Below are 57,671 nucleotides of genomic sequence, written 5' to 3'. Positions count from 1 at the left end.
ATGGATGGCCCAGCAATGGCAACAGGCCTATCCGGGGCAGGGCCAGCGGCAGGCGGCCTTGATGCGTCACCTGACCTACGCGCTCACCTATGCCGATGTCGAACTGCCCGAACACCGCGCACTGATCGCACAAACCCAACAGCAATTACGCAAGTTGCCCATGGCGCAGCGGGTGTACATGACCTTGCGGCAACAGGCGAAGGATCGCCTGCATGGTGAACTGGATCTGCGAAACGAGATCGGCCCGGCTTTTGACGTGGTCTATCGCCCCCTGAGTGAACGTGACAGTGGCGCGTCACTGGACGAGAACCTGACGCTGCCACCCTTGCTGACCGCGCGGGGCTTTCGGGATTACTTCGAGCCCAACAGCCAAAACGTCACTGAGCTGGCGTTGATTGATCAATGGGTGCTGGGCGAGCGCCGCAGCCTGGATTATTCCGAGACTGACCGCCGGGTGCTGACTGAGCGACTGCGGGCCTTGTATAGCGCTGACTATGTCGACAGCTGGCGCCGCGCACTGAACCAGTTCGCCGTGACCGACTTCACCGATCTGGCCCAAACCCTCGAAGTGCTGGGGCAGGTCACCGGTCCGGCCGCGCCGCTGCGTCGTCTGTTGGAAACCGTGCGTGACAACACGCTGATCTACCCACCAGTCACCAGCGAGGAAGACCTGCCCGTTGGCGATGAAGCTGGGCGCAACCAGGCGTTGGGCATTCACCGGGCGTTTGCGGGGTTGTCCGGGCTGCTCAATTCTCAGCAGGACAAGCCGTCCTACTATGAAGAAACCTTGGGCGCGATCAATGCCGTCTACGACTATGTCAAAGGTGTGCAGGATCAGCCGAGCCCAGGCAAGGCCGCACTGGGCGTGGTGCTTGCCCGGTTTTCCCAGACTAATCCCGACCCTGTCCGCAACCTGCAACGCATTGCTTCGGGTCTGCCCGAGCCATTGAACCGGCACGTCAACCAATTGGCCACGCAGAGTGCCCAGGTGCTGGTCATCACCGCGTTGCGCGAGCTGGAAAAACGCTGGGACAGCGAGGTTTACAGCTTTTACCGTGACCGCCTGGCTGGACGCTATCCGTTCAAGGCAAGTGGCGAGGATGCCTCGCTGGAGGACTTTGTCGCCTTCTTCGGACCGAAAGGGCGCCTGCAACAGTTCCAGGACCAGTACCTGAATGTGTTCCTCAAGGATAATCTGGACAGCCTGTCCACTGAGGATCAGGGCGGCTACTGGGTGCGTCAGGACGTGCTTGAGCAACTTGAAAAGGCTGAGCGTATACGCGAAACCTTCTTCAGCTCAGACGGCCACCTGGCCGTGCAACTGACCATCGAACCCCTCGCCCTGAGCGCCACCCGCCTGAGCAGCATGCTCAGCGTCGACGGCCAACTGATCCCCTACCAACACGGCGCACCACAACGCACCGGGCTGGTGTGGCCCAACAGCCTGGGCAACACCAACGGTAGCCAACTGACCTTGGTGCACAGCACCGGCAACACCGCCAGCCTCAGCTATCGCGGGCCGTGGTCGTTGTTTCGGTTGCTTAGCCGTGGACATCTGAACGGCCGTACCGACACCAGCGTGGACCTGACCTTCTCCGTCGCCGAGGGACTGATGCGTTATCGCATTGGCGCAGAGAAGGCCAACAACCCCATTACCCAGCGCAGTTTTGAAGGGTTTGTGTTGCCGAGGACGTTGCTGGAGGAGCGTCCCCGGCATCGAACCACCGACAGTGTTGCGCAGCGCTGAGGCGCCCAGGCGAGCAAGAAAATCGGCGAGTGCCGAGATCAATTCACAACGAAGACAACAGGACCGTTGGCATGGCAATCAGGCTAGAACTACTGACCGAAGACCCTAAGGAAATCGAGTTGATTCAGCGTTACTGGGCGATAAATGAATCAGGACAGTTTCTTGAAAAGGTAAATGCCTTGAGTGAGGTTCTGCAACTGCCTCAGGGCGTCACATTGGCGGCCTTCATACGCCAGCGGTGCAGAGCGTTTGATGAAAACCAGATGTGCCCCGAATGTGATGAATGGGTCGAAATTCGCAACCGCTCCCAAGCCTGGAAAAGTCCATTGCGCTCGACCACGCTCTGCACTCGGTGCCAGGAGGAAAGGGATGCGTTAGCGCGGGAGGCCGAGAAAACGAAAGCGGCGAGGCTTGAGGTGTTTCTTGCAGAGCACCATCGCAAACAAGCCAGCCGGGTGGTGGATTACGCTGCGGTGGCGGACGCGCAAGTGCTCTTGCTGTTGGCCCTGGACAGGGCGGTCACGCCCAGGCTGACCGAGGCTGGGTTTACGCTCGCTGATTGTCGAGGGTTGGCACCTCGGTATCGCGACGACTTTCTCAAAACCTTGAAGGACGCGGGCCTTCTGCTTGAGGATCCCTCAAAAGCAAAGCCTGGAACGTATTACTGGGAAGGGGATGAGGTCTGGCAGGTCAGCGCTCAGGTGGCCTACCTGTTGATGCCTGGCACTACTGCTGCGGACGGCGACGAGGTTATCCGCGCTCTGTCGGAGCGTAGCTATACGGATGCAGATGGCATTTTCAGCCTGTGGCTTGATTACGCCATTGCCGATGTCATGTGTTACTTGGGCGACTACTGCAAGTGGTACGGTCATGAACTCGCCGAGCAGGAGTGGGATGAAGTAAAAAGTACCCTGCGCGCAGCCCTGCAAACCTACAGTATTTCTCAGCTCTGGTTTGTCGCCTGGAAGGTCGTCAAAGACGCTGCCAGTCTGGCCAGCCACCCTTACTACAATCGCGTGAAAGCCGCCGCGACGATTCCTGGCAAAATCAGGAGGTACCTGGAGAAGGTAAAGCGAGAGTCACTCGAACTCAGATCCTGGAGCCGACCGGAGCTGCAACCGGCGGGTACATTGGGCATGTTGTTTGGCGAGCTATTCGGCATTGACGAGCACACCAGCGGCGTCTCGGCGGCCGCCCGCATTGCCCATGTCACCGGGCGGGCGTGTGCATCTGGCGTCGACGCTGAACTGTGCGCGCCGATACGTGAGTTGATGGTCAATGCGTTGGCGCTGGATGCTGAGGCCTCAGTGATGCTTCGGTTCGCGGAGTTGATCCGCGCCGGTTATGACGTTGGTTTTGCGGTAGAGGAAATCGGCGTTTTCCTGCAGCGAGAGCGTTCGGGCGACCCTTGTCCGCCAACATCCGAACGCTAGGTCGCCGTCGCAGTTCTCGCCCGCCATATCCGGCGCGATGAGCCCTCAACCACAGGCGCGATTGACTCCGGCGCAGATCCGGCCAACTATCGACGGATAACAACACCATCGATGGACCCGACCTTGATCGAACGACGTCAATTCAGCGGAGGCATGAAGGGCAAAAACCTCCGCTATCTGAATGAGCAGGACACCGCCAGCAGCGGTGTGACCCGCACCGGTTTTTTGCTCCTCGAACATTTTTCGCTACCGGCCTTCACCCAGGCACTGGACACGGTGGTCACCACCAACCTGTTGCGTCCGGGGCTTTTCTCGTCGCGCACTTTCGGGTTGGGCGATGGCGAGGTGATCAGTGACCTGGGTCTGGTCATTCGCCCTGATGCACGGCTGAATCCAGCGGCGCTGCAAGCGCTGGACCTTTTAGTTGTGTGTGGAGGTTATCGCACCGAACTGCGCGCCAGTGACGAGTTCATCGGGCTGCTCAAAGCGGCGGCAGAGCGGGGCGTCAGTCTCGCCGGTTTGTGGAACGGTTCGTGGTTTCTCGGCCGCGCCGGTCTGCTCGACGGCTATCGCTGCGCAATCCACCCGGAACATCGCCCGGCGCTGACCGAAATCGCCAAGAGCACCCATGTCAGCAGCGAACCCTACGTCATTGATCGCGACCGCCTCACCGCCTCCAGCCCGTCCGGGGCGTTCCACATGGCGCTCGACTGGATCAAGGGCTTGCATGGCAAAGCGTTGGTCGAGGGCATTGAAGACATTCTGGCCTTCGAGGAGTCGCGCTACCGGCGGATCAAACCGGACGAAAACATCTGCGTCAGCGCGCCGTTGCGTGAAGTGATCAAGCTGATGGATGCCAACCTCGAAGAGCCGCTGGAACTGGAACAACTGGCGGTCTACGCGGGGCGCTCGCGGCGTCAGTTGGAGCGCCTGTTCAAGGAACAGCTGGGCACCACGCCGCAGCGCTATTACCTGGAGCTGCGTATCACCGAAGCGCGGCGCCTGCTGCAACACACTGAACTGTCACAGGTGGAAGTGCTGGTGGCCTGCGGATTCGTCTCGCCGAGCCATTTCAGCAAATGCTACAGCTCATACTTCGGTTATCGCCCATCGAAAGAAAAACGGCTGGTCAAATAGACCCCGCCGTTTTTGCCCTCGAGGGGTTTTTCTTCAGAGGTGATCGGCATCCACCACAGCCCGGGCGAACGCTTTCGGAGCCTCTTGAGGCAAATTATGCCCAACCCCACCCTCGATCAACCGGAACTGATATTTGCCGGTAAAACGCTTGGCATAGTCCTCGGGCCTGGGGTGCGGCGCACCGTTGGCGTCGCCTTCAAGGGTGATGGTCGGCACGCTGATTGACGGCGCGGTGGCGAGTTTCTGTTCCAGCGCTGCGTATTTCGCCTCGCCCTGAACCAGGCCCAGCCGCCAGCGATAGTTGAACACGGTGATGTCGACGTGATCGGGGTTCTGCAAGGCCTTGGCGCTGCGGTCGAAGGTCGCGTCATCGAACTTCCACTGTGGCGAAGCGAGTTGCCAGATCAATTTGGCGAAGTCATGGGTGTTTTTCTCGTAGCCGGCGCGGCCCCGGTCGGTGGCGAAGTAGAACTGATACCACCATTGCAATTCCGCTGCGGGCGGCAACGGGTTCTGCCCGGCAGCCTGATTGCCGATCAGATAACCGCTGACGGCCACCAGCGCCTTCACCCGTTCCGGCCAGAGCGCCGCGACGATGTCTGCCGAACGGGCGCCCCAGTCATAACCGCCGAGCACCGCTTGCTTGATCTTCAGCGCATCCATGAAGTCGATGACGTCGCTGGCCAGCGCGGCCGGTTGACCGTTGCGCAGGGTTCCTTTGGAGAGAAAGTGCGTATCGCCATAACCGCGCGCATACGGCATCAACACCCGATAACCCTTGGCTGCGAGTAACGGCGCGACGTCGTCGTAGCTGTGAATATCGTACGGCCATCCGTGCAGCAGGATGACCACCGGGCCATCGGCGGGGCCGGTTTCGGCGTAAGCCACGTCAAGCACGCCGGCCTTGACGTGTTTCAGCGGGCCGAACGGCGAGGGCGTGGTATAGCTGACGGCCGCCGGTTCAACGGTTTGCGCCTGGACGGCGCTGATTGAACCGAACAGCGACAAGGCCAGCATCGATAAACCGACGGCAGTTTTACGCAAGGGTTGAGCTTTTTTCATCGTGACGTCTCCTGCAATTACTGGGTCAGGGGCTGGACGAGCCCCTTGAAACCTTGGCTGCATTGGAGCGCGCAGACGTATCTGCCATGTGTCGAGGGACGGCTATTTTGCAAGGCGTTGTACGGTAGAGGGGCGCGTACACAGTGTGATACACGAGGCGAAGAGGGCATGGCCGCTGCACGATTTTCGGCAAAAATAATAAGTCGCTGTTTTAAAACAAAAAATATTTCATTTCGGGCTTCCCAAACGAAATGAATGTTGATAAATTGCGCCCCGTTCTCACAGCGATCTTCTAGGAGTCGCTGGACAGAGCTACAGGGGCGTCGCCAAGCGGTAAGGCAGCAGGTTTTGATCCTGCCATGCGTTGGTTCGAATCCAGCCGCCCCTGCCATCTATTAAAAAACGCCAACTTCGCAAGAAGTTGGCGTTTTTTTATGCCTGCGATTCGCTCAGGCAGAGCGGGGCAGGCGTGCGCGGCACCGAAGCACCGCGCACGCCCGTCACTCAGTGCGGTGCGCGCGGGATGGTTTTCATCAGGTCTTCGGGGCTGATGTGGCCGACCACGCTGCCCGGTTGCGGCAGATTGAGAATATGGCCTTTCATCTTGCCGATGATGTGCATCTCGCACGGCTTGCAGTCGAATTTCAACGTCAGCACTTCGTCGCCGTGGATCAACTGCATCGGGGCAACCTTGGTACGCACGCCGGTCACGCCTTTGGCCTGTTTCGGGCACAGGTTGAAGGAGAAACGCAGGCAGTGCTTGGTGATCATCACCGGCACTTCGCCCGGTTCTTCGTGCGCTTCATAGGCCGCGTCGATCAGCTTGACGCCGTGGCGGTGATAGAAGTCGCGCGCCTTCTGGTTGTAGACGTTGGCGAGGAAGGTCAGGTGCGAATCCGGGTACACCGGCGGCGGGCTGGTTTCGGCTTTGCGGCTGCCTCGCGGGTGGGCGGCAACACGCGCGGCCGTCAGCGCTTCGATCACTTCGCGGCGCAGGGCCTTGAGCTGCGAGTTGGGGATGAAGAACGCTTGTGGCGCATCGAGTTTGACGTCGGTGGCGTGGTACTGGGTGGTGCCGAGCTGGCCGAGCAGGTCGCGCAGTTGCTCCAGCGCCTGTTCCGGTTTGTTGGCGACGCCAAACGGTCCGTTGAGGCTGACGCTGGCGCTGATGCCTTCCTCGCTGGTTGCGGTCACTTCCAGCTTATCTTCACGCAGACGGGCAACCCAGCTCAGGGCCACGCGACGTTCCGACGAGGTCTTTTGCAGCGCCTGTTGCCAGTTGTGATCGAGGTTGCGATTCAACGGGTGGTTCGGCCGTAGCTTGAACAGGCCTTCGGGCATTTCGTTCGGCTCGACGCGATAGCGGTAGCGCTTCTCGCCGTCTTCTTCGAACTCGCCTTTGGCCTCAGCAATGTTGGCGCGAAAACCGACCACTTCGCGTTTGACCAGCACGTTCAGGCCGTCACCGTTGGACAGTGGTTCTTGGGTCACGACCTGCATGTCACGCTTGCCGACTTTTTCCACCGTACCGACCGGCAGGCCGGTAAAGGTTGGCGAGTCGAAAGCGCCGATGTCGATCTTGCGATCAGTGACGAAGTAATCGGTGCTGCCGCGGTGGAAGGTTTTTTCCGGGTCGGGCATGAAGAAATGCACGGTGCGGCCGCTGGAGGCGCGGGCCAGATCCGGGCGATCTTCGAGCACATCGTCGAGGCGCTGGCGGTAATAGGCCGTGATGTTCTTCACATAGCCCATGTCCTTGTAGCGACCCTCAATTTTGAACGAACGCACACCGGCTTCAACCAGCGCACGAATGTTCGCGCTCTGGTTGTTGTCCTTCATCGACAGCAGGTGCTTTTCGTAGGCGATCACGCCACCTTTTTCGTCTTTGAGGGTGTACGGCAAGCGGCACGCCTGGGAGCAGTCGCCACGGTTGGCACTGCGCCCGGTCTGCGCGTGGGAAATGTTGCACTGGCCGGAGAAGGCCACACACAACGCGCCATGAATGAAGAATTCGATGGCCGCGTCGGTTTCATCGGCGATGGCGCGGATTTCCTGCAGGTTCAGCTCGCGGGCCAGTACCAGTTGCGAAAAGCCGGCCTGATCAAGGAACTTCGCTCGCTCGAGCGTGCGGATGTCGGTCTGGGTCGAGGCGTGCAGTTCGATGGGCGGAATGTCCAGCTCCATCACGCCCAGGTCCTGGACGATCAGCGCATCGACGCCGGCGTCGTACAACTGATGGATCAGCTTGCGCGCCGGCTCCAGTTCGTTGTCGTGCAGGATGGTGTTGATGGTGGTGAAAATCCGCGCATGGTAGCGGCGGGCGAACTCCACCAGATCGGCGATTTCACCGACTTCGTTGCAGGCGTTGTGGCGCGCGCCGAAGCTCGGGCCGCCGATGTACACGGCGTCGGCGCCATGCAGGATCGCCTCACGAGCGATGGCGACATCGCGGGCAGGGCTGAGCAATTCCAGATGATGCTTGGGCAAGGACATAGTTTTTTTAGTCAGGCAGTCACGGTCAGGCGCGCATTCTACTCGCGAAATGCACGGCGGGCACGCATGCACTGCCCGATGGCGAAAGCCATGCTCAGTTGGCATCGGTCGGCATGGGCCAGTGACCCGTGTCGCTCGGACGAACGCCATCTGTCAGCGGCAGATGTGCTGCCTGACCCGGCGCTTTCGCGAGCAAGCTCGCTCCCACAGTTTTTTCGGGGTGTCAGCCAGTTTTATGGATGGCGACAGTCCCTGTGGGAGCGAGCTTGCTCGCGAAGGGGCCATGTCAGGCGGCGCATCGGTTGACTGACCCGGCGCATTCGCGAGCAGGCTCGCTCCCACAGTTTTTTCAGGGTGTCAGGCAGTTTCGTGGATGGCCCCGGTCCCTGTGGGAGCGAGCTTGCTCGCGAAGGGGTCATATCAGGCGGCGCATCGGTTGACTGACCCGGCGCTTTCGCGGGCAAGCTCGCTCCCACAGTTTTTTCGGGGTGTCAGGCAGTTTCGTGGATGGCGACAGTCCTTGTGGGAGCGAGCCTGCTCGCGAAGGGGCCATGTCAGGCGATAAATCTGCTCACAGGCTGAACAATCAGGCCTTGGCCGCCATCGCCGTTACTTCCACACGCATCCCCTCAACAGCCAGCGACGCCACGCCCACCGCCGCACGCACCGGCCATGGTTTGGCGAAGAAACGCTTGTAAACCTCATTGAACGCGGCGCGATCGGCCATGTCGGTGAGGTAGATGGTCAGGTGCATGACCCGGTCCATCGAACTGCCGGCGCGCTCCAGAGCGGCTTTCAATGCTTGCAGTGTGCATTCGCTTTGCGCGGTGATATCGCCCAGTTCCAGACTGCCGTCAGCGCGGGTCGGGATCTGCGTAGAGACCATGATCCCGCCGAAGGTGGCAACGTCGGAAGAAATCGAGTCAGCGTCCGGATCGGGCGTGAACGTGATGTCTGGAGTGGTCATGGTGGTCCCTTTGAACAAGTTGAGAGCGCGCCAGTTTACAGATTCCATGATGACATGGCCTGCCTGGCAGCGCTTGAGTAAAACCGCGAAGCATTTGTATGAGCGTGTATCAATCCCGCCCGGGTATACACCGCAATAATCAACGCGGTATTCCGGACACATCCTGCGTACATGCCGTGCTCAAAGTAGGGCCACAACCACTACGTTTGAGAGGGCACTACCATGAATCGTCCACTGTTTCTTGCTACCGCCGCTGTCTTCGCTTGTCTGATCGGCACGGCACAGGCCGCTGACAGCGGGGCCATGAGCTGGCAGAAGGGGCTGAGCCGCACGGACCTGGTGCGCCAGGACGTGGGCGCGGTCGACAGCGAAGTGATCCAGGCGCGGATCGATTTCGAACCGGGCGTAACTTCGCCGAGACACGCGCACCCTGGCGTGGAAATCGCTCACGTGCTCAGCGGCACGTTCGAATACCAACTGGAAGGCCGCGCACCGGTGATCCTCAAGGCCGGGGAGTCGTTGTTGATTCCACAAGGTGTGGCGCACGTCGCGAAAAATGTTGGCAGCGACAAGGCCTCGGAACTGGCCACCTACGTCGTCAAAAAGGGCGAACCGGTGCTGATTCTCAAGCCCTGAATCAGATGGCCGCATGATCGGATTGTGAATGGCTGCTCGGGCATCGCCTGGGCAGCCTCCATCCGTCGCCTCGCTTGAACTGTATCGGCGTTGTCGCGTCTTAATTTCGCGATATCAACCTTTATGGAAGCAATCATGCTTTTAAAGAACAAGAGTCTCGTTGCTGTAATGTCCTGCGCCCTGATGCTTGCAGCCGCGCCTCTTCTGCCTGCCGACCTGTCCGTGATGGGTTCGGCATACGCCAAAGACGGTGGCGGCGGCGGCGGCGGTAACGGTGGCGGCGGTGGTGGTAATGGTGGTGGCAACGGTGGCGGTAACGGCGGCGGCAACGCTGGCGGTCGCGGCGGCTCAAGCCACTCCGGCGATGCCGGCAGCAATCGTGGCGGAATGAGCAGCGACCCCGCCGGGAAAGCCGTTCGCGATCACGGCCTGAGCGGCAATCACTACGGCGGTGACAAGAATGCGGACAGCAATGGCCACGGTTCGACCACCTCTGCAGTCGCCAACTCCCGAGACACTCGCGGCATCAGCAAGGCCCGGGCCATCTCGACGACCACGCCGGGCGATCACAACGCCAAAGGCTTGAGCAATGCGGGCTCCTCGGTGTCGAAGAAGTCCCACTGAGTTCCAGCATGAAACAACAAAGCCCTGACTTGTCAGGGCTTTGTTGTATGGGCGAACCGCAAAGGCCGTTACGGTCCGTCGGCGATCAGGCCTGTTCCAGCGTCTCGGTCAGCCCCTGATCCTCGCCCAGAAAGCCGCCACTCTGGTGCTGCCAGAGCCGCGCATAGGTACCGTTCTTTTCCAGCAACTGGGCGTGGGTGCCTTGCTCGATGATGCGACCTTCATCCATGACAATCAGGCGATCCATGGCCGCAATCGTCGACAATCGATGGGCGATGGCGATGACCGTCTTGCCCTTCATCATCTCATCGAGACTTTCCTGAATCGCGACTTCGACTTCGGAGTCCAGCGCGCTGGTGGCCTCGTCGAGTAACAGAATCGGCGCGTTCTTGAGCATCACCCGGGCGATGGCGATACGTTGGCGCTGGCCTCCCGACAGCTTGATGCCGCGCTCACCCACCAAGGTGTCGTAACCGCTGTGGCCTTGTTTGTCGCTCAGCTGGCTGATGAAGCCGTCGGCCTGGGCATTCGCGGCGGCGCGGCGGATTTGTTCGTCGGTTGCATCCGGGCGGCCATAGGCGATGTTGTCGCGAATCGAACGGTGCAGCAGGGACGTGTCTTGCGTGACCATGCCGATCGCACTGCGCAGGCTGTCCTGCGTGACGTGCGCGATATTTTGCCCATCGATGCGGATCTCGCCGCTGTTCACGTCATAGAAACGCAGCAACAGATTGATCAGCGTCGATTTGCCCGCACCGGAACGGCCGACCAGGCCGATTTTTTCCCCGGCACGAATGTTCAGGCTCAAACCATCGAGCACCTGGCGTTCACCGCTGTAGTTGAAACTCACGTTATCGAACGTCACTGCGCCGCCCGTCGGCACCAATACCTTGGCGTCCGGCGCATCCTGGACTTTCGGGCCGCGGGTCAAGGTGTCCATGCCGTCCTGCACGGTGCCGATGTTCTCGAACAGTGAAGTCATCTGCCACATGATCCAGTGCGACATGCCGTTGATGCGCAACGCCATCGCCGTGATTGCGGCCACGGCACCCGTGCCGACCTGGCCCTGGTGCCACAGCCACAGGGCGTAGCCGCCAGCGCCAAGAATCAGCCCGACCACCAGGGCCTGATTGACGATCTCGAACTGGCTGACCAGACGCATCTGGCGAAAACCGGTGAGCTTGAAATCTTCCATGGCCGCGCGCGCGAAGTGCGCTTCACGTTTGGAGTGGGAGAACAGTTTCACCGTGGTGATGTTGGTGTAGGCGTCGGCAATGCGCCCGGTCATCGACGAGCGCGCATCGGCCTGTTCCTGGCCGACCTGGCCCAGGCGCGGTACGAAATACAGCATCGCCAGGCCGAACAGCACGATCCAGGCAAGGAACGGCAGCATGAGCTTGAGGGCGAAGCCGCCAGCCAGCGCGATGATCGCAATGAAATAAACGCCAATGCCGGGCAGGATCTCGATCAGCGTGAACAGCACTTCGCGCACGGCCAGCGCTGTCTGCATCACCTTGGTCGTGACCCGGCCGGAAAACTCATCGGAGAAGAACGACAGGCTTTGTCGCAGCATCAGTCGATGGAAATCCCAACGCAGGCGCAGCGGCAGATTGATCGCCAGGATCTGGTGCTGCACCATCGTGCGCAGCGCCACCAGCCCGATGCTGACAACCAGCACAATGCCGATGCCCCACAGCACACGGCTTTCCTCATCGCTCGCCGCGCCCCCGGTCTGCCAGGTCGACAGCAGATCGACCACTTGCCCGAGAAAGGAAAACAGCCAGGCCTCGTAAATGGACACGCTGGCGCTGAGCAGGGCGAAGACAAGAATGTAGCGGCGCGCACCGCGCGTGCAGGCCCACAGAAACTGGAACAGACCGACTGGCGGTGGTGGGGCCTCGTCGGGAGGAAAGGGGTCAAGCCTTTGTTCAAACAGGCGAAGCATCGTGGTCTCCGAAATGATCAGGGCAGGAAAATGCTGCCATTTAACGGTTGCCTTGAGGGGTTGCAGGTTGGCCGAACAGTACCGGCCAGGTTGTGCTGCGTGTCCGAAACTCAGTAGCCAAACAGTCTATACCCTACGCCGTACGATCACCCGCCCGAAGCGTTGGTTCAGTCGCAGGTCGGTAGGCGGGGATTGGCCTTCACCACGCAGGCAAAAAATCGAACTGTCGGCGTTGACCTGTCGTCCATTTTGTTAGGAACAACCAGACAAAAGGCGGGCAGAACAATGGATCAGCAGAACAACGATCTGGTGGTAATTTGCGGCGCGAGCGCAGGCGTAGGGCGTGCCACGGCACAGCGCTTCGCCGCCGGCGGTTACCGCATAGGCCTGCTGGCACGCGATGAAGCCGCGCTCACGGAAACATGTGCAGAATTGGCGCAGTACGGCGTCGCGGTGAAGGCCATCAGTGTCGATGTGGCCGATGCGCAAGCCGTGCAAGCGGCGGCGGATGAGCTGGAAACGCAATTGGGGCCGCTGCGGATCTGGATCAATTGCGCCATGACCACGGTGTTTTCACCCGTGGCGACACTCACCGCAGAGGAGATTCGCCGAGTCACCGAAGTGACTTATCTGGGCGCTGTTCACGGCACCCTGGCCGCCTTGCGCTTGATGCGCCCGCGTAATCAGGGGCTGATCATTCAGGTCGGCTCGGCGCTGGCCTATCGGGCGATCCCGTTGCAGGCAGCCTATTGCGCCGCGAAGTTTGCCGTACGCGGTTTTACCGACGCGTTGCGCTGTGAACTGTTGCATGACCACAGCAGGATTCGCCTGTGCATGGTGCAACTGCCAGCGGTCAACACGCCGCAGTTCGACTGGGCGCGCAACAAGCTGGAAAAGCGTCCGCAACCGGTGCCGCCCATCCACGATCCCGACGTTGCCGCCCGTGCGATCTTTAGCGTTGTGCGGCGTCCGCCCCGAGAGTTGTGGCTGGGCATGGCAACGATCAAAGCAATCGTCGGAACCTGCCTGATGCCGGGCCTGCTCGACCGCATGCTGGCGCGCCAGGCCTGGTCTGGGCAGATGTGCAACGAAAGTGACGACGCCGACCGTGGCGATAATCTATACGAGGCGCAGAGCACTGACCTGCACCGCACACGCGGAAGGTTTGTCGGCCGCTCGAAGGACTCGGCGCTGGCGCTGACATCGACGCAGGTCACGGCATTGTCTGCGTTATTGGCGCTGGTGTGCGCGGCGGTGCTGTTGCTGTTTTGAACCGCCGCGGCGAAACCAGCGGTAGCCAAATCCGTTCAGTGTCAGCGCCGTGTTGGCGCTGGCCGGCGGAGGGTAAGTGCCGTCTGCGAGAATCTCTTCGAACCCCTGTAGCGCCTGAATCATTGTCTGTTCAAGCGCGGCTGGATGGTGCCCGAGATTGGCCAGCATGATCGTCGTCGCCTCGCCCTCGTGGCGAATGGCAAAAACCGCCGGGTGCTCGCAGGGTAGCGGGTGCGCCGTGCCGCTGCCGACTTCCGTGAGCACGGCACGCATCTGGAAAATCGCCTGACAACGGCTGAGCAGAGATTCGGGCTTTTCTTGCTGCATCGCGACATTCAGCATCGGGTAACCGAATGGTCCCTGGTCGATCAGCGGCGCGGGAAAATTTTTCGGTGTCGCCCGGGAAAAACCGCCGTTGCGTTCAGCGCTCCACTGCATCGGCGTGCGCACCGCGAGGCGCTCGGGCCGCAGCAAATCATCGCCCATGCCGATCTCCTCGCCGTAGCGGATGATCGGCGTACCCGGCAACGACGCCAGCAGCGCGTGCGCCAGCGCCTGGTGCCGGACATCCCCGTTGAGCATGGGCGCCAGGCGCCGACGAATGCCGCGACCGTAAGCGCGCATGTGCGGTTGTGGGGCAAACACTTGCATGACTTCCTCGCGCTCCTGTTCCGTCAGGCGCTCCAGATCCAGCTCGTCATGATTGCGCAGCCACAGCGCATAACCGGTACCGTCCGGTGCTGCCGGGCGATGTTGCAAGGCACGCCACAGCGGCTCGGCGCGCGCTCGGGCGAGTGCCAGAAATACGTGATTGTTGAGCCAGAAATCCAGCGCCAGTTGCAAGCGATTGCCCGTGCCGAAGTAGTGGCGGAAGCGCGCCGGTTCGACATCCACTTCGCCCATCAGCAGGCAGTCGGGATTGATCGAGCGGGCGTGCGCCGCCAGCCGCTCCAGCAGCCACACGCCGTGCTCCTCATTGCCGCCGCCGGCCTGTTCGACCGCATGGGACGCCGCATCGAGCCGAAACCCGGCAACGCCCAGGTGCAGCCAGTGGGCGATGATCTGCTCGATCTCCTTAACCACCGCAGGATTCGCCAGGTTCAGGTCCGGCTCATGTCGGTAAAACAGATGCCGATAAAACTGCCCGGCCTGCTCATCCCACTGCCAGATGCTGTCCTCGACGCCGGGAAAGATAGGCTGGTTGCCGTCGTCGATCGGTTCGTCCGCCCAGATGAAGTAATCGCGATAGCGACTGGTGCGGTCCTGACGTGCCTGTTCGAACCAGGGATGTTGCTCACTGGTGTGTTGCAACACCAGTTCGAGGATGACGCGCATGCCGCGTTTGTTCGCCTCGTCAATCAATAGACGAAAATCGTCTTCGCGGCCAAAACGCGGTGCGATGATCCGGTGATCGTCCACGTCATAGCCGCCGTCGCGAAACGGCGAACCAAAGATTGGCAGCAGCCAGAGCGCGCCGACACCCAGCGAGCGCAAGTAATCAAGGCGCTCGACGATGCCGGCGAGGTCGCCGCAGCCATCGTCGTTGCGGTCGAAAAACAGTGAAGGATCGATCTGGTAGATCACCGTGGTGTGCGGCCATTCAGCGCTCATGGGCGACTCCTGTGGGACGCAATATGACGGCTTGCAGCGGACCGACAATCCCGGCAAACGGCCGGTTCTCACCGTGACGATCACTGGCGACTTCGATCAGCCAGTCACCGGTCAGGGCAAAGGTGTGCTCGGCCTCGTCGAAGTTGATGCAGACAATGCGCTCGTCGTCCTCGCAGTGTCGGCGGTACGCCAGCAATTGCGGGTGCGAGGGCAGCTCCGTCCAGTCGCCGACCCGCAAGGCCGGGCTGTCCTGGCGGCAGCGCAGCAGGCGCCGGTACAGGTTGAGCGTCGAGTCGTTGGGGTTTTCCTGCGCCTGCACGGCCAGCGCGGCGGCATCTGGCGGGAAGGGCAGCCACGGCGTTTTGCCGGTCCAGCCGTGAGGCGGTTGCGCTGTCCACGGCAGCGGCGCGCGGCTGCCATCGCGTCCGCCGGGGTCGACGCGGGTTTGCGCGGTCACTTGGGTGTCTTCCAGCGCGAGCTCGTCGCCCTGAAAAATAAACGGCGTACCGCGCAGGCTCAGCAGCATGACCGCCGCGGCGTGCGCCTTGGCCCGCGAACCGCCGTAGCGGCTGCGAATCCGGCTGTTGTCGTGGTTGGACAATGCCCAGGTCGGCCACGCTTGCTGCTCGCCCAGGCAACGCTCGACCTCACGGATACACAGGCGGAACACCACCGGATCCCAAGGCGCATCGAGCGGCGGAAAATTGAATGACATGTGTAACTCATCGCTGGCGCCGTAATACGCCGCAACCCGCGCGGTCGAGCGAATATTCACTTCGCCGATCAACACACGGTCGCCGGGATAACGGTCGACCAGGCGCCGTAGCCCGCGCAGCACTTCATGGCTGTAGGGCTGATCATTGATCTGCACCATGGTTTCGCCGGCCAGACAGCGTGGGTCATCGGCGAAACTCGGGTCCTTGCCGACGCAATGCACGACATCGATCCGAAAGCCGTCGACGCCGCGATCCAGCCAGAACCTCAGCACGTTGTGCATGGCTTCGACGACCTGTGGGTTATGCCAGTTGAGGTCAGGCTGCTGCGGCAAAAAGAAGTGCAGGTAATACTGCTGACTGCCTTCATCCCAGGTCCAGGCGCTGCCGCCGTCGATCGAGGCGCGCCAGTTGTTCGGCTGGTCGCGCCAGATGTACCAGTCGCGCTTGGGATTGTCGCGACTGGCGCGCGATTCGACAAACCAGGGGTGCTGATCCGAGGTGTGATTGGGCACGAAATCCATCAGCACCCTGAGGCCGCGATTGTGTGCCTGCGAAACCAGTTGATCGAGGTCGGCGAGGCTGCCGAACAGCGGATCGATGCCGGTGTAATCGCAAATGTCATACCCGGCGTCACACATGGGCGACGGGTAAACCGGTGACAACCACAAGGCGCTGACGCCCAAGGCCTTGAGGTAATCGAGCCGGTCGATCAACCCGGGCAGATCGCCAACACCGTCGCCGTTGCCGTCGGCGAATGACCGTGGATACACCTGATAAATCACGACGTTTTTCCACCACGTCAAATGCGGTTCGACAGACATGGTCTTCTCCTTGCATTGACTCCCGCTGATGCCAGGCGGCACTTGGGTGCGCAGGTTCAGGGCTGCTGGTAGTGCCCGGGGATGTTGTCGTCTTCATCGGGTTTGGTGCGTTTTTGCACTTGAACGTCACTCAGGCGCGCGTCCTTGAGTTCAGGAAAAGTGGTTTTGAGCAGCGCTTCGGCCTGTTGGGGATCGAGGGTGTCGCCGTCGTGTTCCAGCGTTCTGTTATCCGGCTGGTTGTCGATGATGAAACTGACGATGTAGCGGTGCTTTTTATCAAACATGAGTGCCGTCCTTTTTCTGATACATCAAAGGTCAAAGCTCAGCGCTTGGCTTGCCTGTCCTGATCGGCCGGACCCGGCTTGACGCGGGCCCCGTCCTGGCGATCGGACTGTTCGCGACTCGCCCGCTGATCATCTGTCAGGCCGTCGCCTTGGTCTTCAATGTGCAGTTGTCGTTCAGGTTGATCGGTGACGTGTTCAGTCGATGTTTCGCGGTTACTGGCGGACATGGGCGCACCTTGAGTTGGTGGGTTTGTGCACGCGCGAGGCAGACAAATTTCCTCGCGCTTTTAGTGATGACGCTGCAAGCGGCAGGTTGTTCCCCTGGATTGACTGAGGCGATGGGCTGCAACGTCGATGACTGAACCGCACGCACGATGAACGGCGTTTGTGGCCGGGCGGTAGCGGTTAGCGGTGCCACACGTCGATTGGTTCGAGCAGTGTCCGTGCGAGCCGGGTCAACCTCAGACGAAGGTCGACAGCGCATCCGGCGCGAGGAAGGTTTGACATGCGTGTGCATCATTTGAATTGCGGCTGTATGTGCCCACTGGGTGGCGCTTTGTTCGATGGCTACAGTCGCGGCCTGACCGCGTCGGTGGTGTGTCACTGCCTGCTGATCGAAACCGCCAGCAACGGCTTGATTCTGGTGGACACCGGTTTCGGCCAGCAGGACGTGCAGCATCCGCAGCGCCTGAGCGGTTTTTTCAGAACGCTTAATAACATTCGCCTGGAGCACCGCTTTACCGCGCTGGAGCAGATCCGCCGGCTGGGCTTCGACGCCAACGATGTGCACCATATCTTGCTCACCCACCTGGATTTTGATCACGCCGGCGCCCTGCAGGATTTTCCTCGTGCGCGCGTGCATGTCATGCAGCAGGAACTTCAGCATGCCACGCGGGCGGGCGGCTGGATCGCGCGGCGGCGCTTTGTGACCGCGCAATGGCGCGATGTCGTGGATTGGGAGCTGTATGCCCCACAGGGCGATACCTGGTTTGGCTTTGATTCGGTGCGCGCAGTGTTCGGCGCCGAAGAAGAGGACATTTTGCTGGTACCGCTAAGCGGGCACACCGCCGGACACGCCGGCATCGCCTTGCGCACTGCCGAAGGCTGGCAACTGCACGCCGGCGATGCCTATTTTCATCATGACGAAGTGCACCTGCCCACACGCCGCTGCCCACCCGGCATGCGGCTCTACCAATACATGATGGACACCGACCGCCACGCACGCTTGCACAACCAGCAGCGCCTGCGCCAATTGGCGGCGGATCAGCGTGCGGCGGTGAAGATCTATTGCAGCCATGATGCGCGGGAACTGCAGCATGCGACCCATCCTGGCAGTGACGCAGCGGCGCGGGCGGGTGGGCAGGTGGATCGGCTTCGGCATTGGTGAAGGTGCACGGTGGTGCCGCGCCAGACGCGCCGATCAGCCCTTGTCTTGTTCTGCGCCAGCGGCCTGGACGGCGGCTCTTTCGCGGCGCCGACGAAGCCAGCTGAACAAGGCATGGACGGGATGTAAAACGGCCGCCAGCACGCCCAGCAGCATGATGATGAAAATGACAATGAGGGGAAGGCTTTCGTGCGAGAACATGGTGGGGTTACTCCTGTAGTCACTATGTCGGAACCCGCAGGGTAGACGCGTCGAAGGCTCATTTCGATGAACGTATGTTCATCCTTGCGCGGCACAATTGTGCTACGGCAGGGCTTGCTGGATATTCGATCGGTTGCGCGACATGGCCTTGTCCGGAGCTGGCGTGGTGAAGCTTGCCGATTTTCACATCGGGGCGCGGTGCTGGTGACGGCGGGTTCGCTACTGTGCGCGCAAGCGACTCGGCAACGAAAGCCGCCTCCACCATCCGTTGAGATGCTGGAGGCGGAGGGTGAACGTCCCGGGATTCAATAGAACAGGCGCTTTACGGCAGCCCTCTACAACTTGAGGCGCGTCGGTCAGCCAACAGATTTCAACGCAATCGGCCCTTTGAGCCGGTCCAGCATCGTCGCGCAATACCAGTCATCGAACTGACACACGCCGGTCTCGGCCGTTTCCGAATACGGGCCGGGCTCGTACGAGGGCGAGGTCACGCCGCGCTGGGTGCCCTCGACCAGCGTGCGGTCCTGATCATTGGTGGCAATCCATACTTTGGTCAGACGTTCGATGTCGTAGTCAATACCTTCCACGGCGGTGTTGGGCACCAGCCATTTGGTGGTGACCAACGTCTGCGTGGCGCTGATTGGCAGAACGCGGAAACTCAGCGCGTGGTCGCCGAGGAAGTGATTCCAGGTGGAGGGGTAGTGGAAATACAGCAGCGCGCCAATGTCCGCTTCGGTGGTCTTGTCCAGGCGACCGGCCACGGCAGGTTTTCCGTCCATGGTGTAGCTGACGGCACCGGATGACAGGGGAATGCGTGTCATGCGGAACTGGCCGTTGATATCCATGACCAGCCGGCTTGGCAACCCGGCCTTCTCGCACTTGGCCCAATAGGCCGACAGCTCGGGGTCATCTTCGCCACTGATGCCACCCACCGAAAGATTGTCGACGAACGAATGCAGGAGTTCGGGGTGGGAACCGTCGCAGTGATAGCACTCGCGGTTGTTTTCGAAGACCAGTTTCCAGTTGCCTTTCTCGATGATGTTCGACTCGAACGCGACTTTGCAGTTTTCAAGATAATGCGGCGCGATGAAAGGGCTGACGGCTTTGCGGAAACCGTCGAACTCAGGGGCTTTGGCGGCGACGCAGACGTAAATGTAGGTATCGACGATCTCGCAGTGAACGCTTTTCAGGTTGTATTGCGACTTGTCGAAATCCTGGCCCATGTTGCCGGCAAACAACAAGTTGCCATCCAGCTCATAAGTCCACTTGTGGTACGGGCAAACCATTTTCGCGACTTTGCCGTGGTCGGCTTCGCAGATTTTTGCGCCTCGGTGACGGCACGCGTTATGGAACGCGCGAACCTCTCCATCCTTGCCTCGGACGACGGCGACGGGATAGTCACCGATCTGCAGAGTGAAATACTGCCCCGGCTTGGTGATTTCGAACGTGTGGCCGGCAAAGATCCACTCCTTGTGCCAGATTTGCTCAAGGTCCTGACGGTAAACGCTCTCACTGCTGTAAAGCGCGCCCGGCAGTGAGTGCCACGGTTTGCGCTGTGCGATCAGGTCAAATACGGATTCGTTGTTGTTCATTGTTATCCTCCCGGGACATCAATCTTGTGCGGTCACCTTTAACCGTGACTTTTAAAAATCAGCCATCGATAGAACTCAGCCTATCGGGCGCGGGCTGATCATCACAAACGACATTTGCTAGGGGTTATCGATGATGTGTAGTTATGAGTGATTGGCTAGCGGCAAGGCCTGAACCGCTTGGAAAACTGCATCGAGGGCGCTAACAGCGCAGTTCGCTTGAGCGATGTGCCTGATCGTGGTTTTCAACGCATCACTGCGTTGATGGCCGAGGCCACGGGCGAACAGATCAAACTTTTCGTTCAGCTCTTCAGCGCTCAAAGGCGATTCGGGATCACCACGTGCGGCGGTAAGCGGACTCACCAGCACTGTGCCGTTCTTCAGCGTGACGCTCACTCGGGAGAGGATTTCGTCAGGGAATCGGGCCGAGATATCAGCGGCTTCAACAATTTCGATGCGGCGGCTCAACGCCAGAATATCCGCCGCGAAAATGGCTTCACCGGTGACTTCTTCCGGCCCCACTTTACCCCTGACAAGCAGCGCAGCGAGTGGAAAGGCAAGGGCGTATTGCGCCTGATCGGCATTGCGCGGTGTATGGCCCTGTAAACACATCGACTCGTAGAATGTTTCCACACGAAGGGTTTCAATCGAATCGGCATCGAGCAGTGGATTTTCACGCCGCAGCTCAAGCATCGCAGTCAGCGCCGGTTGTGCCCAGCGGCAGACCGGCCAGGGCTTGAAGTACTGACTGTCGATCTCCCAGCGGCCACCGACATCGACCCAATGTTCGGCGACCGTGACGTCTTCCACCGTTTCTGCCGGCGCACCGGTGATGCCTGCCATTGCCATGAACAGCGCGTTCAAACCGGTAAAGGCCCCAGCGCCATGGGCGTCGCGCAGCATCGTCGGCGCTTGCACCACGCGCATCATCGGACAACGCGCGCTGAAGTACTCGGCGATGCCCAGGGCGTGGCGAAACGTCGATTCATCCAGACCCAGCAACCGTGCTCCGGCGCAGACAACTCCGACCGCCGAGAACCCCCCGGATGCGTGATACGTCGGCGAGGTCGCCATCAATGCAGACCCGGCCCGCAACGCGGTTTCGTAACCGATGCACAAGGCAGTCAGTAACTCACGGCCGGTGATTGACTGGCCTTGATGATGCAGCGCATCGGCAAGCGCCAGCACGGCAGGCACCACGGTGGCGCCGGCGTGGCCCTTGGATTTGAAATGGCCTTCATGGGCGTCGAGGCTGTCGGCACTGAACCCGCCGGCCCAGGCTGCGCCGAGCACGTTGACACGCCGCCCGCCGAAGATCAGACGGCTGTTATAAACGCCTGTCGGGTAATGTTGCTGGGCAAAGCGCCGCATCGCGACAGTGGTGTCATTGCTGGCCGCGCCGGCCATGACCCCAACGATATCCAGCAGACTGTCTTGCACGATTGCTTGGGTGTTGCGCGGAGCATCCAGAAAATCAAAGTGGCGACAGAATTCGAAGAGTGACATTCAGCAAGCCCTTCCAGTGAGTTGAGCCGGGCCGGTCTGAACCGGCGGCGCTCAACAATGAGTCAGGGCAGGGCGCCGCTCCAGCGACATTTTCGTCGGGCAATTGATAACCAAAACGCCCGAACGAGTGGCGGGTTGAGTCAACGGCGGGGAAACTTCGTCAGGATCCATTCACGAAAGCGTCGCAATTCATCTTCATTGTCCGAGTTTTCTCGACAGCTGAGGTAATGCCAGCTGTTGCGCAACTGCACCTGTTGCTCGATCGGTCGCACCAGCAGGCCTTGCTGCACCAGCGAGGTGACGAGGTGATTCCAGCCCAGGGCGATGCCCTGATGGGTGAGCACCATGCTGATCAGCAGGTTGTAATCGTTGGCATTGAAAATCTGTGGGCTGTTCGTCGGCCGGTCGTCGATATCGATGGCCTGAAACGCCAGCCACACCCCCCAGTCGACGTGTTCGGCGACTTGCGAGCGGCCGTACGGGCTGAGGTTGAGCAGCGCCGAATCGCGTACACCTTCAATGGTCGAAATTTCCGGGTGCTTCTCCAGGTACTGCGGCGTGCACACTGGATAAATCACATCGTGGCACAGCGGATAGCTTCTATAACCTTCGCGGATGCGTGAAATCTTGGTGATGAAAATGTCCGGCTGCACGCCCGGTTCCATGGTCAGAAAATTCTGCGTGGTGATCAGGTTCAGTTCGATGTCCGGGCACTGGGCGAAGAATTCCTGCAGGTGGTTCGACAGCCACAGTGCGGAAAAGGCCGGTGAGCAGCAGACGGTCAGCACTTTTTTGCTCGATTGGCTGCTGCGGATGCGTTCGGCGGCCTGGGCAATGTTAACAAACGAGAGCTGCGCGGCATCAAAGAACACCGCGCCGGCGGCGGTCAATTCAACTGCACGGCCCACGCGGGTAAACAGTTGCGCGCCCAAATAGCTTTCCAGCTCGCGAATCTGTCGGCTGATCGCAGCTTGAGAAACGCATAAAGCCTCGGCGGCACGGGTGAAGCTTTCGTATTTGGCAGCGGCGACAAATGCCTTTACAGCCCTCAAGGAAGGCATTTTCAGCAAGATAGTGTCAGGGTCGACATGCTTGGTCATTCGTACACTCTCCTAACGATACAGCTCCCCAACGAAGCGCGAGGAGGGTAACGGAACCGACCGCGGACGGCCACGCCAGCGTCGTTTTGGGAATAGACCCGGTCGCTGAGGATGCGAGGCAGCCGATCCTTCATGGCCGCTTCGCAAACCGATAACCCGACGTTATCAAATTGTCCCTGTAAATGTAGTTGGATTAAGCGGGGCGATGCTAATAGATTTGCAACATCCCTTTTTCCTGGGTCCCCAAAAATAATAAAAGGAAGCCCGTCGTGAAAACATTTATTCATTACCGCTGCCGTTCAAAAACAGTTTCGCTGATTTGCTTGTCGTGCAAAGCAAAAGAGGCGCGACGCGAAGGAGGCAAGGTATGACAAGTTCCGACGAGATCATCTGCGTAAAGAATGTTTTCAAAGTCTTTGGTACGCAGCCGGCCATGGCGATGAAAATGATAGAAGAGGGCGCCTCGAAAGCCGAAGTATTCAAAAAGACCGGTCAGGCAATTGGTGTTTTCGATGCCAACTTCTCCGTTCGCCGAGGTGAAATCTTTGTGATCATGGGATTGTCCGGCTCCGGCAAATCGACCATGGTCCGATTGTTCAACCGGCTGATCGAACCGACCTGCGGCCACATCTTCCTCAACGGCAAGGAGATCACCGGTCTAGCCGACAAGGACTTGCTGCAGGTCCGGCGCAAGGACATGGGCATGGTCTTCCAGTCGTTCGCGCTGATGCCGCACATGAGCGTCATCGATAATGTCAGTTTCGGCCTGGAAATCAGCGGCGTCAGCGAGAAAGAGCGCTACTGCCGCGCGATGGGCGCGCTCGAGCAGGTCGGGCTGTCAGGCCAGGAGTTCAGCTTCCCGCATCAACTCTCCGGCGGTATGCAGCAACGCGTCGGTCTGGCCCGCGCCCTGGCCAACGACCCTGCCATTCTGCTGATGGATGAAGCGTTCTCGGCACTCGATCCGATGATTCGCAGCGAGATGCAGGGCGAGCTGATCAAGCTTCAGGCCGAGCAGGATCGCACCATCATTTTCATCTCCCACGACATTGAAGAGGCGGTTCGCATCGGTCATCGCATCGCGATCATGGAAGGCGGACGCGTGGTGCAGATCGGCACGCCGCGTGAATTGCTGTGCAGTCCGGCGAATAAATATGTGCGCGACTTCTTTAATGGCTTCGACACCAGTCGAATATTGAAAGCCGGCGATATAGCACAGCAGGACTCCAATGTTGTTTATCTGCCAGGCAATCAAGTAACTATCAGGGCCGAAGCTTCATTGCGCGACATCTTTCATATTGTCGCTGCCTCGGCAACACCGATGCCGGTGGTCGACGAAGTTGGCCTTTATAAAGGTTCGATTTCGCAGGGCCATTTGCTGAGTTGCCTAAGTAACAGCTGAACGCCGAAGAGTCAGGATTGATAAAAGCAGTTTTTGCGGGCGAGGTAGCACCATGTCAGATTTCAATATTCTGGATCCATTCCAGAGCATCAATATTCCCTTGGGCTCGTGGGTCGAAACCGCACTCAAATATCTGGTCAGTCACTTTCGCGAAGTCTTCCGCTCGATTCGCTGGCCGGTCGACCAGGTTCTGGATGGCGTGCAGTGGGGACTGCTTTCGGTGCCTCCCACGGTCTTTATCATCATTGCCGGACTGATCAGTTGGCAGATCGGCGGCAAGCGTATCGCCATCTTCAGCATCGCGACGCTCACCGGCCTTGGCCTGATCGGGGTATGGAACGATGCCATGGTCACGCTGGCCCTGGTGCTGACATCGCTATTGTTTTGCGCAGTCATCGGCATCCCGCTGGGCATCCTCTGTGCCCGCAGTGATCGCACCGAAATGATCATCCGTCCGGTGCTCGACGCCATGCAGACGCTGCCGGCGTTCGTTTATCTGGTGCCGGTGGTCATGCTCTTTGGCATCGGTAACGTGCCCGGAGTGATCGTCACCATCATCTTCTCTGTTGCGCCGTTGGTGCGGCTGACCAACCTCGGCATCCGCCAAGTGCCTGCCGACAAGGTCGAGGCTGCACGAGCGTTCGGCTGCACGGCCACGCAAATGTTGCTGAAAGTGCAGTTGCCGCTGGCGGCGCCGACGATGATGGCCGGACTCAACCAGACGTTGATGTTGTCGCTGTCGATGGTGGTGGTCGCCTCGATGATCTCGGTCGGTGGTTTGGGCCTGATGGTGTTGAGCGGCATCGGTCGTCTCGACATGGGCCTGGCCAGTGTTGGCGGCGCCGGGCTGGTGCTGCTGGCGGTATTCCTCGACCGGCTGACCCAGGCCATGGGCGAACGCAGCAGCGATCTGACCACCGGTCAGCGCTGGTATGAAACCGGCCCGCTGGGGCTGGTGATGAAACTCAGGAAAAAGAAAACCGTTGCACGTCCGGTGACGAATTAAGTTGGCCTGCTCACCCCTCAAACATTCCAAGCGTGGTGAAAAATGAAACTGACAAATCTGAAGAAAAGCCTGATTGCGAGCCTGGTGGCTACGGTGTTCGGCACGGTGTTGGGCTCGGCGGTTTACGCAGCAGACGCCAACAAACCGGGTGCCGGTGTGTCGATTACGCCGATCTTCCCGAGCATCGCCGAAGAGCGCTTCCGGGGTGAGGTCGTGCTCGCCGGTCTCAAGGAACTGGGCTATGACGTCAAGCCGCCGAAAGAGGTCGACTATCCGGCGATGTTCCTCGCGCTCTCTTACGGCGATGCGGATTTCACCGTGCATGAATGGGAGCACCTGCACCAGGCGTTTTACGAGAAGGCCGGCGGCGATGACGTAATGGTCAAGGTCGGGCAGATCATGAAAGGCGTGCTGCAGGGCTACATGATCGACAAAAAAACCGCCGAGGCCTACCAGATCAAGGATCTGTCTGACCTGAAGAAACCTGAAATCGCCAAATTGTTCGACAGCAACGGCGATGGCAAAGCCGACCTGACCGGCTGCAACCCGGGCTGGGGCTGCGAGATCATGATCGAGCACCACATGAAAGCCTACGGCCTGGGGCCGACCGTGGTCGATAACCGCGGCTCCTACTTCGCGCTGATGGCCGACACCATTGCGCGTTATCAGCAGGGCAAGCCGGTGCTGTTTTTCACTTGGGTGCCGCAGTGGATTGCCGGCGTGCTGGTGGAAGGGCGGGACGTGGTGTGGCTGCCGGTACCGTTCACTGCGCTGCCCGATGGCAAGGACAGCAAAGAGACTTTCCATGACGGTAAAAATCTCGGATTCCCGGTGGACACCATCAATGCCGTGATGAACAAGGAGTTCGCCGAGAAGAATCCGGTAGCACGTAAGTTTCTCTCCGAAGTCAGCATTCCCACCAGCGCTGAGAGTGCGCAAAACCTGCGCATGCAAAACGGTGAAAAATCGCTCGCCGACATCAAGCGTCACGCGGCCGAATGGATCAAGGCCAACCAGCAGGCCTACGACGGCTGGTTGAGCGATGCACGTGCGGCGGCAAAGTAATCGGTTCGACTGCACGTGGCGGCGGGTCAGCCGGTCGCCACTGTTCGCGCCGCGGGTAAGCGTTCAGGCGAGTGAGTAACGAAAGATGGAAACCTTTCAGAGTCCGTTGAAGCAACAGAACATCCGGTTTCGACAATCCACGTCGGTCCCGGGACGTGAACGCGTCGTTCGGGTGGCCTTTGTTCTGCTCGACCATTTTTCGTTGACAACCCTTTCCACGGCGATGGATGCGCTGGTCACGGGTAACCTGATCAATGGCGAGACGCTTTACCAAGTGGCGACCTGTTCGCTCAAGGGTGGGCTGGTCGAAAGCGATATCGGCGTGCCGGTGTCTTCGCAGAGACTGGTCGCGGAAGGCTTCACTCATGATGCGGTGATAGTGGTCGGCGGTCAGCGTGTCAGGCTTGCGTCTCAACCGCTGCTGCGCCGAGTGCTGAAAAAAGCTGCCAGCAAAGGCATCGTCGCCGGATGCTGGAACGCCGCGTTCTATCTGGCCGATGCCGGCTTGCTGGACACTCATGAGTTTGCCTGTCACAGCGACAGTCGCGCTTTGATCAGCGAATATTTCCCGCAGTTGAAGGCGTCCGGTCTCGACTTCATCTGCGCTCAGCGCCGAGCCACTTGTGCCAGTGCTCATGCAGCGCTGGGTATGACCCTGGCGATCATGCAGGAACTGGGCTCGCGGAGCGATGCTGCCCTGGTCGATGAAATCAAACGGCTTCACCAGCCTGGACAGGGCGAGCCTGCGATAACTGCCGAGAGTGTTCGTCCGGCAGCGATTCCAAAGCCGCTGAACATCGCCCTCGACCTGATGGAAAACAACATTGAGGAGCCGATGGAAATCGATGAAATCGCCAGTCAGACCGGCGTGTCCCGCCGGCAGCTGGAAAGACGGTTTTCCCGCTACCTCAACGCAGCACCGAATCGGTACTACCTGGAGCTGCGGCTGACTCGGGCTCGACAACTTATTGTGCAAAGTGACCGGTCGCTAACAGATGTAGCGCTGGCCACCGGATTCATCAGTTATCCGCACTTCTATAAGCGTTTCAAGGATCTGTTCGGTTTATCGCCCATGACCTTCAGGGATTATTACTACGCCAGCGACTGTGCCAGCCGCGGACACGCCCTGGCTGCCAGTTCCTGAGTCGAACGGTTAACCCTGACGATAGGGAAAAAGCCGGTTTTGCAAGTTTTCCAAACAACGCCACTGCGTGCGTTTGCTGTGTGCCGCGTGCGTTTTGCAACTTCAACGAATAACGGTTGAACATTATGAAAGTCAGTTCATTGCCTGCCGATGATGATAGTTGTGGCTGGTTTCATCTGAGCAAGCCGCGCAGTCCCCAGCCCGCGCACCGCGGCCACCGTTCGGCGCGCTGGGTGATTATCGGTGCCGGTTTCACCGGACTGGCCTGCGCGCGGCAACTGGCGTTGAATTTCCCCGGCGACGAAGTGGTACTTGTAGAAGCTCAGGAAGTAGGGCTGGGGCCTTCAGGTCGCAACGCCGGTTTTGCGATTGATCTTCCCCATGATATTGGTGCGGATGATTACATCGGCGACATCGCACTTGCCAGGACCAGTCTGAAACTCAATCTGGCCGGACAATCGATACTTCGCGGGCTGGTCGATCAATTCAATATCGACTGTCAGATGAAAGCGTGCGGTAAGTATCAGGCGGCGGTGGAAGATCGCGGTGTTGCGGTACTTGATGCCTATCGACGCGGCCTGGAAAAACTCGATCAGCCATTTCAAATGATCGATGCCGAGGAATTGCCCGAACATCTGGGCACGCGGTTTTACCGCCAGGCATTGTTCACTCCGGGTGCCGTATTGCTGCAGCCGTCCGGCCTGGTGAAAGGTTTGGCCGATCATTTACCGTCGAACGTCACGCTGTATGAACGTACGCCGATTCTCGAAGTGGAATATGGCGCCAAGACCCTTCTTAAACACGCCCACGGCAGCATCACCACCGACAAACTGATTCTGGCGAATAACTCGTTCGGCATGCGCTTCGGTTTTCTGCAGGGGCGCATGTTGCCGATCTACACCTACGCGAGCATCACTCGACCGCTGGCGGATGAAGAACAGGCGCGCCTGGGCGGCAAACCTTTCTGGGGCGCGATCCCGGCAGATCCGTTCGGCACTACCGTGCGCCGCACGCCGGATAACCGCTTGCTCATTCGCAACAGTTTCACCTTCAACCCCGATGGCCGTAGCAACCGCAAATACAACGAGCGTTTCGTTCGTCGGCACAAGGCCTCTTTTGATCAGCGCTTTCCGATGTTGCCGAACGTGACCTTCGACTACACCTGGGGTGGCGCGCTGGCCATGTCGCGCAATCACAACGGTTTCTTCGGTGAACTGGCGCCGAATGTCTATGGCGCGCTGGGCTGCAACGGGCTCGGGGTGACGCGCGGAACTGTCACCGGCAAGTTGCTGGCCGACTGGCTGGGAGGGCAGCGTGACGAACTGATCAATTTTCTGCTGCAAACCCCGGGGCCCAACAGCAACCCGCCAGAACCGTTCCTTTCGCTTGGGGTGAACATGAACCTCAAGTGGGGGCAGTACCGCGCCGGGAGAGAGAGCTGAACCTCCTGTTGCCCGAGTATTTTTTACATTGAACCCCTGGAGAAAACGCGATGAACTTTGATGGAATTTTTACCCCGGCCATTACCCCGTTATCCGCCGATGGCCAGCTCGACTATTCGGCCTTCTCCGACGTGATCGAGTACCTGATCGAGTCCAGGGTTCACGGCATCGTGATTGGCGGTTCGACCGGCGAGTACTATGCGCATACCGCTGAGGAGCGCGTGGCAGTGGCCAAGCGGGCAAAAGAGGTGATTGGCGGGCGCTTGCCACTGGTGGTCGGCACTGGCGGCATCCGCACTGAAGACTCGGTGTACTTCGCCGAGAAGGCAAAGACACTGAAAGCGGACGCGATTCTGGTCGGCTCGCCGCCCTATGCCTTGCCAACTCAGAAGGAGATCGCCGCCCACGTGCTCGCTGTCGACAAGGCCGCCGGGCTGCCGATCATGCTGTACAACTATCCGTCGCGCATGGGCGTTGCGATGGGCGATGAGTTTTTCCAGGCCATTGCCGGTTGCAAGAACATCGCTGCCATCAAGGAAAGCTCCGGCGAAATGAGCCGTCTGCATCGACTGGCTCACGCACATCCGCAGATCCAGATCTCCTGCGGCTGGGATGATCAGGCGCTGGAGTTTTTTGCCTGGGGAGCGCGCAGTTGGGTGTGCGCCGGTTCGAACTTCATCCCCCGTGAGCACATTGCGCTTTACGAAGCCTGCGTGATCGAGAAGAACTTCGATAAGGGCCGTCGGATCATGTCGGCGATGTTGCCGCTGATGGATGTCCTTGAAAGTGGCAAGTTTGTCCAATCGATCAAACATGGCAGCGAACTCAGCGGTCTGCGTGCCGGTGGCGTTCGTGCGCCCCTGCAGCCGCTGGAACCTTGCGAAAAGGACGAACTGCAGAGCGTGATCAAAACCCTGCAGTCGAACGTCGCGCGCATCATCGAGGAAGCTTGAAATGGCAGACTTGCTGAGTAAAGAGCAATACCGTGAGCTGGCGGCGACGCTTGAGTTTCGCCATCAAGCGTTTATCAATGGCAGGTTTAGCGCCGCAAAGTCGGGCCAGACCTTTACCACAACCAACCCCGCCACTGGACAGGTCCTGACCGAGATTGCCGCGTGCAATGCCGATGATGTCGATGAGGCCGTCGCGGCGGCTAAAGAGTCGTTCGAAGACGGCCGCTGGCACTCATTGGCGCCGTCAGCCCGTAAATCGGTACTGCTGCGTTTTGCCCGGTTGCTGGAGGACAACGCCCATGAACTGGCGGTGCTCGAAAGCCTGGACAGCGGCAAACCCATTCGCGAATGCCAGAACATCGACGTGCCGGAGACCATCCACACATTGCGGTGGCACGCCGAGCTGATCGACAAGATTTACGACGCGACGGCGCCCGTCGGATCCGGGGCCGTCACCATGGTTGTGCGCGAGCCGATTGGCGTCGTCGGGCTGGTGTTGCCATGGAACTTCCCGCTGCTGATGCTCGCCTGGAAAATCGGCCCTTCGCTGGCCGCAGGCTGTTCGATTGTGGTCAAACCGGCCAAGGAAACCACGCTGAGCACCTTGCGCGTGGCCGAACTGGCGCATCAGGCAGGTATTCCCGCCGGTGTCTTCAACGTCGTGCCTGGCGGCGGCAAAGAGGCGGGCGAACCGCTGGGGCGCCACCCCGACGTGGCGATGGTCAGCTTCACCGGTTCGACCGACACCGGGCGGCTGTTCCTCAAATATTCCAGCGAATCCAACCTCAAGCGCATCGTGCTCGAATGTGGCGGCAAGAACCCCGCCGTCGTGATGAATGATGTCGAAGATATCGACCTGGTCGCCCAGCACGTGGTCAACGGTGCGTTCTGGAATATGGGCGAAAACTGCTCGGCCTCGTCCCGCTTGCTCGTTCATACCGACATCAAGGACGAGCTGTTACAGCGTGTGCAGGTGCATCTTGGCGACTGGAAAATGGGCGACCCACTGGACCCTGAAAACCGCTTGGGTTCGATGATCAGCAAAGCGCACTTCGACAAGGTACGGTCTTATCTTGACGTGGCCAGGGACGAAAACCTCAGCGTACTGGCGGGCGGCAATACGACTAACGATATTTTCGTCGAGCCCACCATCATCGATGGCGTGAGCCGCGACAGTCGCCTGTTCCAGGAAGAAATCTTCGGCCCGGTCTTGAGCGTCACCACTTTCCGGACGGTAGACGAAGCCATCGCTCTGGCCAATGACACTGCCTATGGTCTGGCGGCCTCTGCGTACACCGGCAACCTGCGCCATGCACTGAAACTCTCGCGTGGCATCCGCGCCGGGATTGTCACGGTTAATTGCTTCGGCGAGGGTGACGCTTCGACGCCGTTCGGCGGCTATAAAGAATCGGGATTTGGCGGCCGCGACAAATCGATCTGGGCGCACGACCAGTACACTGAAATAAAGACGATATGGATTGATGCATCCTGAGGCCAGAGCGTCGGGGAAGCTAAACCGCAACAAACGACAAAGCCCTGATAATCAGGGCTTTGTCGTACATAAGACGCTCAAATCTTCCAAGCGCAGGATTACATTCTTTCGCTCGCAGCCTCTGCTGAACGATAGCGTTCGGCCAAAAGCGGACACTGAGCGCCGCGTATTTACCTGAGACCCGTCGCGCGAGTAGAATGCGAGTAATTATCAGTTATGTACTTTCCGAGATTCCGATGCGCAGCGATGAAACACTAGGTACTGCAGATCTAGGGCTGCTCTATCGCACCCATCACTCGTGGTTACACGGCTGGCTAGTCCGACGCATCGGCTGTCGCGATAACGCAGCTGATTTGGCGCAGGACACCTTCGTGCGTCTGCTCAAATCCCGCCAGTCCAGCCCCTTGCGCGAACCACGCGCCTATTTGAGCAGTATCGCCCGCGGACTGATGATCGATCAGTATCGTCGTCGCGAACTCGAACGTGCCTACCTGGAAAGCATCACGTTGCTGCCTCAACACGAGGTTCCCTCGGAAGAGAGCCGGCTGATGATTCTTGATGCGCTCGAGCGCATAGACCGCATGCTCGGTTCGCTTAAACCGAGAGTTCGCCAGGCGTTTTTATTGGCCCGACTCGACGGCCTGACGTGCGCGCAAATAGCCGAAAAGCTGGGTGTTTCCCGCGCGACGGTGGAGCGCGACCTGGCGACGGCTCTGCAACACTGCTATCGCGTGCGTTATGTCGAGTCGTGAGCCGCAGGCGCCGGATCCGGCGATTGTCGAGCAGGCGATCCAATGGCTGGTGCGCCTTCGCTTCAATCAAGCCGATGAACAGACACAGCGCACTTTTGAGCACTGGCTCCAGCAGCACCCGGAGCATGGGTTGGCGTGGCAGCGTGTGGAAACGCTTGGCGATGAACTCGCAGGCGTGCCAGCTCAACTGGCCCGACAAACCCTTAACGGCACCCGGCAAGGAATGCGTCGGCGAGAAAGCCTGAAGCTACTGGGCCTATTGGCGACTGTTGGTACGGCAGCCTGGCTCGGCCGGGACTACACACCCGTACCCACCATGTTCGCGCAGCAGCGCAGTAGCACCGGCGAGCAACGACGCTTCCAGCTCGATGATGGCAGCCTTGTCCAGCTCAATAGCGATAGCGCCGTCGACAGCGATTTCGACGCCCAGCGACGCCTGATCATTCTGCGACGTGGTGAAATCATCGTGAATGTCGGTCCGGATCAACACTCGCCTCAAGCGCGACCGTTCTGGGTGCAATCACGTGACGGGATCATGCGTGCTCAGAGTTCCCGCTTTCTGGTATGCGAGCGTGACGATGGCACTCTGGTCGCGGCTCAGCAAGGATCGGTCACGGTTTTCCCCGGCTCCAGCCAAACGGCTGCGAGTCCCAGCGTCCAGGCGGGAAATCAGCTGCTGTTCACATCAAGTGGTGCCCGAATGCTCGGAGACAACGGCCTTGATTTGTGGAGTTGGGGGGACGGAGTAATCAGTGCGCGCAATATGCGCCTCAGTGATTTCATCGCGGAGTTGTCGCGTTATCGTCCCGGGATACTGCGCTGCGCCGACGAAGTCGCTGATCGTCGCGTTTCCGGCACCTTCCAGCTCGCCGACAATGATCAGGTCCTGGCATTGATCGCGCAGTCACTGCGCTTGCACATTGATTACCGGACCCGTTACTGGGTGACCCTGACCGCTGCCACCTGAATCCATCAGAACGTGTGCACCCTGAAAAATAATGAGGTGGTTTCTCATTCTCGTTCGACCTCTAAGGAAGGCCGGAATACAGGCCAGTTGCCGATGTCCTTTCTTGGAGCGAGAAAATGAGTTCGTCCCCTGTTTCACAGCGCCATCCATTAAATCGTGCCTTGCACGGCGCGATTCTAGGTTTGATCGTGAGCAGCTACGCATTGCCATCGCTGGCGCAAACCTCAGGCGCTGACCACAGCAATCAAGTCAAGCAGTGGAACATCGCAGCCGGCCCACTGGCGCCGGCGCTTGACCGCTTTGCGCGCGAGGCGGGCATCAGTCTTTCCTTCGACGCATCGAGTGTAATGAACCGCACCACGGCCGGCGTGAATGGCACGCTCGATACGTCGGCAGCGCTGTCATCGTTGCTACAGGGAAGCGAACTGCAGGTCGAACAGCAAGGCCCGAATGCTTACCTGCTGGTCCCTCAAGCAAAGTCCGCCGGCCCGCTGGAGCTCGACGCAACGGCCGTCGAGGACTATCGCCTTGCTCCCCTCATCATCAATGCCAAGGTCAGGGTCAGCGCCGACGACGACGCCAACTCGGTGGTCGCCAAGGAGCTTTGGGTTGGCGGCAAAGTGGCAACCAGCATTCTCAATACACCGGCATCGGTATCAGTCGTTACCAACAAGGAAATGCAACAGCGCAGCGTCAGCACCACGGAAGAGGCGCTGCAATACACGCCGGGCGTGGTCAGTGACTTCTATGGCACGGATGACCGCAACGACTATTTCCAGATCCGCGGCTTCCAGGCCACCACCTACCGTGACGGCTTGACCCTGAGTTCGATGCGCGGCGTACGCGAAGATCCATTCGCTTATGAGCGCATCGAGATTCTGCGTGGCGCCAACTCCACACTGTTTGGCCCCGCGGACCCCGGCGGTTCGGTGAATTTCGTGACCAAACAGCCGCGCTTCGAGCAGTTTGGCCAAGGCTATGTGACCTACGGTTCGTTTGACCATGTCGAGACAGGCATCGATGTGGGGGATGCACTGAACGACGAGAAAACCCTGGCAGGCCGCTTCACTGCCAAAGGTCAAAACAGCGACCGCGAGTACGATCACTCACAGGACGACAACCAGTTGTTTATGGGTGGCCTGACCTGGGCACCGACGGATTACACGTCCGCCACCGTGATTCTGGACTATCTGAAAACTGAAAGTTCGCCCAACAGCGGCGGTTATCCGCTGGATAAAGAGTACGACCGCAGCAAGTTTTATGGCGAGCCCAGCTACAACTTCCACGATGTCGAGCGCACCAGCCTCAGCGGTAACGTCACCCATGATTTCGACAACGGCTTCGTACTGCGCAGCAATCTGCGTTACAGCAAGTTGACCGATGATTTTGGCTACGTTTATATCAGCGACAGCGCCGCACGTGTCGGTACTAGCGTTGACCGGTACCTGTTTGGAACAGACACTGAAGCCGACCAGTTCAACGGCAATCTGATGCTGCAATACGATGCCCGTTTCGAGAACATCGACAGCAGCAGCCTGGTGGGCGTGGAGTACCTCGATTCGACCACCAGGGAAAGCTCGGTCTACGCCCTGACGGCCCCGATCGACATTGCAAATCCCGTGTTTACGGGCGTTTCACGCTCAATCACGCCGTATGCGGTCAACAAGCGAGACGCGACCACCAAGGCCGTATTCCTTCAGCAGAACCTGTCGTTCTACGAGCGCTTCATCGTCACCGGGGGTGTGCGCAACGACTCGATGGACCTGACCAGCAAAGGTTTGCAGTCCACGGAGAAAGACACCTTCTCCGAAACCTCCTACCGAGGTGCGTTGACCTATATCGTCAACGATGAGGTGTCCACCTATGTGAGCATGGTCGAATCCGTATCGCCGCCGCAGGTTGGCGTAACACCGCAGACGGGCAGGCAGTACGAAGTGGGCGTGAAGTATGCGCCGATGGGGATGGACGCCCTGTTTTCCGCCGCCGTTTACGACCTGACTCAGGAAAACGTTACCATCGCCGTGGTTCTGCCGAGCGGCATCATTGAGCAACAGACAGTGGGCGAGTCGCGGGCGCGTGGCCTCGACCTGGAGGCCAAGGCGCAGGTGACGCAGAACCTCAGCCTGATCGGTGGCTATTCCTATATGGAGTCCGAGGTACTGCGCGGTTCGTTGTACGACGGCAGCTCCCTGAAGGGTAATGAGTTCTCCACGGCACCCAAGCATTCCGCTTCGCTCTGGAGTTATTACGACGTGCCCGGCACTGACGTCAGCGTTGGCCTGGGTGCGCGCTACGTCGGCTCTTATTACTTCGATGCGGCCAACTCCGGCAAAAGCGATGGCACCACGCTGTTCGACGCCGCCTTCAACTACAAGATCGCCAAGGGCACCGACCTTGCGGTGAACGTCAGCAACCTGCTGGATGAGCAACACGTGGTCGGTTCCGGCACCGCAAACTTCTACAACCCGGGCCGCGAGATTACCGCCAAAGTGAGTTACAACTGGTAAGCAGGCGTCGAGGACTTTTTCCCATACAGGAAGCGGTGCCCGCTTTAGGGCGGGCACCGTTAACCTGGCCAGCAATCGGCGAGGTGAAAGCAAGGGCGATGGGTTTCATCGTTGCGCGCGCTTTCGGCCATAAGCTGCCATTCGCTGACCCCGAACAAGTCACCATACAGTCTTATAGATGCAGAACCGGGGCCCCCCCTGCGCCGTGCCTTGGCGCTTCGACCTTGACTCGCATCCCGATCAACAGCGCTGCGAGCAGCATCAGGATGCCAGCGGCGACAAATACGCCGGCGATGCCACTGACACTGAACATAGCGCCCCCGGCAGCAGCACCCGCAGCGATCGCAGACTGCACCGAGGCCACTACCATTCCTCCCGCACTTTCCGCCTGATCTGGCACCGACCGGGCTACCCAGTTTGACCACGCCACTGGTACACCGCCGAAAGCCATGCCCCAGAGTGCCAACAACAACGCCTGACACGGCACAGAAGCAGGCAGCAACACCAGGGCTAATGCTGCAACACCGACCAGCGCAGGCATCATTACCATCGTCCCGCGCGGGCTGCGTTCAAGTAGCCAGCCAGCCAGCAGCGTGCCGACGAAATTAGCCGCGCCGAAACCCAGCAGCATCAACGCCAACCCTTCTGCCCCTACGCCGGTTGTGCTTTCCAGAAACGGCCGGATGTAGGTGAACAACGCGAAGTGCCCTGTGTGCACCAGCACGCAACCCAGCATGCCCACGGCAATGCCCGGACGCAGCAGCACTTCAAGCACCGTTCTCAACCGCGCCGTCCTGCGCGGTGCCAAAGGCGGCAGCGTGAAAAGCTGAAAAACCAGCGTCACTACCCCGACGGCGGCGGCGGCCACAAAAGCACTGCGCCAGCCATACAGCCCGCCCAGATAGCTGCCGAGCGGCACCGCCACCACAGTGCCCACTGCAATACCGCTGAAAATAATCGACAGGGCTCGTGGCAGCAGCGCCGCCGGCACCAGGCGCATCGCCACTGCCGCCGCCATGCTCCAGAAGCCGCCCAGTGCGATGCCCAGCAAAATCCGCATGATCAACAGCACCATCAGGCTGGAGGAGAAAGCCACCAGCAAGTTAGAGGCAATCATCAGCGTGGAAAAACACAGCAATACCACTCGCCGGTCGATCCCTCGCGTCAAGCCTGGCACCAGTAGTCCGGAGAACAGAGCCACTACCGCCGTCACTGTCACCGCCTGCCCCGCCAAGGCCTCCGACACCCCCAATTCAACGGCCATCGGCGTCAGCAAGCTGGCCGGAAGGTACTCCGCCGTCAACAATCCAAACACGCCCATCGCCAGCGAGAATACCGCCATCCAGGCCGGCATCGCTGGCTCGACATCAGTCTCATTGCCAAAGCGCGCATCAGCTACAACGTCACACACCCCATTACTCATCATTAAATACCTCTGGAAATTATCTCAACCAGAAGTCTATGGACGCAGACCAGGATGTTCTATGATGCAAAGTCTTTAGTTTTTGACCGAAACCCCGAAATGACACCTCTAAATCAGTTCGCCTTATCGTCCGATCTCATCAGCGAACTATTACGCGGTATGCGCCTGCGGGGCGTCGAGTACCATCGCATCCAGGCCGGACCCTCCTTCGGGCTGGGTTTTGCTGCCAAACCGGGACACGCTTACTTCCACTTCCTCGCCGCCGGCACAGCCGTCCTGCGTGCGCAGAACGGCTCTTTGTACGAGTTGTCGGCCGGCAACGCCGTGTTCATCGCCCAGGGTGAAGCCCATCAGCTTCTCTCAAGCCAGGACGTACCCGCCCATGACATCGGCAGCTTCGACGCGGCCCCACTCAGCGAGGCGGTCTGCGCGGTGGATGCTTCTCCTGGTGCCGAAGTCAGCCCCAGCACCCTTATCTTTAGCGGCTGCATGGAGTTCGAACTCGGAAGCATGCAAGGCCTCGGCGGGTTGATGCCAGATCTGATGCTGATTGATGCCAGGGGGCAGCGTTACCCTGGGCTTATGCCAATTCTCGCGACCATGGAGCACGAAGTTCGCTCCGCACGCATCGGCTTCGCAGGCATCCTCGCTCGTCTCGCCGACGTAGTGGCAGCGATGATCGTCCGTGGCTGGGTTGAATGCGCCTGCGGCAACGCCTCTGGCCTGGTGGCCGCGTTACGAGACCCCAGGCTGGCCCGCGCGCTCCTGGCCTTGCATCGGGAGCCGGCGCGTGACTGGACGGTAGCGGGACTGGCTGCGCAATGTAACACCTCTCGCTCGGTCTTCGCGGAACGCTTCCAGGCCACTATCGGCATCCCCCCGCTGCGCTATGTGACTGAACTGCGGATGCGCCTCGCCAATCAATGGCTAAGTCTCGAGCGACTGCCTATTGAGGCCGTGGCGCAGCGCCTGGGCTACACCTCTCAGGCAGCCTTCAGCCGCGCCTTCAAGCGCATCACCGGACAGCCACCCGGCGCCAGCCGGCAAATGGCTCGTTCTATGGCACCCTGAAGAACGACGACGTGGAGTGTGCATAGACACTTGTATCGATCTGGTAATCCCCGATGTGTAGAAAAGGGGACTGATTTATTTTCTGAGAAATGAATCTGAGAAATAAATCAGTCCCCTTTTGTTTTAGAGCGGCAACGAATCCTGTGCCCTTTAACGCTGATTCATCGCTCTAGATACCCCACCGTCGCTCACCGGTTCAGGAACTTGATGACAGCACTGGCGAACAGTTCTGGCTGATCAAGCATGATGAAGTGAAAACTGCCGTCAATGCGCCTGAAGCTGATATTTGGGGTCGAGGCATAAGCGTTATGGAACATTGCATCAATGTGGGATGCCTCTACGCCGTAAAGCAGGTCGTAGGCATAGACGACCTCGACAGGCACCTTGATGCGTTCAAGCTCAGGCCGGAGATCGGTGACCATCAGTTCATACATGGCATCGGCCATCGTCTTTCGGTCCGAGTTCATCCCAGCTGCGACCAGGCCTGGCCTGACCGCTTCAGTTTTAGCGAGACGGGCGATGGCGGCCTGCTGCATGGCGTGCGCCTGCTCAGGCGTTGCCGCCAACATTGCATCGCGCATCGCAGCAGCATGCGGGGTCGCCGTTTCACTGGTCGCGGAGGGGTAGAAGAGCAACGTATAGAAGGGCATCGCATCGACAATCATCAGGCGTCCCACTTGATCGGGATGACGCGCACCCAGCATCAGTGCCACCTCACCACCCAACGAATGACCGATGACCACCGGCGCCTCGATGCGCTGGCTGCGGATGTATTCAGCGATCGCCTCGACCGTCGGCGCGACGACTCTCCCGTCTGGATTGGATACGGCAGGCGAGCCGGCAAAGCCAGCTACCTGCACGAGATGGAGACGGTGGCTATGCCGTAATCTGGAGGCCAAATCAGCCCAGACTTCGTAGGACGACGCAAATCCTGGAATTAAGATGATATCTGTTCCCGAGCCTTGTACCAGCACTGAGATACCACGCTGGTTGACAGTGACTGGCGGCAGGGTTGCAGGCTGGGCTGGCGATGCAGGCAACAGCGCCAAAGTGGTGCCAATCCCGGCAAGAGTCACGCCTGCACGCATGGCGTTCCCCTTTTCGCGCAATGCGACGTGACATTTACAGTGTCACGGTCGCCGATTTCACCGACGGGCAGGCCGCTTAGCGGGTTCATAGCCATTCCTTTGACCGAAAAAGTATTACCACTATACGGCGCACAAAGGCATCAGGAAACTCTCTCCGCCGGCAATCCTTGGCGTCCGCTTCGGGTCGAAAGCTGCCCATTTTTGAAAGCCAGCGCCTATCGAATGTGGGAGCGGGCTTGCTCGCGAAAGCGGCGTGTCAGGCGAGACAATTATCGACTGACACGCCGCTTTCGCGAGCAAGCCCGCTCCCACAGGTAGATCTTTGGCAGTTTCAGAAATCAGCGTTTTCCGGAGTTAATGCAACCAATGCGCTTTGCCTGGATTGATTTGATCAGCGCCAACGTAACGGTGTCAGCAGGGCAGGGTGGCGGGAATGGCTGAGAAGATGCGGATGCGATCTACGTGAGGGGAGCCGGTTTTTCTGAATGCCAGAAACGACAAAGCCCTGAATAATCAGGGCTTTGTCGGTACAAATATGGCGGAGGCGATGGGATTCGAACTCATGGACCTGTTACAGTCGACGGTTTTCAAGACCGTTGCCTTAAACCACTCGGCCACACCTCCGTTTGCGTTGCGGGCGCCATAATACCTGAATGAAACACACTGTCAAACTCTCTGCATGGCTTGTTACAGAGCGTCTGTTATGATCTTTGCATCTGAACGTTTCCAACCAACAGGAGTGTCGCCATGCGCGAACAGGATTACGCAGTTAATAACAGCGTGCAGGCTGAGCAGCTAGAGGTTAGCCGCGTCCTGCGCAACACTTACGGCTTGCTGGCTCTGACCCTCGCATTCAGCGGCGTGATGGCTTTCGTGGCGCAGCAGATGCGTGTCGGCTACCCGAATATCTTCGTGGTGCTGATCGGCTTCTACGGGCTGTTCTTCCTCACCAACAAACTCCGTGACTCCGCGTGGGGCCTGGTGTCGGCGTTTGCGCTGACCGGTTTCATGGGCTTCCTGCTCGGTCCGATCCTCAACCGTTACCTGGGTATGCAGGGCGGCGCCGAAGTGGTCAGCTCGGCGTTCGCCATGACCGCACTGGTATTCGGTGGTCTGTCGGCCTACGTGCTGATCTCCCGCAAGGACATGAGTTTCCTCAGCGGCTTCATCACCGCCGGGTTCTTCGTGTTGCTGGGCGCGGTCGTCGCAAGCTTCTTCTTCCAGATCAGCGGTTTGCAACTGGCGATCAGCGCCGGTTTCGTGCTGTTCTCGTCGGTCTGCATTCTGTTCCAGACCAGCGCGATCATCCACGGCGGCGAACGCAACTACATCATGGCGACCATCAGCCTGTATGTATCGATCTACAACCTGTTCGTCAGCCTTCTGCAACTGTTTGGCATCATGAGCCGCGACGACTGATCGCAGCCACGCAACAACGGAAAAACCCGCTTCGGCGGGTTTTTTCTTGTCCGCAATAAAGTGCCCCGGCTACGCCATTGGCGGTAAACGACGTTTGACCGGGGTTTTCTTGACGATCGCGGTGTTGGTTTCCGCCAGGGTATTGAGGCGGTCGAGGAGGGTGTCGAGCTGTTCCATCGAACGCACATGCAGGCGCGCGATGAAGCAATCTTCGCCGGTGACCTTGTCGCATTCGGTAAATTCGGGGATCGACAGGATCTGCCGTTCGACCTCCTGCAACTGCCCCGGCAGTGGCCGCACGCGGACGATTGCCTGCAATTGATAGCCGAAGCACTTTGGATCGATCTCCACCGTGTAGCCCTTGAGCACGCCGCGCTCTTCCAGACGGCGCAAGCGTTCGGCAACGCTGGGCGAAGACAAACCGCTTATCTGCGCCAACGCCTTGAGCGAGCGCCGCGAGTCTTCCATCAGGGCGCTGATCAGGATCTGGTCAATGTCATCGGTCATGAGCAACTCCGGCATTAGGCGTTTGGTGAAAAACACCCGCGATAAAAAAGGTGAAGCGCAAGTTTAGCCTTGTTTATGCGCTGGAGAAGCCCGGCGCGCGCCGGGCATACTTTTGCCATGCTTTCGCCACAGACTCAGGAGATAAAAGATGGACAAGACAATCCGTCGCGGTTCGCTGGAAATGACCGCTGCCATGCTGATATCCGGAACGATCGGCTGGTTTGTGCTGGTCTCCGGGCAACCGGTACTCGACGTGGTGTTCTGGCGTTGCGTGTTCGGCGCCGGCACGTTGTTGCTGATTTGCGCGGCGTTCGGCTTTCTGCGCCCGGGCATTCTGACCCGTACCACGTTTCTGCTGGCGGTGCTCAGCGGCATGGCGATTGTCGGCAACTGGGTGTTGTTGTTTGCCTCGTACTCCAAAGCCTCTATCGCGATCGGTACGGCGGTCTACAACGTACAGCCGTTTATGCTGGTAGGGCTGGCGGCGCTGTTTCTGGGCGAAAAAATCACTCTGCAGAAGCTGTTCTGGCTGGCGATTTCGTTCATGGGCATGCTGGCGATTGTCAGCGCTCACGGTACTCAAGGTGAGAGCGGCAACGATTATCTGACGGGTATCGCCTTGGCATTGGGCGCGGCGCTGCTCTATGCGATTGCGGCGCTGATCATCAAGCGCCTGACGGGCACGCCGCCTCATCTGATTGCACTGATTCAGGTATGCACCGGGGTGCTGTTGCTGGCGCCGTTTGCGCATTTCAGCGCATTGCCGCAAGCGCCGAGTGCCTGGGCCAGTCTGATCACGCTGGGGATCGTGCACACCGGCCTGATGTATGTCTTGCTCTACGGCGCGATTCAGAAATTGCCAACCGCGTTGACCGGCGCGTTGTCATTCATCTACCCGATTGCAGCGATCTTTGTTGACTGGTTCGCTTTCGGTCATCGCCTCGAAACCCTGCAATGGCTCGGCGTCGCCGCGATTCTGCTGGCCGCGGCGGGTATGCAACAGGGCTGGGGCCTGAAGACGCGGCGCCTGGCTGCGCAATGACGGTCAGATGTTCCAGCGCGGTGCGGTCACGGCCAGGCGCTGGCGCAGTTCGCTGACATTGGCTGCCAATTGGAGGGTCAGTAACCGGTAACCGTCCAGCGTGTTGTTAACCGGTGCATCCAGATGGACCTGCGGCAGTTCCACAGGCCGGTCCAGGCGCTGGGTCGCGCCGCTTTTCAAGGCGCGGGCCATGCCGATCAGTTGCACGCGAATCTGCCGATGCTCGGCCTTCAACGCGGTTTGCAAATGGGCCATGGCGTGCGCATCGCTGGCGTTCGGGCGGATGTTGCCGAGAATCTCCAGGGTGCTGATGCACATGCGCAGGTTGCGCTGGATCGCATCGAGTTCGGTCATGGAAATTTTCACTTCCTTGGACACTGACGGCATCAGCGAGCGCAGTTGCACCATCACCGCGCCGAGGCGGCTCATCAGCTTCACGTGCTCGTCGGCACTGACCGGTTGGCCGCTGATGATGCGCCCGTACACCGTGGCGCAGTCGCGCAAGGCATCAGCGAGGTTGTAGCGCCACGAGTACACCGCATACAGCGGCAAGGCAAACGAGAAGGCGAGGGCGAGGGCGATGCCGATCAGGATATCGACGCCGCGCCACAAACCATCGGTGATCGGGTTGTCACCGTGTCCGGCCACGATAAACACGGTAATGGCTGAAAGCAGCGCGGTATAGCCGCCCTTGCCGATGGCGTGATAGGAAAAGAACCCGCAGACCACAGCCATCGAGAAATAGGTCAGCCAGGGCATGCCGAGCCACGCGTGCTGGGCTACCAGAGCCAACCCGACTCCGGCACCGATCAACGTGCCGATGGCTCGCTCGGCGGCTTTTTTGCCGATATTGCCGTGATGCTGCAAGCCGCCGATCACCACCAGCATCGTCACCGAAGCCCATTCGCCGTGGGGCAGGTTGATGCCGGTGGTCAACAGAATCGTCGCCAGCAACCCCAGCGCTACCCGCACCGCATGAATCAGACGGGCGTGGCGATAACGCCGAAACGGATCGAGCAACGGCCGCAAGACGCGGCGTAAAAACGGTGGCAGTCGATGGGTGCGGAAAGTGCTCAGTGCGAACCTCGCTTTTCAAACCTGCAATCAATGGAAAGGGAAAATGTAATTCATCCATGCCGACATGCGCAGCAGGATTTTGCGCATCGCGCCGATGTGATGAAAGTGTTGGCTGTACAGCGCCGCCTGCCCGTAAGCGCCTCCCGGCATGAGTTGGCTGTATTGGGCGAAGTTGGGGTCGGTGATTTCGATGATCACCGGCACCCGCCCGGCCGGCGGGGAACCGGTATAACCGATCAGCGTGCCGGAAGGCTGCACCTGGCCTTCGGCGATCACCCCAATGACATTTTTTACTCGACCGGCGAAGACCTTGCCGGGAATGCCATCGAACGCGACCTCGGCTTCATCGCCGACGGTCAGGCGCAACAGGCTGTTCTGGCGCATCCACGCAGCGAAATACTGGCCTTCCTGCGGAATAAACACCATCGAGGGGCGCAACGGCAGCTTGCTCGCCATCATGCCCGGGCGCAGCGACACATGGGTCACGAAGCCCTTGCTCGGCGCGCGCACCACGGTGTTGTCCAGTTCGAACTGGGCGTTGGCCAACTGCGCCTGGAGGTCGTCGGTGCGAGCGATCGCCGCGTCCAGTTCACGTTGCGTGCCGAAGTTGCGGCGAATCAGTTCGGTGATGCGATAACGATCACCTTTGGCCGCGATCAATTGTGCCTTGAGCGATTTCACCCGGTTTTCGAAAGGCGTCGGGTCGATGCGAAACAGCACATCACCTTTTTCCAGGGGTTCGTTGCCTTGTACCGGCACCTCGATGACCTGGCCGCTGATAATCGGAATCACCGGCACCGAGACGAAATACGAGCGCGCCACCTCAGAGTACGGGTGGTTGTAGTTCATCGTAAAAATCAGCGCGCCGACCAGCACAATGCCACCGAGCACCGCCGTGGGCACGGTCCATTTGTTCAGCGGAATGCGAAAAATCTTGAACAGTGCGACACAGAAAGCGGCATAGGTCAGGACAAGGAGAAGATCCATGGTTCAGATCCCCTCGCCGTGTGGACGGGCGGGCGGTTCAGTTCCGGGAGAGCGGGTTTCCAGTTGCTCCAGCCGGGTTTGCAGTTGCAGCACTTGCTGTTCCAGGCGCAGCACATGACTTTGAACCGACTTGCCGTCGCCAAAGCCCCAGCCGCGATCTTCCCGATAGGCCATCGCCCAGATCCACAGGAACGGCCAGAGCGCATGCAAGGTGAACAGACTGACCCAGCCGGTGGCATGGATCGCATCCTGATGCGGATGCTTGCGGTGAACGGCGATCTCGTACGGAATGTCATGCAACACGATGATCCCGTAAAACAGCACGAGACCGACGAACACCAACAAACCCAACGCGAAGTAGTCGAGCATCATCGCCTCCCGGCATCCAGCAGTGCTGGCCTCAGTGTAGACACTGGTTTTACCGGGAGCGGGGTGTTTCAGGCGGGAATTTTCAATCCTGCCGATTTGCCGGTCAGAAGATGTAGTCGGTGGTCAGGAAGCTCGAATCGCGCCCGCGAATGATCTCGCTGATCAGGTCCTTGTTGCTCTCCTGGAATTTCGTCGCCACCAGCGTACGGATTGAAAACACGCGCAACGCATCGTGCACCGAGAGCGTACCTTCGGCGGAGTTCTTGCGGCCGTTGAACGGGTAGGTGTCGGGGCCGCGCTGGCACTGCGCGTTGAGGTTGATTCGTCCGACCTGATTGGCAAAGGTGTCGACCAGACGGCCGACGGCCACCGGGTTGGTGCCGAAGATACTCAGCTGTTGACCGAAGTCCGACTCCAGCACGTAATCAATCACGGTATCGAGGTGACGGTACGGCACGATCGGCACCACCGGGCCGAACTGCTCTTCCTGGTAGACGCGCATCTGCGGCGTGACCGGATAGAGCACTGCCGGGTAGAAGAACGAAGCCCGGGATGCGCCGCCATTCGGGTTGACCACCTGCGCACCCTTGCTTTGCGCGTCGGCGACCAGCGCGTGCAGGTAATCGACCTTGCCCGATTCCGGCAGCGGCGTCAGCGACACACCGCTGTCCCATGGCATGCCCGGTTTCAGCGTGGCCAGGCGGGCGTTGAATTTTTCGATGAAGTGATCGACCACGTCTTCATGAACAAAGAGGATTTTCAGCGCGGTGCAGCGCTGGCCGTTGAACGATAACGAACCGGTCACCGCTTCGCTGACCGCGTTATCCAGATCGACCTCCGGCAGCACGATGCCTGGGTTCTTCGCGTCCAGGCCAAGGGCGGCGCGCAAACGGTGCGGTTTTGGGTGAAGTTTTTTCAGGTCGCTGGCGGCCTTGTTGGTGCCAATGAAGGCGAAGATGTCGATCTTGCCGCTGGCCATCAGCGCGCTGACGGTCTCGCGGCCACTGCCGTAGATCACGTTGATCACGCCGGTGGGGAAGCTGTCGCGGAACGCTTCGAGCAGCGGGCGAATCAGCAAAACGCCGAGCTTGGCCGGTTTGAACACCACGGTGTTGCCCATGATCAGCGCCGGGATCAGCGTGGTGAACGTCTCGTTCAGCGGATAGTTGTAAGGGCCCATGCACAGGGCGACGCCGAGCGGCACGCGGCGGATCTGGCCGAGGGTGTCCTGTTCCAGTTCGAAACGGCTGGAGCGGCGGTCGAGTTCTTTCAGGGCATTAATGGTGTCGACGATGTAATCGCAGGTGCGGTCGAACTCTTTTTCCGAGTCCTTGAGATTTTTGCCGATCTCCCACATCAGCAGCTTTACCACCGCTTCGCGCTGTTCGCGCATACGGGCGAGGAAGGCTTCGACATGCTGGATGCGCTCGGCGACGCGCATGGTTGGCCACAAGCCCTGGCCTCGGTCATAGGCGCGGACGGCGGCGTCGAGGGCAGTCAGGGCGGTGTCGGCATCGAGCAGCGGCGTGCTGCCGAGAATCACTTGTTCGTCGCCGTTGGCGCCTTGCAAATACACCGGGCTGCGCACTTGCGCGAGCGGGCCGTCCCAGCGGCGCAACTCACCATCGACAAGGTATTCGCGTTGCTCGAGCTGCGCATCGAGGCGGTATTTTTCCGGGATGTCGCTGACTGAAGGGAACAGGTTGCCAAGGATGTTTGCTGTGGTCATGTCGCTACCCCGTGTTGATTTGCGCATGTAGATCAAAAAGTCTCTACAGGTTATACGCCTGAATGCCTGTGGATTTAACCCCGCAAATGTCATGTGAATGTCACGCACAGGTGCGGGACAGAAGGGCAGGTGCAACGCCGATCCCACAGATTCATGTTCCTGAGCACAATCCCCGGTTACCGCAAATCCCTGTAGGAGTGAGCCTGCTCGCGATGGCGGCGGCACGTTCAACATCTCGATTGCCTGACCCGGCGCTTTCGCGAGCAGGCTCACTCCCACAGGGTTTTTGCGTGGCGTGTAATGAAGCTTTTATGACAAAAGTTCGGTAGCACATAGCCAGTCCGGTCATGCCTGTGTAACGCGCTTGAGGGGCCCAACGGGGCGCTTTTCACAAGCCGAGGCGGGACGCCGGGAGTGAGGCAGTGGGGACTATGGAACGCTACTCGAAAGTGGGCATGCAGGAGCTTGATCAACGCCTGTCGAAGATCGTCGAAGCCGCGCGCAAGAAGCCGGTTTCGGTGTATCGCTACGGCGCGCCGTGGGTCTGGATCGTCTCGCAGGATGACTGGCAAGGCGCCTTGAAGGAAGTGTCGAGCTACATTCCGCCGGGGCATTCGCTGGTCTTGTTGCGCCCGCAGATCGACGACCTGCTCGACGCCCACCGCGAGCTGCTGCACGACCTCAATGCCGAACCCGGCATGCTCATTCCCGCGCAAACGGTCATGCACATTCTGCTCCTGCAACTGCTGTATTCGGTGCCCAGTGAACAACAACTCTATGAGCAACTGAACTACAACCTGCTGTTTCGCTGGTTCGTCGGCCTGGGCCTGAACCAGAAAGTCTGGAGCTTCAACGCCCTCAGTCGCGACATCGCCACGCTGCTCAACGAGCCGCGGGCGGTGCTGCTCATTCAGAAAATCATCGGCGAAGTGTTCTGTGGTGCCTTGCTGCAAATGCCCGAGTTCTCCTTGAACTTCGCGCTCTTGCACACCTGGCTGGGCAAGCACGCCTGCGCGACAACGATCAGCAATTGACGCAACACACCGGGGCGACAAACGCCAACAGGTCATCGCGAATTTCAGGGGGTAGTGTGGAACGGATTTTCACGTCACGGCTGGCGCTGTGGGGCTGGTTGCTGGTGGCGGCGGGCGCGCAGCCGGCGTTGGCCGAGGAGGGCGCAGAAGCGCCGGCCGCTCCGCGTCTGGTCGACGTCAACGAATACTTCGTGCGCGGCAACACCGTGCTCGATGCGCGGGCCATCGAGGAAGCGGTGTACCCGTTCCTCGGCCCGCAAAAAGCCCTGAGCGACATTGAAGGCGCGCGCGACGCGTTGCAGAAGGCCTATCAGGAACGCGGCTATCAGTCGGTGTTCGTCGAGTTGCCCGAACAGGCTGTGGCCGATGGCATCGTCTACCTGCAAGTCAGCGAAACCAAGGTCGGCCGCGTGCGTGTGGTCGGCGCCAAACACTATTCGCCACTGGACATTCGCGACAACGTGCCGGCGCTGAAGGAGGGCGAGGTACCGGACTTCGCCAAGGTTCAGGGCGAACTGGCGCAGCTCAACAAAACCCCCGGCCGCCAAGTCATGCCGCTGGTGCGCGAAGGTCAGCGCCCCGGCACCATGGATGTCGACCTTCAGGTTGAAGATCAGAACCCGTGGACCGCCAGCGTCGGCCTGAACAACGACTACAGCGCCGACACCGAAAAGCTGCGCACCGTCACCAGCCTCGGTTACAACAACCTCTGGCAACTGGGGCACAGCGTCAACCTGACGTTCTTCACCGCGCCGCAGGAAACCGACAACGCCAAGGTCTGGTCCGGTTCTTATACCGCGCCGTTGAGCGAGCGCTGGAGTGTGCAGTTCTCCGGTTATCAGTCCGACAGCAACGTCGCCACCATCGGCGGCAGCAACGTCCTCGGCAAGGGTCACAGCTACGGCGTCGCAGCGATCTACACGCTGCCCTCAAGCGGCAACTGGTCGAACTCGCTGTCGGCCGGCATCGACTTCAAGGACTTCGACGAGCGCCTGAGCCTGTCCGGCGAAAGCGACAAGGTGCCGCTGCAATACGCACCGTTCACCTTCGCCTACAACGGCTATCGCTACAGCGAAAAGAGCCAGCTCGGCCTCGGCCTGAGCCTGGTCGCGGCCACGCGCAGCGTCTTCGGCTACGGCAGCGACGACGAAGATTTCGACTACAAACGCTACCGCGCCAAGCCGGGTTTCGCCGTGCTCAAGGGCGACACGAATTACACCTGGACCTTCGACAGCGACTGGCAGAGCGCGAGCAAAGCCGCGTTTCAACTGGCCTCCGGTCCACTGGTTTCCAACGAACAATTCTCCGCCGGCGGCGCCACGTCGGTGCGCGGCTATCTGGCCGCCGAACGCACGGCGGACGACGGCTATCTGCTCAGCCAGGAACTGCGCACGCCGTCGCTGGCGAAGTACGCCGGCACCTGGATGCAGGACTGGCGCTTCTACGCCTTCGCCGAGGGCGCGCAACTGTACCTGCGCGACGAACTGCCGGATCAGGACGCCAATTACGCCCTCGCCAGTGTCGGCCTCGGCACCCGCGCCAGCCTCAGCAAATGGCTGTCCGGCAGCCTCGACTGGGGCTATCCGCTACTCGAAGGGCCGAACACCTCGAAACAGGAATCGCGCCTGCACTTCAACCTTCAAGCCACTTTCTAACGGAGCACGTCCATGCAACGCCTCTTCCTTTCGTTGTTGATCTGCCTGGGCTTCGTGCTCCCGGCCACGGCCCAGGCCTGGTGGCAGGACGACTGGCATTACCGCAAACAGATCGCCGTCGACACCACACCGCAAGGCGCCGCGATCAATCAGGCTCTGGGCCGCACCGCGCTGCTGGTGCGCCTGCACACCGGCAACTTCACGTTCGATGGTGTGAAAGAAGACGGCTCGGATCTGCGCTTTGTTGCCGCCGATGACAAAACCGTACTCAACCACCAGATCGAAAGTTTCGATGCGCTGATGGGCATGGCGCTGATCTGGGTCGATGTGCCGAACGTCGAGGGCGGTCAGCGCCAGGACATCTGGATGTACTACGGCAACCAGAAGGCGCCGGCCACCGGCAACGGCCAATTGACCTTCGATCCGAATTACACCGCGCTCTATCACTTCGACGGCGCCACCGGCACGCCGGCCAAAGACACCACCGCCTACGGCAACACCGCACAGAGCGCGACCGGCGCGGCAATTGACGGCGTAGTAGGGCGCGCATTGCAGCTCAGTGGTCAGCCATTGCTGCTGCCGGCCAGTCCCTCGCTGCAACACAACACCGATAGTGCGTTTACGTTCAGTGCCTGGTTGCGTCTGGATCAGGCCAATGGCGAACAATTGATTCTCGCTCGTCGCGAGGGCACGCAAAGTCTGCTGATCGGTGTCAACCAGGGCGTGCCGTTCGTGGAGATCGACGGCCAGCGCGCCGCTGCCACGCAAGCGCTGACTCCGGCGCAATGGCAACACGTCGCCCTGACCGCTCAAGGCTCGAAGGTGACGCTGTACCTCAACGGTCGTGAAAGCGCAGTGTTGGCCCAAGCGATGCCGGCATTCAACTCGGTCATGGCCATCGGCGCCGATCTGCACGAAGGTGCGTTCCAGCCATTCGTGGGCGCCATCGATGAGCTGCGCCTGTCCAAAGTCGCCCGCCCGGCCGCGCTGTTGCTGGCCGATGCGACCTCGCAAGGCGCCGAGTCGAAACTGGTGGCTTACGGTGTCGATGAAGAACAGTCCGGTTTTGGTTTCGGCAGCCTCGGCTTTCTGCTCAACGCCGTGCCAATCGACGCCTGGGTGATCATCGCGGTGCTGGTGCTGATGATGTTCCAGTCGTGGGTCATCATGCTGCGCAAGAACCGCACCCTCGGCCGCGTCACCGCCGCCAATGAAGATTTCCGCGTGCAATTCGCCAAGGTTGGCACGCGCCTGGAGATGTTCGCCGACGACGCGCAACTCGCCCAGCGCTTGCAGCATTCGCCGTTGTGGCGCCTGTATCTGGTGGCGGTGAAAGAGATCCGCACCCGCCGCGAGCAGGGCGCCGACACCTCATCGGTTTCCGGGGCAACCATCGAAGCAATCCGCTGTTCCATGGACGGCGTGCGCACCCGCGAAAACCAGCAACTGAGTTCGAAACTCTCGACCCTGTCCAACGCCATCGCTGGCGGTCCTTATATCGGCCTGCTCGGCACGGTGCTGGGGATCATGGTGGTGTTCCTCGGCACGGCGATGGCCGGCGACGTCAACATCAACGCCATTGCGCCGGGCATGGCGGCTGCGCTGCTCGCGACGGCGATGGGTCTGTTCGTCGCGATCCCCGCGCTGTTTGGTTACAACCGCCTGATCACCCGCAACAAGGAAGTCAGTGCCGACATGCGCATCTTCGTCGACGAGTTCATCACTCGCTTGGCGGAGTTGCACGGCGAGAGCCAGCTCAGTGAGTCGGCGCATGCGCGCGGCCATCACGCCAACCACTCTGTACCGGCCTGAGGAGCACTGACATGGCGTCCGTAAATGCCTCCCACGACGATGAAGAAGATGCCGCCGTCGACAGCATCAACATCACTCCGCTGGTCGATGTGCTGATGGTGGTGCTGGTGATGTTCATTCTTACCGCCACGGCGCAGGTTTCCGGGATTCAGATCAACCTGCCCAAAGCCAGCGCCTCGGTGTCGCTGTCGGAAGCCAAGACCAAGGCGATTTCGGTCAACGACGGCGGCCAGGTGTTTCTCGATGCCTACCCGGTGACGCTCGCCGAGCTGGAAGAGCGCCTGCGCATCGAGAAGGCGCAGAGCCCGGATTTTCCGGTGATCGTGCGCGGTGACGCGACCGTGCAATACCAGAAAGTCATTGAGGTGCTGGACCTGTTGCGCCGGCTGGAACTGTCGCAAGTCGGTCTTGTGACCGGCAAACCGAGCCAGGGCTGAGCCATGACTGCACAACTCCCGATCGAGCCGCCGCCCGTGAAAAAGTCGCCGCTGCGCTTTGCCAAGTGGGGCGCCGGGTTGCTGATCGGCGCGCTCGCCGCGTGGTTCCTCTGGCAGTGGGCCAACGACATGAGCGGTATCCGCCGTGAAGCGCCGAAGGTGCCGACGATCATTCCGCTGCCGCCACCACCGCCTCCGCCGCCGGAGAAACCGCCGGAGCCGGAAACCCCGGTGGAAGAAAAAGTCGTCGAGCCAGAACCGACGCCTGAACCGCAAGAGGTCAAGCCTGAAGAAGAGGCGCCGCCATCGCCGGCGGATGATCTGGCCAACCCGATGCAAATGGACGGCGATGCGCAAAGTGGCAACGACGCGTTCAACATCGGCGCGGGCAAGGGCGGCGGAATGGCCGGTGCTGGCGGCGGGCGTCTGGGTACGGGCACGTACAGCCAGTTTCTGGCGTTCACTTTTCAGCGTCTGCTGCGCGAGAACCCCGACCTGCGCAACCTCGCGTTTTCGCTGCAAGCGGATGTGTGGCTGAGCAGCGTCGGCGAGATCACCCGCGTCGAGCTGATCAAGTCCAGCGGCAATCCGCAAATCGATACCCAGGTGCTGGCCGCGTTACGCGGCGCGCCGGCCCTCAGCGAACGGCCTCCGGCCTCCATTACTTTGCCTGTGCGCTTGTCCCTGCAAGGGCGACGTCCGGGTTAATTCATTTATTCGAGCTTTGGTAAAGGAGTTGTGTGCAGATGATTTCCAACGTGAATCGATTGTCCCTGGCGGTCGGCATGGTCATTGCGACCCTGGTCGGTCAGGCCGTGGCAGCGCCTGCGCCCTCGGAAAACGCCACGATCAATCTGATCCGCTTGCTGGTCGAGCAGGGCATTCTGAAACAGGACAAGGCTGACGCGCTGATCGCTCAGGCGCAGAACGAAGCGGCGCAGGCCAAGCAGGCTGCGGCGTCTACCGCTGTGGCGGCCGGGCCGGTTGCGGCGCCGGGCGATGTGCGTGTGCAATACGTGCCGGCGGCGGTGCGTGACCAGATCCGCGATCAGGTCAAAGCCGAAGTCATGGCCACCGCCAAACAGGAAAACTGGGCGGCGCCCAACAGCTTCCCGGAATGGGCCGCACGCATCAGCTTCGACGGCGACATCCGCCTGCGCGACGAATCGCGTTATTACTCGGGCAACAACAGCAACGAAATCGTCGACTTCGCCAAGCTCAACAACAACGGCCCGTACGACGTGAACCCCAACAGCAGCACCAGCCTGCCGCCGTTGCTCAATACCCGCGAAGACCGCGAAAACCTGTTCCGCCTGCGCGCCCGGCTGGGCATGAAAGCGGTGATATCGCCCGAGTGGACCGCCGGTATCCGCATCGGCACCGGCTCGGACAACAACCCGGTTTCGACCACGCAAAACCTCGGCGGCGGTTTCGCCAAGAAAGACATCTGGCTCGATCAGGGCTATCTGAGCTGGAAGCCGATGGATGAATTGACGCTGACGGGCGGGCGCTTCGCCAACCCGTTCATGTCCACCGACATGCTCTATTCCAACGACTTGAACTTCGACGGTGTGGCCGCGATTTTCGACCACAAGCTCAACCACGATTGGGGCGTGTTCGGCACGGTCGGCGCGTTCCCGGTCGATTACACCAACGACAGCGCCAGCAGCAATGGCTTCGACAAGGAAGAGAGCGACAACAAGTGGCTGTACGGCGCGCAACTCGGCGCGAAATGGGCGATCAACAGCAACAACCGCTTGAAAGGTGCGCTGGCTTACTACCGCTTCGACGACATCCAGGGCCAGCGCTCCAGCCCTTGCGAGCCGTGGGCGGGTGCGCCGGGCTGCGACAGCGACGGCACGCGCGCGGCGTTCATGCAGAAAGGCAACAGCGTGTTCCTGCTGCGTGACATCACGCCGAACCCGCTCAACCCGACCACGACGCCACAACCGCAGTACGTGGGGCTGGCGTCCGAGTTCAACCTGCTCGACCTCAACCTGGTATGGGACGCCGACCTGCCGCAAGACTTCAAGCTGCGCAGCCAGGGCAACTACATCCATAACCTCAGCTACGACGAAGGCGAGATGCGCAAGCGCTCGGCCGGGCAGATCGTCAACAACCTCGACAGCAATGGCGACATCGAAAGCGGCGCCAACGCGTGGATGGTGCAGTTCACCCTCGGCAACGCGCTGGACCTCAAACGCAAGGGCGACTGGAACCTGTTCGCCGGCTACAAGTACATCCAGCCGGACGCCTTGCCGGACGGCTTCAACGACTCGTCATTCCACCTCGGCGGCACCAACGCCAAGGGCTATTTCATGGGCGGCAACTATGGCCTGGCGAAAAACGTTTCGGCCACCGGGCGCTGGATGAGTACCGAGGCGGTGTATGGCGCGCCGTTCGACATCGACGTCTTGCAGCTTGAGATCAACACGCGCTTCTAAGCGCCGGGAGAGGTTATGAAAAACCGCTTGTTAGGGCTCGGACTCGGCCTGTTGATCGCCACCGGGGCGAGCGCCGAAGGCATGGAAGAACGCTTGCGCACGCAATTGCGCAGCACCGCCCAACAGTTGCAGGCCCTGCAAAGCCAGCAGGCCCAGGCCAGCGCCGCGCAATTGGCGGCGCAAAACGAGGCCAAGGCAGCGCAGGCGCAAATCAAACAATTGACGGCCGAACTGGCCAAAGCCAAAGGCCTCGCCGAGCAACTGGCCGGGCAACAACAGAGCCTGCACAGCCAGGCCCAGGCGCAAGTCGCGGCCAGTGCCGAGCAGACCGGCAAGTTCAAAAAGGCCTACGACGAATTGCTGGTCCTCGCTCGCGCCAAAGAGGCCGAGCGCTCGAAGCTGCAAGCGCAACTGGCTGAACGTGACACACAAGTGCAGCAATGTTCAGTCAAGAATCAGCAAATGTATGACGTCGCCAAGCAGATCCTCACGGCCTACGAAAACATTGATGTCGCCGAGGTGATGAAGATCCGCCAGCCCTTCGCCGGCAGCGCCCGGGTCAAATTTGAAGAGCTGGCTCAGGGCTTCGGCGACGAACTCTACAAGACGCAATTCGACGCGCCGCAAGCAGCGCTCGCTCACTGATGAACAAGGAAGCAGTCATGACTCAATTGATCACCCACGTTTCACCGCAATCGCTGACCGATGTGCTGCAAGCTGCCGGTTATCGCGTCAACCCGAGTGAGCAGAACGGCATCGTCCAGTTGCTCAGCGCCAGCCAGGGCATTGGCTACGCCGTGCGTTTCGGTAATGCGGCGGTGGAGCAGGGCAGTTACGTCGATTTCACGTTCAGTTGCGCGCTGCGCGTGCAAGGTGAGTTGCCGCAGGGTGTGGCCGAACAGTGGAACGCCACGCGGCGCTTTGCTCGGTTGTCATTGCAAGGCGAGTTTCTGGTCATGGAAATGGACGTGGTGGTGGCTGCGGGTGTGAGCAACGATCACCTGCGTGGCAATCTGGAGTTGTGGGATCGGCTGTTGCAGGAATTCATCGTTTACCTGCGCGACTTCAGTCAGGCCCCGGCGGCGCAGGCGGCGAAAGTTGTCGTTACTGAAGAAGAGGAAGTGGCGCTGTGAAAAAGCCTGCCATGGTAGTCAGCGCTGCCGCCGTGGCGCTGTTGGTGGTGGCCGTGGCGCTGGTGCTGCGACCTGGAAGTGATCCGGTCGCTGCCCAGCAACCGTCGTCGGCAGCCGCGATTGCGAGCGGGCCAGCGGTGGCACGACTGGGCAATCAACAGGTCTCGCCTGAAGAGTTGCAGGCGTTGCTTGCTGCGGTCCCGCAGCAGACCCGCGAGCAACTGCGCGGCAACCGTGAGGCGCTGGAGCGCTGGATTCGCACACGTCTGGCCGAGAAAGCCGTGTTGGAACAGGCTGACGCGCAGGGCTGGGCACAGCGTCCCGACATCGCCCGGCAGACCCGGGCGGCGACCGAGCAGATCGTGTTTCGTGATTATTTGCGCTCGGTGAGTCAGGTGCCGGCGGAGTACCCGAGTGCGGTCGAGTTGCAGCAGGCGTATGACGCCGGCAAGGCCAACTGGCAGACACCGGCGATGTATCGGGTCAGTCAGATTTTCCTCGGCGTCAGTGATGCTTCGAATGTGGAAACGGTGCGCAAACAAGCGCTTGAGTTGAGCAAGAAAGCCCAGTCAGCACCGGGCGAATTTGCAGCGCTCGCTACGCAATATTCGCAGGATCGCGTGACGGCAGAGCGGGGGGGTGATACCGGCCTGCAACCGTTGCAGCAACTGGTGCCAGAAGTGCGCGGCGCGGTGGCGCGGCTCAAGGTTGGCGCCGTCTCCGATCCCGTACAAAGCACTGCCGGATTCCACATCATCAAACTCACCGAGCAACAACCGGCGCGCACTGCGACGCTGGACGAACTGCGCGACCAACTGACCCAGGCCTTGCGTGCGCAACGTCAGGAACAGATCGCCCAAGCCTACCTCGACGGCATGCTCAACACCGCCACGCTGAGCATCGATGGTGCTGAACTCAACAAAATTCTTGAGGAAAAACCCTGATCCCAGCCCCCACACAAATCCCCCTGTAGGAGTGAGCCTGCTCGCGATAGCAGTGTGTCAGGTTTAGTGATGTCGACTGAAACACCGCTATCGCGAGCAGGCTCACTCCTACAAGGGAATTGCGTAACGACAACCACATAGATCGACAGGGAGTCATCGATGTCATTCACCGAACCCGCAGGACGCGCCAACACCGGCGATTACCGCTCGCCGCCAAACAAACCGGAACCCTGGCTCACCCGGGCCGCGACCATCGACAACGAAGTCGCGCAATACTTCCTGGTCAGCGCCCGCTGCGGCTGTTTCATGCAAGCAGCGCGCAGCCTCAACGTACGCTCGACCCTGTTGCGCAAACAACTGGCGCAACTCGAACAGCAACTGCAACACAGTCTGTTCAGCTTCCAGGGCAGCGCCCTCAGCCTGACCCGCGAAGGCCAGCAACTACAAGCCAAACTGATTGCCCTGGCCCATGAACGCAAACTTCCGGTGGTCGAGCAGCCACTGATTCGCCTGGCCGTCGCCGAATCGATCCTCCACGACATCCTCGGTCGTGACCTCATCGCATTGCTGCGCCGCAACGCCAGCGTGCGCCTGGAGATCATCGCGCTGGACAGCGAACTGTCGCTACGCGCCGTCAGCGCCGACGTCGTCCTCTGGCTGGCTCATGGCGAAACCCCACAACCCGGCCCGACCTTCGCCATCTGTGAACCGCAGCGGTTGGCGCGCCTAGACTATCTGCCGCACATCGCCAAACGTTACAGCCGCGTCACCGCCCGCCCCGAAACCACCGACGACCTCGCTGATTTCATGTTGGTGCAATGGCAGCATGATCGGCAGATCGACAGTTTTCGCCCGTGGAATGAATTGGTCGAACAGCGTCTGGCGGGTGTGGTGCAGATGCAGTCGTATGAGTTGATGCTGGAGATGATTCGCTGCAGCGCGTGCATCGGGTTGTTGCCGGCGTATATGAGCCGGTTTGATCGGGGGTTGATTGCGTTACCGGGGCTGTTCACCGAACCCATGCAGTTACAAGCATGGCTGGCGATCAGTACCGATTCGCAGCACACGCCCGAAGTCCAAATGCTTGCCGACCTCATCCACCATGCCTTTTCCGAGCGCCATGAATGGTTTCAGCCCTGACGCTACTTTTTCCTGTTGGAATTAGCCTGTTAGCAAAAGCGCCTGATCAGCTACCAAAGTTGGCGCTGATCAAGCTAGACAGGGAAATTGCAAGTCCACTCTCATGCTTGTAAGGGAGTTTGCCGCCCAACATAGCCTTTACGCATTGGGGGGGACCCTGCCTGATTACTTCTTTGTCTTATTCGTCCAGGCTTGGAGGAACATTGTTATTTATCCGAAAACGGCTCCGCCACTTCCCAATAGCCCGTTTCCTGCGCTACGCCGAATCCATGGAGCGAGAAAACCAAACCCGAGTTATGAACGCTTTGGTCCACCCAATCAAAGGTGCCCTCGCCGCTGTAAACCTCAGCCTGATCATCATTGGCTATACCTGTCCACGCGGTAGTGCTGGATGGAAAGTATTCGATCCACGGCTGGAAGTAGCAGCGATCCAGGACGGCACGAATTTGCGGCGTCATGCTGGCATAGTCGTATAGTGCGAGATGCTGCATATATTTGGAGTACGTGTTAGGCATTCCGGCATGACCGACAAGCAAATCGTATACGTTTGAAATAGCCACGGAATAGCTGACTTGGGCGTTGCTTTGATCAGTGATCCTGATTGTCGCGGACCCATTGCCCATACCGGTCACTTTACCTTGAGCATCTACAGCAGCGATGCGTGTATTGGATGACGTATATCTGTACGGAGGGATACCCCCGGATGGCTGTCTGACAGCACTGTTTCCGATTGCGTCAACCCCAGTGAAGTTGCGGCAGTAATTACTTCTGACCATTATGCCGTTCAATGTAAGTAACGACGTGTCCACCTGTAAAGCTGCTACCCCTGTGGCTCCGCCCTGGAGAATTTCCTTCTGATTATAAGTCGTCATGGTGATGCCCCTACGTTGTGTTTGACCGGTACTATCAAAGCGCTTTACCGTGAAATGCGCACCTGTCAGATCTGACAGGTGCAGGCGTGAATCCGACGGGCGGTGGGGCTTCGAGGTGTATCTGTCAACACACACGGTGAATGAACGCTAGCCTTCGCGAGCAAGCTCGCTTGTATGGTTAGACTTGAAGGGGTGGTGGGACGAACAGTTCGCATCTGACTGCTGTAACA

At 59.9% G+C, this 57,671-nt stretch carries 49 protein-coding genes, 2 tRNA genes and 1 pseudogene (1 of these 52 running past the window's edge); 31 read left to right on the top strand and 21 right to left on the bottom strand.

All coding sequences use genetic code 11. From position 1 onward, the window contains the following. The 3 genes from tssM to HU765_RS09770 form a co-directional block, all read left to right on the top strand. On the top strand, nt 1-1,747 hold the 3' end of the coding sequence (gene tssM / locus HU765_RS09780) for a type VI secretion system membrane subunit TssM (protein WP_186619954.1). It extends 1,934 nt beyond the left edge of the window; only the last 1,747 of its 3,681 coding nucleotides appear in the window; the start codon falls outside the window, past its left edge; it ends in the stop codon at nt 1,745-1,747. Between the two features lie 71 nt (nt 1,748-1,818). Next, nucleotides 1,819-3,180: a hypothetical protein gene (locus tag HU765_RS09775; protein WP_186619945.1), complete on the top strand. Its 1,362-nt coding sequence runs from the start codon at nt 1,819-1,821 to the stop codon at nt 3,178-3,180. Nucleotides 3,181-3,291: 111 nt separating this feature from the next. Next, nucleotides 3,292-4,317: a GlxA family transcriptional regulator gene (locus tag HU765_RS09770; RefSeq protein ID WP_186551347.1), complete on the top strand. Its 1,026-nt coding sequence runs from the start codon at nt 3,292-3,294 to the stop codon at nt 4,315-4,317. A gap of 33 nt (nt 4,318-4,350) precedes the next feature. Here HU765_RS09770 and HU765_RS09765 read toward each other — a convergent pair whose 3' ends face one another. Further along, nucleotides 4,351-5,379, bottom strand: coding sequence for an alpha/beta hydrolase (locus HU765_RS09765; protein ID WP_186619943.1), 1,029 nt, complete (start codon nt 5,377-5,379; stop codon nt 4,351-4,353). Nucleotides 5,380-5,695: 316 nt separating this feature from the next. On the opposite strand from HU765_RS09765, the gene HU765_RS09760 reads away from it, so the two are divergent. Continuing rightward, nucleotides 5,696-5,770 (top strand) — tRNA-Gln (locus tag HU765_RS09760). Nucleotides 5,771-5,883: 113 nt separating this feature from the next. Here HU765_RS09760 and HU765_RS09755 read toward each other — a convergent pair. Further along, on the bottom strand, nt 5,884-7,872 hold the full coding sequence (locus tag HU765_RS09755) for a U32 family peptidase (RefSeq protein ID WP_186619941.1): 1,989 nt from the start codon (nt 7,870-7,872) through the stop codon (nt 5,884-5,886). A gap of 586 nt (nt 7,873-8,458) precedes the next feature. Next, a complete protein-coding gene (locus tag HU765_RS09750; RefSeq protein WP_186619939.1) occupies nt 8,459-8,839 on the bottom strand; it encodes a RidA family protein in 381 nt (126 codons plus the stop codon). Between the two features lie 222 nt (nt 8,840-9,061). Between HU765_RS09750 and HU765_RS09745 the strand changes: the two genes are divergently transcribed. Together HU765_RS09745 and HU765_RS09740 are read left to right on the top strand one after the other, a co-directional pair. After that, a complete protein-coding gene (locus HU765_RS09745; protein ID WP_186619937.1) occupies nt 9,062-9,475 on the top strand; it encodes a cupin domain-containing protein in 414 nt (137 codons plus the stop codon). Nucleotides 9,476-9,610: 135 nt separating this feature from the next. Beyond that, nucleotides 9,611-10,099: a hypothetical protein gene (locus HU765_RS09740; RefSeq protein ID WP_186619935.1), complete on the top strand. Its 489-nt coding sequence runs from the start codon at nt 9,611-9,613 to the stop codon at nt 10,097-10,099. 85 nt (nt 10,100-10,184) lie between these two features. Here the strand turns inward: HU765_RS09740 and HU765_RS09735 are convergent, their stop codons facing one another. After that, on the bottom strand, nt 10,185-12,044 hold the full coding sequence (locus HU765_RS09735; RefSeq protein WP_186619933.1) for an ABC transporter ATP-binding protein: 1,860 nt from the start codon (nt 12,042-12,044) through the stop codon (nt 10,185-10,187). A gap of 285 nt (nt 12,045-12,329) precedes the next feature. On the opposite strand from HU765_RS09735, the gene HU765_RS09730 reads away from it, so the two are divergent. After that, the gene (locus HU765_RS09730; protein WP_186619932.1) at nt 12,330-13,316 is read left to right on the top strand and encodes an SDR family oxidoreductase; all 987 of its coding nucleotides are present in this window, start codon (nt 12,330-12,332) and stop codon (nt 13,314-13,316) included. On the opposite strand, the gene HU765_RS09725 is transcribed toward HU765_RS09730, so the two are convergent. Genes HU765_RS09725 through HU765_RS09710 form a run of 4 tightly spaced genes read right to left on the bottom strand, consistent with a single transcriptional unit; the run spans nt 13,275 to nt 16,975 of the window. Further along, nucleotides 13,275-14,927, bottom strand: a complete 1,653-nt coding sequence (locus tag HU765_RS09725) for an alpha-amylase family protein (RefSeq protein ID WP_186619931.1) — start codon at nt 14,925-14,927, stop codon at nt 13,275-13,277. The genes HU765_RS09730 and HU765_RS09725 overlap by 42 nt on opposite strands. Further along, nucleotides 14,917-16,464 carry an alpha-amylase family glycosyl hydrolase gene (locus tag HU765_RS09720; RefSeq protein ID WP_186619929.1) on the bottom strand — a complete coding sequence of 516 codons (1,548 nt, stop codon included), beginning with the start codon at nt 16,462-16,464 and terminating at the stop codon, nt 14,917-14,919. Before HU765_RS09720 ends, HU765_RS09725 begins: the two co-directional genes overlap by 11 nt. Nucleotides 16,465-16,520: 56 nt before the next feature. After that, nucleotides 16,521-16,748, bottom strand: coding sequence for a hypothetical protein (locus tag HU765_RS09715; RefSeq protein WP_186619927.1), 228 nt, complete (start codon nt 16,746-16,748; stop codon nt 16,521-16,523). A gap of 38 nt (nt 16,749-16,786) precedes the next feature. Next, entirely contained in the window at nt 16,787-16,975 is a 189-nt protein-coding gene (locus tag HU765_RS09710; RefSeq protein ID WP_186619925.1) for a hypothetical protein, read from the bottom strand. 278 nt (nt 16,976-17,253) lie between these two features. Here HU765_RS09710 and HU765_RS09705 point away from each other — a divergent pair, with 278 nt between their 5' ends. Continuing rightward, the gene (locus HU765_RS09705; RefSeq protein ID WP_186619923.1) at nt 17,254-18,135 is read left to right on the top strand and encodes an MBL fold metallo-hydrolase; all 882 of its coding nucleotides are present in this window, start codon (nt 17,254-17,256) and stop codon (nt 18,133-18,135) included. Nucleotides 18,136-18,168: 33 nt separating this feature from the next. Here HU765_RS09705 and HU765_RS09700 read toward each other — a convergent pair whose 3' ends face one another. The 4 genes from HU765_RS09700 to HU765_RS09685 all read right to left on the bottom strand — a co-directional run bounded on the left by HU765_RS09700 (nt 18,169) and on the right by HU765_RS09685 (nt 22,528). Further along, nucleotides 18,169-18,333: a hypothetical protein gene (locus HU765_RS09700; RefSeq protein ID WP_186619921.1), complete on the bottom strand. Its 165-nt coding sequence runs from the start codon at nt 18,331-18,333 to the stop codon at nt 18,169-18,171. Between the two features lie 356 nt (nt 18,334-18,689). Further along, nucleotides 18,690-19,925, bottom strand: a complete 1,236-nt coding sequence (locus tag HU765_RS09695) for an aromatic ring-hydroxylating dioxygenase subunit alpha (RefSeq protein ID WP_186619919.1) — start codon at nt 19,923-19,925, stop codon at nt 18,690-18,692. Nucleotides 19,926-20,066: 141 nt separating this feature from the next. Next, complete coding sequence (locus HU765_RS09690) at nt 20,067-21,428, bottom strand: MmgE/PrpD family protein (protein ID WP_186619918.1); 1,362 nt, start codon at nt 21,426-21,428, stop codon at nt 20,067-20,069. A 140-nt stretch (nt 21,429-21,568) separates the two neighbouring features. Next, nucleotides 21,569-22,528, bottom strand: a complete 960-nt coding sequence (locus HU765_RS09685) for a LysR family transcriptional regulator (protein ID WP_186551363.1) — start codon at nt 22,526-22,528, stop codon at nt 21,569-21,571. A gap of 367 nt (nt 22,529-22,895) precedes the next feature. On the opposite strand from HU765_RS09685, the gene HU765_RS09680 reads away from it, so the two are divergent. From HU765_RS09680 to HU765_RS09635, 10 genes are all read left to right on the top strand, one after another. Beyond that, nucleotides 22,896-23,930 carry a glycine betaine/L-proline ABC transporter ATP-binding protein gene (locus tag HU765_RS09680; RefSeq protein ID WP_186620181.1) on the top strand — a complete coding sequence of 345 codons (1,035 nt, stop codon included), beginning with the start codon at nt 22,896-22,898 and terminating at the stop codon, nt 23,928-23,930. A 52-nt stretch (nt 23,931-23,982) separates the two neighbouring features. Beyond that, nucleotides 23,983-24,936: a glycine betaine/L-proline ABC transporter permease ProW gene (gene proW, locus HU765_RS09675; protein ID WP_186619917.1), complete on the top strand. Its 954-nt coding sequence runs from the start codon at nt 23,983-23,985 to the stop codon at nt 24,934-24,936. A gap of 42 nt (nt 24,937-24,978) precedes the next feature. Beyond that, nucleotides 24,979-26,001: a glycine betaine/L-proline ABC transporter substrate-binding protein ProX gene (gene proX / locus HU765_RS09670; RefSeq protein WP_186619916.1), complete on the top strand. Its 1,023-nt coding sequence runs from the start codon at nt 24,979-24,981 to the stop codon at nt 25,999-26,001. Nucleotides 26,002-26,086: 85 nt separating this feature from the next. Further along, a complete protein-coding gene (locus HU765_RS09665) occupies nt 26,087-27,145 on the top strand; it encodes a helix-turn-helix domain-containing protein (RefSeq protein ID WP_186619915.1) in 1,059 nt (352 codons plus the stop codon). A gap of 122 nt (nt 27,146-27,267) precedes the next feature. Continuing rightward, on the top strand, nt 27,268-28,587 hold the full coding sequence (locus tag HU765_RS09660) for an FAD-dependent oxidoreductase (protein ID WP_186620179.1): 1,320 nt from the start codon (nt 27,268-27,270) through the stop codon (nt 28,585-28,587). A gap of 50 nt (nt 28,588-28,637) precedes the next feature. After that, entirely contained in the window at nt 28,638-29,540 is a 903-nt protein-coding gene (locus HU765_RS09655; protein ID WP_186619914.1) for a dihydrodipicolinate synthase family protein, read from the top strand. Nucleotide 29,541: 1 nt separating this feature from the next. Beyond that, a complete protein-coding gene (locus tag HU765_RS09650) occupies nt 29,542-31,032 on the top strand; it encodes an aldehyde dehydrogenase (RefSeq protein ID WP_186619912.1) in 1,491 nt (496 codons plus the stop codon). 236 nt (nt 31,033-31,268) lie between these two features. Beyond that, nucleotides 31,269-31,784 (top strand): sigma-70 family RNA polymerase sigma factor, encoded by a 516-nt coding sequence (locus tag HU765_RS09645; protein WP_186551390.1) that lies wholly within the window; start codon nt 31,269-31,271, stop codon nt 31,782-31,784. Next, entirely contained in the window at nt 31,771-32,751 is a 981-nt protein-coding gene (locus HU765_RS09640; protein WP_186620177.1) for a FecR domain-containing protein, read from the top strand. Before HU765_RS09645 ends, HU765_RS09640 begins: the two co-directional genes overlap by 14 nt. 116 nt (nt 32,752-32,867) lie before the next feature. Then, nucleotides 32,868-35,258 carry a TonB-dependent siderophore receptor gene (locus HU765_RS09635; RefSeq protein WP_186619911.1) on the top strand — a complete coding sequence of 797 codons (2,391 nt, stop codon included), beginning with the start codon at nt 32,868-32,870 and terminating at the stop codon, nt 35,256-35,258. A gap of 172 nt (nt 35,259-35,430) precedes the next feature. On the opposite strand, the gene HU765_RS09630 is transcribed toward HU765_RS09635, so the two are convergent. Then, a complete protein-coding gene (locus tag HU765_RS09630; RefSeq protein ID WP_186620175.1) occupies nt 35,431-36,681 on the bottom strand; it encodes an MFS transporter in 1,251 nt (416 codons plus the stop codon). A gap of 99 nt (nt 36,682-36,780) precedes the next feature. Here HU765_RS09630 and HU765_RS09625 point away from each other — a divergent pair, with 99 nt between their 5' ends. After that, on the top strand, nt 36,781-37,752 hold the full coding sequence (locus HU765_RS09625; RefSeq protein WP_186620173.1) for an AraC family transcriptional regulator: 972 nt from the start codon (nt 36,781-36,783) through the stop codon (nt 37,750-37,752). A gap of 188 nt (nt 37,753-37,940) precedes the next feature. On the opposite strand, the gene HU765_RS09620 is transcribed toward HU765_RS09625, so the two are convergent. Both HU765_RS09620 and HU765_RS09615 read right to left on the bottom strand, forming a co-directional pair. Then, nucleotides 37,941-38,840 (bottom strand): alpha/beta hydrolase, encoded by a 900-nt coding sequence (locus HU765_RS09620; protein WP_186619910.1) that lies wholly within the window; start codon nt 38,838-38,840, stop codon nt 37,941-37,943. A gap of 536 nt (nt 38,841-39,376) precedes the next feature. Beyond that, nucleotides 39,377-39,464, bottom strand: a tRNA-Ser gene (locus HU765_RS09615). A gap of 123 nt (nt 39,465-39,587) precedes the next feature. On the opposite strand from HU765_RS09615, the gene HU765_RS09610 reads away from it, so the two are divergent. Next, a complete protein-coding gene (locus HU765_RS09610; protein WP_042609827.1) occupies nt 39,588-40,259 on the top strand; it encodes a Bax inhibitor-1/YccA family protein in 672 nt (223 codons plus the stop codon). Between the two features lie 69 nt (nt 40,260-40,328). Here HU765_RS09610 and HU765_RS09605 read toward each other — a convergent pair whose 3' ends face one another. After that, nucleotides 40,329-40,766: an Lrp/AsnC family transcriptional regulator gene (locus HU765_RS09605; RefSeq protein WP_007915449.1), complete on the bottom strand. Its 438-nt coding sequence runs from the start codon at nt 40,764-40,766 to the stop codon at nt 40,329-40,331. Between the two features lie 148 nt (nt 40,767-40,914). On the opposite strand from HU765_RS09605, the gene HU765_RS09600 reads away from it, so the two are divergent. Further along, nucleotides 40,915-41,808: a DMT family transporter gene (locus HU765_RS09600; RefSeq protein WP_186619909.1), complete on the top strand. Its 894-nt coding sequence runs from the start codon at nt 40,915-40,917 to the stop codon at nt 41,806-41,808. 3 nt (nt 41,809-41,811) lie between these two features. On the opposite strand, the gene HU765_RS09595 is transcribed toward HU765_RS09600, so the two are convergent. The 4 genes from HU765_RS09595 to HU765_RS09580 all read right to left on the bottom strand — a co-directional run bounded on the left by HU765_RS09595 (nt 41,812) and on the right by HU765_RS09580 (nt 45,970). Continuing rightward, nucleotides 41,812-42,828: an FUSC family protein gene (locus HU765_RS09595; RefSeq protein ID WP_238344678.1), complete on the bottom strand. Its 1,017-nt coding sequence runs from the start codon at nt 42,826-42,828 to the stop codon at nt 41,812-41,814. A gap of 84 nt (nt 42,829-42,912) precedes the next feature. After that, nucleotides 42,913-43,872 carry a biotin/lipoyl-binding protein gene (locus tag HU765_RS09590; protein ID WP_186551375.1) on the bottom strand — a complete coding sequence of 320 codons (960 nt, stop codon included), beginning with the start codon at nt 43,870-43,872 and terminating at the stop codon, nt 42,913-42,915. Between the two features lie 3 nt (nt 43,873-43,875). Next, nucleotides 43,876-44,241, bottom strand: a complete 366-nt coding sequence (locus HU765_RS09585; protein WP_186551376.1) for a DUF3302 domain-containing protein — start codon at nt 44,239-44,241, stop codon at nt 43,876-43,878. 103 nt (nt 44,242-44,344) lie between these two features. Further along, nucleotides 44,345-45,970: an NADP-dependent glyceraldehyde-3-phosphate dehydrogenase gene (locus HU765_RS09580; RefSeq protein ID WP_186619908.1), complete on the bottom strand. Its 1,626-nt coding sequence runs from the start codon at nt 45,968-45,970 to the stop codon at nt 44,345-44,347. A 704-nt stretch (nt 45,971-46,674) separates the two neighbouring features. Between HU765_RS09580 and HU765_RS27015 the strand changes: the two are divergent. From HU765_RS27015 to HU765_RS09530, 10 genes and pseudogenes are all read left to right on the top strand, one after another. Then, a pseudogene (locus HU765_RS27015) lies at nt 46,675-47,004 on the top strand (transposase); the annotation flags it as partial. Nucleotides 47,005-47,060: 56 nt separating this feature from the next. Beyond that, nucleotides 47,061-48,659, top strand: a complete 1,599-nt coding sequence (locus tag HU765_RS09570) for a ShlB/FhaC/HecB family hemolysin secretion/activation protein (protein ID WP_186619905.1) — start codon at nt 47,061-47,063, stop codon at nt 48,657-48,659. A 12-nt stretch (nt 48,660-48,671) separates the two neighbouring features. Continuing rightward, complete coding sequence (locus HU765_RS09565) at nt 48,672-50,471, top strand: MotA/TolQ/ExbB proton channel family protein (RefSeq protein ID WP_186619904.1); 1,800 nt, start codon at nt 48,672-48,674, stop codon at nt 50,469-50,471. An 11-nt stretch (nt 50,472-50,482) separates the two neighbouring features. Further along, nucleotides 50,483-50,908: a biopolymer transporter ExbD gene (locus HU765_RS09560; protein ID WP_186551381.1), complete on the top strand. Its 426-nt coding sequence runs from the start codon at nt 50,483-50,485 to the stop codon at nt 50,906-50,908. A gap of 3 nt (nt 50,909-50,911) precedes the next feature. Then, nucleotides 50,912-51,616, top strand: coding sequence for an energy transducer TonB (locus tag HU765_RS09555; protein ID WP_186619903.1), 705 nt, complete (start codon nt 50,912-50,914; stop codon nt 51,614-51,616). 38 nt (nt 51,617-51,654) lie between these two features. Then, nucleotides 51,655-53,352: a putative porin gene (locus tag HU765_RS09550; RefSeq protein ID WP_186619902.1), complete on the top strand. Its 1,698-nt coding sequence runs from the start codon at nt 51,655-51,657 to the stop codon at nt 53,350-53,352. 15 nt (nt 53,353-53,367) lie between these two features. Then, nucleotides 53,368-53,997, top strand: a complete 630-nt coding sequence (locus HU765_RS09545) for a DNA repair protein (protein ID WP_186619901.1) — start codon at nt 53,368-53,370, stop codon at nt 53,995-53,997. Nucleotides 53,998-54,014: 17 nt separating this feature from the next. Continuing rightward, complete coding sequence (locus HU765_RS09540) at nt 54,015-54,485, top strand: YbjN domain-containing protein (protein WP_186551385.1); 471 nt, start codon at nt 54,015-54,017, stop codon at nt 54,483-54,485. Then, nucleotides 54,482-55,429: a peptidylprolyl isomerase gene (locus HU765_RS09535; RefSeq protein WP_186619900.1), complete on the top strand. Its 948-nt coding sequence runs from the start codon at nt 54,482-54,484 to the stop codon at nt 55,427-55,429. Before HU765_RS09540 ends, HU765_RS09535 begins: the two co-directional genes overlap by 4 nt. 159 nt (nt 55,430-55,588) lie before the next feature. Next, entirely contained in the window at nt 55,589-56,569 is a 981-nt protein-coding gene (locus HU765_RS09530) for a LysR family transcriptional regulator (RefSeq protein WP_186619898.1), read from the top strand. Nucleotides 56,570-56,775: 206 nt separating this feature from the next. Here the strand turns inward: HU765_RS09530 and HU765_RS09525 are convergent, their stop codons facing one another. Next, nucleotides 56,776-57,441 carry an Ig-like domain-containing protein gene (locus tag HU765_RS09525; protein ID WP_186619897.1) on the bottom strand — a complete coding sequence of 222 codons (666 nt, stop codon included), beginning with the start codon at nt 57,439-57,441 and terminating at the stop codon, nt 56,776-56,778. Nucleotides 57,442-57,671: the final 230 nt, after the last annotated feature.

This window comes from Pseudomonas sp. SWRI81 (genome assembly GCF_014268545.1).
GTDB lineage: Bacteria > Pseudomonadota > Gammaproteobacteria > Pseudomonadales > Pseudomonadaceae > Aquipseudomonas > Aquipseudomonas hamedanensis.
Note: the sequence above shows the minus strand (reverse complement) of the source record. Positions and strands in the feature narration are given on the sequence as shown.

Coding starts and splice junctions, on each gene's coding strand:
- HU765_RS09775 (WP_186619945.1), top strand. CDS start 1,819: ATGGCAATCAGGCTAGAACTACTGACCGAAGACCCTAAGGAAATCGAG.
- HU765_RS09770 (WP_186551347.1), top strand. CDS start 3,292: ATGGACCCGACCTTGATCGAACGACGTCAATTCAGCGGAGGCATGAAG.
- HU765_RS09765 (WP_186619943.1), bottom strand. CDS start 5,379: ATGAAAAAAGCTCAACCCTTGCGTAAAACTGCCGTCGGTTTATCGATG.
- HU765_RS09755 (WP_186619941.1), bottom strand. CDS start 7,872: ATGTCCTTGCCCAAGCATCATCTGGAATTGCTCAGCCCTGCCCGCGAT.
- HU765_RS09750 (WP_186619939.1), bottom strand. CDS start 8,839: ATGACCACTCCAGACATCACGTTCACGCCCGATCCGGACGCTGACTCG.
- HU765_RS09745 (WP_186619937.1), top strand. CDS start 9,062: ATGAATCGTCCACTGTTTCTTGCTACCGCCGCTGTCTTCGCTTGTCTG.
- HU765_RS09740 (WP_186619935.1), top strand. CDS start 9,611: ATGCTTTTAAAGAACAAGAGTCTCGTTGCTGTAATGTCCTGCGCCCTG.
- HU765_RS09735 (WP_186619933.1), bottom strand. CDS start 12,044: ATGCTTCGCCTGTTTGAACAAAGGCTTGACCCCTTTCCTCCCGACGAG.
- HU765_RS09730 (WP_186619932.1), top strand. CDS start 12,330: ATGGATCAGCAGAACAACGATCTGGTGGTAATTTGCGGCGCGAGCGCA.
- HU765_RS09725 (WP_186619931.1), bottom strand. CDS start 14,927: ATGAGCGCTGAATGGCCGCACACCACGGTGATCTACCAGATCGATCCT.
- HU765_RS09720 (WP_186619929.1), bottom strand. CDS start 16,464: ATGTCTGTCGAACCGCATTTGACGTGGTGGAAAAACGTCGTGATTTAT.
- HU765_RS09715 (WP_186619927.1), bottom strand. CDS start 16,748: ATGTTTGATAAAAAGCACCGCTACATCGTCAGTTTCATCATCGACAAC.
- HU765_RS09710 (WP_186619925.1), bottom strand. CDS start 16,975: ATGTCCGCCAGTAACCGCGAAACATCGACTGAACACGTCACCGATCAA.
- HU765_RS09705 (WP_186619923.1), top strand. CDS start 17,254: ATGCGTGTGCATCATTTGAATTGCGGCTGTATGTGCCCACTGGGTGGC.
- HU765_RS09700 (WP_186619921.1), bottom strand. CDS start 18,333: ATGTTCTCGCACGAAAGCCTTCCCCTCATTGTCATTTTCATCATCATG.
- HU765_RS09695 (WP_186619919.1), bottom strand. CDS start 19,925: ATGAACAACAACGAATCCGTATTTGACCTGATCGCACAGCGCAAACCG.
- HU765_RS09690 (WP_186619918.1), bottom strand. CDS start 21,428: ATGTCACTCTTCGAATTCTGTCGCCACTTTGATTTTCTGGATGCTCCG.
- HU765_RS09685 (WP_186551363.1), bottom strand. CDS start 22,528: ATGACCAAGCATGTCGACCCTGACACTATCTTGCTGAAAATGCCTTCC.
- HU765_RS09680 (WP_186620181.1), top strand. CDS start 22,896: ATGACAAGTTCCGACGAGATCATCTGCGTAAAGAATGTTTTCAAAGTC.
- proW (WP_186619917.1), top strand. CDS start 23,983: ATGTCAGATTTCAATATTCTGGATCCATTCCAGAGCATCAATATTCCC.
- proX (WP_186619916.1), top strand. CDS start 24,979: ATGAAACTGACAAATCTGAAGAAAAGCCTGATTGCGAGCCTGGTGGCT.
- HU765_RS09665 (WP_186619915.1), top strand. CDS start 26,087: ATGGAAACCTTTCAGAGTCCGTTGAAGCAACAGAACATCCGGTTTCGA.
- HU765_RS09655 (WP_186619914.1), top strand. CDS start 28,638: ATGAACTTTGATGGAATTTTTACCCCGGCCATTACCCCGTTATCCGCC.
- HU765_RS09650 (WP_186619912.1), top strand. CDS start 29,542: ATGGCAGACTTGCTGAGTAAAGAGCAATACCGTGAGCTGGCGGCGACG.
- HU765_RS09645 (WP_186551390.1), top strand. CDS start 31,269: ATGCGCAGCGATGAAACACTAGGTACTGCAGATCTAGGGCTGCTCTAT.
- HU765_RS09640 (WP_186620177.1), top strand. CDS start 31,771: ATGTCGAGTCGTGAGCCGCAGGCGCCGGATCCGGCGATTGTCGAGCAG.
- HU765_RS09635 (WP_186619911.1), top strand. CDS start 32,868: ATGAGTTCGTCCCCTGTTTCACAGCGCCATCCATTAAATCGTGCCTTG.
- HU765_RS09630 (WP_186620175.1), bottom strand. CDS start 36,681: ATGAGTAATGGGGTGTGTGACGTTGTAGCTGATGCGCGCTTTGGCAAT.
- HU765_RS09625 (WP_186620173.1), top strand. CDS start 36,781: ATGACACCTCTAAATCAGTTCGCCTTATCGTCCGATCTCATCAGCGAA.
- HU765_RS09620 (WP_186619910.1), bottom strand. CDS start 38,840: ATGCGTGCAGGCGTGACTCTTGCCGGGATTGGCACCACTTTGGCGCTG.
- HU765_RS09610 (WP_042609827.1), top strand. CDS start 39,588: ATGCGCGAACAGGATTACGCAGTTAATAACAGCGTGCAGGCTGAGCAG.
- HU765_RS09605 (WP_007915449.1), bottom strand. CDS start 40,766: ATGACCGATGACATTGACCAGATCCTGATCAGCGCCCTGATGGAAGAC.
- HU765_RS09600 (WP_186619909.1), top strand. CDS start 40,915: ATGGACAAGACAATCCGTCGCGGTTCGCTGGAAATGACCGCTGCCATG.
- HU765_RS09590 (WP_186551375.1), bottom strand. CDS start 43,872: ATGGATCTTCTCCTTGTCCTGACCTATGCCGCTTTCTGTGTCGCACTG.
- HU765_RS09585 (WP_186551376.1), bottom strand. CDS start 44,241: ATGCTCGACTACTTCGCGTTGGGTTTGTTGGTGTTCGTCGGTCTCGTG.
- HU765_RS09580 (WP_186619908.1), bottom strand. CDS start 45,970: ATGACCACAGCAAACATCCTTGGCAACCTGTTCCCTTCAGTCAGCGAC.
- HU765_RS09565 (WP_186619904.1), top strand. CDS start 48,672: ATGCAACGCCTCTTCCTTTCGTTGTTGATCTGCCTGGGCTTCGTGCTC.
- HU765_RS09560 (WP_186551381.1), top strand. CDS start 50,483: ATGGCGTCCGTAAATGCCTCCCACGACGATGAAGAAGATGCCGCCGTC.
- HU765_RS09555 (WP_186619903.1), top strand. CDS start 50,912: ATGACTGCACAACTCCCGATCGAGCCGCCGCCCGTGAAAAAGTCGCCG.
- HU765_RS09550 (WP_186619902.1), top strand. CDS start 51,655: ATGATTTCCAACGTGAATCGATTGTCCCTGGCGGTCGGCATGGTCATT.
- HU765_RS09545 (WP_186619901.1), top strand. CDS start 53,368: ATGAAAAACCGCTTGTTAGGGCTCGGACTCGGCCTGTTGATCGCCACC.
- HU765_RS09540 (WP_186551385.1), top strand. CDS start 54,015: ATGACTCAATTGATCACCCACGTTTCACCGCAATCGCTGACCGATGTG.
- HU765_RS09530 (WP_186619898.1), top strand. CDS start 55,589: ATGTCATTCACCGAACCCGCAGGACGCGCCAACACCGGCGATTACCGC.
- HU765_RS09525 (WP_186619897.1), bottom strand. CDS start 57,441: ATGACGACTTATAATCAGAAGGAAATTCTCCAGGGCGGAGCCACAGGG.